At 61.4% G+C, this 57,671-nt stretch carries 48 protein-coding genes (2 of these 48 cut by a window edge); 13 read left to right on the top strand and 35 right to left on the bottom strand.

Annotated elements, in window-relative coordinates; all coding sequences use genetic code 11:
* The 7 genes from IDH44_RS00980 to IDH44_RS00950 all read right to left on the bottom strand — a co-directional run.
* Nucleotides 1–2,085, bottom strand: the start of a protein-coding gene (locus tag IDH44_RS00980) for a glycoside hydrolase family 31 protein (RefSeq protein WP_190913821.1). The gene continues 2,631 nt to the left of window position 1, outside the view; only the first 2,085 of its 4,716 coding nucleotides appear in the window; it begins with the start codon at nt 2,083–2,085; its stop codon lies beyond the left edge, outside the window.
* Nucleotides 2,085–2,912 (bottom strand): carbohydrate ABC transporter permease, encoded by an 828-nt coding sequence (locus tag IDH44_RS00975; RefSeq protein ID WP_223869255.1) that lies wholly within the window; start codon nt 2,910–2,912, stop codon nt 2,085–2,087. Before IDH44_RS00975 ends, IDH44_RS00980 begins: the two co-directional genes overlap by 1 nt.
* Complete coding sequence (locus IDH44_RS00970) at nt 2,902–3,810, bottom strand: carbohydrate ABC transporter permease (RefSeq protein ID WP_223869254.1); 909 nt, start codon at nt 3,808–3,810, stop codon at nt 2,902–2,904. Before IDH44_RS00970 ends, IDH44_RS00975 begins: the two co-directional genes overlap by 11 nt.
* Before the next feature lie 10 nt (nt 3,811–3,820).
* Nucleotides 3,821–5,200: an ABC transporter substrate-binding protein gene (locus tag IDH44_RS00965; RefSeq protein ID WP_190913819.1), complete on the bottom strand. Its 1,380-nt coding sequence runs from the start codon at nt 5,198–5,200 to the stop codon at nt 3,821–3,823.
* A 97-nt stretch (nt 5,201–5,297) separates the two neighbouring features.
* Entirely contained in the window at nt 5,298–6,335 is a 1,038-nt protein-coding gene (locus IDH44_RS00960; protein ID WP_190913817.1) for a LacI family DNA-binding transcriptional regulator, read from the bottom strand.
* 613 nt (nt 6,336–6,948) lie between these two features.
* Nucleotides 6,949–7,959 (bottom strand): phytanoyl-CoA dioxygenase family protein, encoded by a 1,011-nt coding sequence (locus IDH44_RS00955; RefSeq protein ID WP_190913815.1) that lies wholly within the window; start codon nt 7,957–7,959, stop codon nt 6,949–6,951.
* Between the two features lie 159 nt (nt 7,960–8,118).
* Entirely contained in the window at nt 8,119–9,006 is an 888-nt protein-coding gene (locus IDH44_RS00950; RefSeq protein WP_190913814.1) for an AraC family transcriptional regulator, read from the bottom strand.
* Nucleotides 9,007–9,196: 190 nt separating this feature from the next.
* On the opposite strand from IDH44_RS00950, the gene IDH44_RS00945 reads away from it, so the two are divergent.
* Nucleotides 9,197–10,201, top strand: coding sequence for a hydroxyacid dehydrogenase (locus tag IDH44_RS00945; protein ID WP_190913812.1), 1,005 nt, complete (start codon nt 9,197–9,199; stop codon nt 10,199–10,201).
* 347 nt (nt 10,202–10,548) lie between these two features.
* Here the strand turns inward: IDH44_RS00945 and IDH44_RS00940 are convergent, their stop codons facing one another.
* Both IDH44_RS00940 and IDH44_RS26335 read right to left on the bottom strand, forming a co-directional pair.
* Nucleotides 10,549–10,974 carry an AbrB/MazE/SpoVT family DNA-binding domain-containing protein gene (locus tag IDH44_RS00940; protein WP_190913811.1) on the bottom strand — a complete coding sequence of 142 codons (426 nt, stop codon included), beginning with the start codon at nt 10,972–10,974 and terminating at the stop codon, nt 10,549–10,551.
* Between the two features lie 447 nt (nt 10,975–11,421).
* Nucleotides 11,422–11,586, bottom strand: coding sequence for a hypothetical protein (locus IDH44_RS26335; RefSeq protein WP_223869263.1), 165 nt, complete (start codon nt 11,584–11,586; stop codon nt 11,422–11,424).
* Between IDH44_RS26335 and IDH44_RS26330 the strand changes: the two genes are divergently transcribed.
* Nucleotides 11,553–11,732 carry a PEP-utilizing enzyme gene (locus tag IDH44_RS26330; protein ID WP_223869261.1) on the top strand — a complete coding sequence of 60 codons (180 nt, stop codon included), beginning with the start codon at nt 11,553–11,555 and terminating at the stop codon, nt 11,730–11,732. The genes IDH44_RS26335 and IDH44_RS26330 overlap by 34 nt on opposite strands.
* Nucleotides 11,662–11,997 (top strand): putative PEP-binding protein, encoded by a 336-nt coding sequence (locus IDH44_RS00930; RefSeq protein ID WP_223869253.1) that lies wholly within the window; start codon nt 11,662–11,664, stop codon nt 11,995–11,997. Before IDH44_RS26330 ends, IDH44_RS00930 begins: the two co-directional genes overlap by 71 nt.
* 103 nt (nt 11,998–12,100) lie before the next feature.
* On the opposite strand, the gene IDH44_RS00925 is transcribed toward IDH44_RS00930, so the two are convergent.
* The 18 genes from IDH44_RS00925 to pxpB all read right to left on the bottom strand — a co-directional run bounded on the left by IDH44_RS00925 (nt 12,101) and on the right by pxpB (nt 31,483).
* Complete coding sequence (locus IDH44_RS00925) at nt 12,101–13,300, bottom strand: enolase C-terminal domain-like protein (protein WP_190913806.1); 1,200 nt, start codon at nt 13,298–13,300, stop codon at nt 12,101–12,103.
* 26 nt (nt 13,301–13,326) lie between these two features.
* Nucleotides 13,327–14,082 carry an SDR family NAD(P)-dependent oxidoreductase gene (locus IDH44_RS00920; protein WP_317890083.1) on the bottom strand — a complete coding sequence of 252 codons (756 nt, stop codon included), beginning with the start codon at nt 14,080–14,082 and terminating at the stop codon, nt 13,327–13,329.
* A gap of 374 nt (nt 14,083–14,456) precedes the next feature.
* Entirely contained in the window at nt 14,457–15,566 is a 1,110-nt protein-coding gene (locus IDH44_RS00915) for a hypothetical protein (RefSeq protein ID WP_190913805.1), read from the bottom strand.
* Nucleotides 15,567–15,810: 244 nt separating this feature from the next.
* Complete coding sequence (locus IDH44_RS00910) at nt 15,811–16,428, bottom strand: nucleotidyltransferase family protein (protein WP_190913803.1); 618 nt, start codon at nt 16,426–16,428, stop codon at nt 15,811–15,813.
* Nucleotides 16,428–17,837, bottom strand: a complete 1,410-nt coding sequence (locus tag IDH44_RS00905; protein WP_190913801.1) for an XdhC family protein — start codon at nt 17,835–17,837, stop codon at nt 16,428–16,430. Before IDH44_RS00905 ends, IDH44_RS00910 begins: the two co-directional genes overlap by 1 nt.
* Before the next feature lie 83 nt (nt 17,838–17,920).
* Complete coding sequence (locus IDH44_RS00900; protein WP_190913800.1) at nt 17,921–20,155, bottom strand: xanthine dehydrogenase family protein molybdopterin-binding subunit; 2,235 nt, start codon at nt 20,153–20,155, stop codon at nt 17,921–17,923.
* Complete coding sequence (locus tag IDH44_RS00895) at nt 20,152–20,637, bottom strand: (2Fe-2S)-binding protein (RefSeq protein WP_190913798.1); 486 nt, start codon at nt 20,635–20,637, stop codon at nt 20,152–20,154. Before IDH44_RS00895 ends, IDH44_RS00900 begins: the two co-directional genes overlap by 4 nt.
* Before the next feature lie 22 nt (nt 20,638–20,659).
* The gene (locus IDH44_RS00890; protein ID WP_190913796.1) at nt 20,660–21,619 is read right to left on the bottom strand and encodes an ABC transporter substrate-binding protein; all 960 of its coding nucleotides are present in this window, start codon (nt 21,617–21,619) and stop codon (nt 20,660–20,662) included.
* A 39-nt stretch (nt 21,620–21,658) separates the two neighbouring features.
* Complete coding sequence (locus tag IDH44_RS00885; protein ID WP_190913795.1) at nt 21,659–22,501, bottom strand: FAD binding domain-containing protein; 843 nt, start codon at nt 22,499–22,501, stop codon at nt 21,659–21,661.
* 11 nt (nt 22,502–22,512) lie between these two features.
* Nucleotides 22,513–22,824: a 2Fe-2S iron-sulfur cluster-binding protein gene (locus tag IDH44_RS00880; RefSeq protein ID WP_190913793.1), complete on the bottom strand. Its 312-nt coding sequence runs from the start codon at nt 22,822–22,824 to the stop codon at nt 22,513–22,515.
* Between the two features lie 2 nt (nt 22,825–22,826).
* A complete protein-coding gene (locus IDH44_RS00875; RefSeq protein WP_190913791.1) occupies nt 22,827–24,527 on the bottom strand; it encodes an FAD-binding protein in 1,701 nt (566 codons plus the stop codon).
* Nucleotides 24,528–24,550: 23 nt separating this feature from the next.
* Nucleotides 24,551–25,327 (bottom strand): LamB/YcsF family protein, encoded by a 777-nt coding sequence (locus IDH44_RS00870; RefSeq protein WP_190913790.1) that lies wholly within the window; start codon nt 25,325–25,327, stop codon nt 24,551–24,553.
* A gap of 97 nt (nt 25,328–25,424) precedes the next feature.
* Complete coding sequence (locus IDH44_RS00865) at nt 25,425–26,849, bottom strand: UbiD family decarboxylase (protein WP_190913788.1); 1,425 nt, start codon at nt 26,847–26,849, stop codon at nt 25,425–25,427.
* A 103-nt stretch (nt 26,850–26,952) separates the two neighbouring features.
* Nucleotides 26,953–27,999, bottom strand: a complete 1,047-nt coding sequence (locus tag IDH44_RS00860) for an ABC transporter substrate-binding protein (RefSeq protein ID WP_190913787.1) — start codon at nt 27,997–27,999, stop codon at nt 26,953–26,955.
* A 93-nt stretch (nt 28,000–28,092) separates the two neighbouring features.
* Nucleotides 28,093–28,899: an ABC transporter permease gene (locus tag IDH44_RS00855; protein ID WP_190913785.1), complete on the bottom strand. Its 807-nt coding sequence runs from the start codon at nt 28,897–28,899 to the stop codon at nt 28,093–28,095.
* A gap of 16 nt (nt 28,900–28,915) precedes the next feature.
* Nucleotides 28,916–29,692, bottom strand: coding sequence for an ABC transporter ATP-binding protein (locus IDH44_RS00850; RefSeq protein ID WP_190913783.1), 777 nt, complete (start codon nt 29,690–29,692; stop codon nt 28,916–28,918).
* 37 nt (nt 29,693–29,729) lie between these two features.
* Nucleotides 29,730–30,740, bottom strand: a complete 1,011-nt coding sequence (locus IDH44_RS00845) for a 5-oxoprolinase subunit C family protein (protein WP_190913782.1) — start codon at nt 30,738–30,740, stop codon at nt 29,730–29,732.
* Nucleotides 30,737–31,483, bottom strand: coding sequence for a 5-oxoprolinase subunit PxpB (gene pxpB / locus IDH44_RS00840; protein WP_190913780.1), 747 nt, complete (start codon nt 31,481–31,483; stop codon nt 30,737–30,739). The genes IDH44_RS00845 and pxpB overlap by 4 nt, the downstream gene beginning before the upstream one ends.
* Before the next feature lie 279 nt (nt 31,484–31,762).
* Between pxpB and IDH44_RS00835 the strand changes: the two genes are divergently transcribed.
* Nucleotides 31,763–32,530 carry an IclR family transcriptional regulator gene (locus IDH44_RS00835; RefSeq protein WP_190913836.1) on the top strand — a complete coding sequence of 256 codons (768 nt, stop codon included), beginning with the start codon at nt 31,763–31,765 and terminating at the stop codon, nt 32,528–32,530.
* A 53-nt stretch (nt 32,531–32,583) separates the two neighbouring features.
* Here IDH44_RS00835 and IDH44_RS00830 read toward each other — a convergent pair whose 3' ends face one another.
* The 7 genes from IDH44_RS00830 to IDH44_RS00800 form a co-directional block, all read right to left on the bottom strand.
* On the bottom strand, nt 32,584–32,994 hold the full coding sequence (locus tag IDH44_RS00830; RefSeq protein WP_223869251.1) for a DoxX family protein: 411 nt from the start codon (nt 32,992–32,994) through the stop codon (nt 32,584–32,586).
* Nucleotides 32,991–33,995, bottom strand: coding sequence for a CobW family GTP-binding protein (locus tag IDH44_RS00825; protein WP_190913779.1), 1,005 nt, complete (start codon nt 33,993–33,995; stop codon nt 32,991–32,993). The genes IDH44_RS00830 and IDH44_RS00825 overlap by 4 nt, the downstream gene beginning before the upstream one ends.
* A gap of 262 nt (nt 33,996–34,257) precedes the next feature.
* Nucleotides 34,258–36,360, bottom strand: a complete 2,103-nt coding sequence (locus IDH44_RS00820) for a response regulator (RefSeq protein ID WP_190913832.1) — start codon at nt 36,358–36,360, stop codon at nt 34,258–34,260.
* Nucleotides 36,361–36,426: 66 nt separating this feature from the next.
* Nucleotides 36,427–37,260 (bottom strand): CheR family methyltransferase, encoded by an 834-nt coding sequence (locus IDH44_RS00815; RefSeq protein ID WP_190913777.1) that lies wholly within the window; start codon nt 37,258–37,260, stop codon nt 36,427–36,429.
* A gap of 1 nt (nt 37,261) precedes the next feature.
* Complete coding sequence (locus IDH44_RS00810; protein WP_190913775.1) at nt 37,262–40,969, bottom strand: response regulator; 3,708 nt, start codon at nt 40,967–40,969, stop codon at nt 37,262–37,264.
* A gap of 239 nt (nt 40,970–41,208) precedes the next feature.
* Nucleotides 41,209–41,535, bottom strand: a complete 327-nt coding sequence (locus IDH44_RS00805) for a general stress protein (RefSeq protein WP_190913774.1) — start codon at nt 41,533–41,535, stop codon at nt 41,209–41,211.
* A 74-nt stretch (nt 41,536–41,609) separates the two neighbouring features.
* Entirely contained in the window at nt 41,610–42,215 is a 606-nt protein-coding gene (locus IDH44_RS00800; RefSeq protein WP_190913772.1) for a hypothetical protein, read from the bottom strand.
* Nucleotides 42,216–42,403: 188 nt separating this feature from the next.
* Between IDH44_RS00800 and IDH44_RS00795 the strand changes: the two genes are divergently transcribed.
* Complete coding sequence (locus IDH44_RS00795; RefSeq protein WP_190913771.1) at nt 42,404–44,152, top strand: alpha-glycosidase; 1,749 nt, start codon at nt 42,404–42,406, stop codon at nt 44,150–44,152.
* Between the two features lie 23 nt (nt 44,153–44,175).
* Here the strand turns inward: IDH44_RS00795 and glgA are convergent, their stop codons facing one another.
* Nucleotides 44,176–45,612, bottom strand: a complete 1,437-nt coding sequence (glgA, locus tag IDH44_RS00790; RefSeq protein ID WP_190913769.1) for a glycogen synthase GlgA — start codon at nt 45,610–45,612, stop codon at nt 44,176–44,178.
* Between the two features lie 329 nt (nt 45,613–45,941).
* Between glgA and IDH44_RS00785 the strand changes: the two genes are divergently transcribed.
* The 8 genes from IDH44_RS00785 to IDH44_RS00750 form a co-directional block, all read left to right on the top strand.
* Nucleotides 45,942–47,147 carry a glucose-1-phosphate adenylyltransferase gene (locus tag IDH44_RS00785; RefSeq protein WP_190913768.1) on the top strand — a complete coding sequence of 402 codons (1,206 nt, stop codon included), beginning with the start codon at nt 45,942–45,944 and terminating at the stop codon, nt 47,145–47,147.
* Nucleotides 47,148–47,294: 147 nt separating this feature from the next.
* Nucleotides 47,295–49,052 (top strand): sensor histidine kinase, encoded by a 1,758-nt coding sequence (locus IDH44_RS00780; RefSeq protein WP_190913766.1) that lies wholly within the window; start codon nt 47,295–47,297, stop codon nt 49,050–49,052.
* On the top strand, nt 49,049–50,527 hold the full coding sequence (locus tag IDH44_RS00775; protein WP_190913764.1) for a response regulator: 1,479 nt from the start codon (nt 49,049–49,051) through the stop codon (nt 50,525–50,527). The genes IDH44_RS00780 and IDH44_RS00775 overlap by 4 nt, the downstream gene beginning before the upstream one ends.
* 150 nt (nt 50,528–50,677) lie before the next feature.
* Entirely contained in the window at nt 50,678–52,411 is a 1,734-nt protein-coding gene (locus IDH44_RS00770; RefSeq protein WP_190913763.1) for an extracellular solute-binding protein, read from the top strand.
* Between the two features lie 203 nt (nt 52,412–52,614).
* Nucleotides 52,615–53,505, top strand: coding sequence for an ABC transporter permease (locus tag IDH44_RS00765; RefSeq protein ID WP_190913761.1), 891 nt, complete (start codon nt 52,615–52,617; stop codon nt 53,503–53,505).
* 18 nt (nt 53,506–53,523) lie between these two features.
* Entirely contained in the window at nt 53,524–54,414 is an 891-nt protein-coding gene (locus IDH44_RS00760; RefSeq protein ID WP_190913760.1) for a carbohydrate ABC transporter permease, read from the top strand.
* A gap of 827 nt (nt 54,415–55,241) precedes the next feature.
* A complete protein-coding gene (locus IDH44_RS00755; RefSeq protein ID WP_190913759.1) occupies nt 55,242–57,296 on the top strand; it encodes an S-layer homology domain-containing protein in 2,055 nt (684 codons plus the stop codon).
* A gap of 238 nt (nt 57,297–57,534) precedes the next feature.
* Nucleotides 57,535–57,671 carry the 5' end (the start) of an AraC family transcriptional regulator gene (locus tag IDH44_RS00750; protein ID WP_190913757.1) on the top strand. The gene runs 2,080 nt beyond the window's last position, so only the first 137 of its 2,217 coding nucleotides appear in the window; the start codon lies at nt 57,535–57,537; its stop codon lies beyond the right edge, outside the window.

Here is a 57,671-nt window from a genome sequence, read left to right as displayed (position 1 = left end):
CTCCAAGGGCGCCGAGGCGCCCTCGGCTGCATTCGACTCACGATTCCCGGCACTGGCGGCGAGCGTCTCGCCCTCGCCATCCGTCAGCGTCAAGCGCAACCGGCCGTCTGCAACCGCCAGTCGAGCCGCGCCGACCGCGTACACGCCGTCCGCGGCCACTGGCGACGAGCCATCGCTGCTCGCGGCCGCCCGAGCCCCAGCGCCGGGCACCGCAGCATCGTCAGGCGCGGCCATGTCGCCCTGCGCCCGGAGGCTGCCTGCCGCCATGCTGTCTGTCGCCAGACCGCCGGCCCCCGGCTCTTGTGCGCCCGTCGCCTCGCCGGCTCCTGCCGCCATGCCGTCTGTCGCCAGACCGCCGGCCCCCGGCTCATCTCCTCCCGGCGCCTCACCGCTGCCGGGCGCTATGCCGCACGCATGCACGTTCGCGGCCTCCCCGGCCCTTCTCGCACGCTCCGCCTCGTCGCCCGAGCCCAGTCGCACGCGGCACCGCACGCCGCCGGCGGCATTCTCCGTCAGCTCCAGCTCCAGCGCGGGCCCGCCCGGCGCGACCGGCGCCAGCTCTGCCGTCACCGCGCCCGCTCCTTGCGTGACGCGGAGCACGTCGCCCGGCGGCCGCCAGCGCAGTACCTCGTAGCGGTACCACGGCGAAGTCGCACCGCCGCCGTGTGCGTTGCGCGCCCCGCGCTCGCCATGCTCCCCATAGTCCCCATACGCTCCGTATTGCCCATAGTCCCCATACGCTCCGTATCGCCCATGGTCCGCGTACGCGCCCAATTCACCTTGCGCGGCGCGCGCGTCCCCTTCCCCCGCTTCCTCTGCCGGTCGCACGAAGCGATAGCGCACCTGCGTCCAGTCCGCGCACGCCTCCAGCTCCCCGCGCCAGCGCTCGCCCAGCTCGGGATCGCTAATCGGCTGCAGCGGCACGCGGTACGAGCGCCCTGTGCCGGTCTCCGCCTCCAGCCAGACCGGCCGCGCCGGATCATGCGGCGCGACCCGCACCTCGACCGTCGGCGCGACGCCCGCCGTCACCAGACGCGGCGTCCGCTCGTTGGGCCCGGCGAAGTAAGGGCTCTCCCCGCCGAGCGGCTCATGATCGAACACCGCTCCCGCCGCCGGGACCGCGCCGCGCGTCTGCGCCGTCCCCCTGGCGCGAAGCAGATGCGCGATCCGCAGCAGCGCGGGCGGCGTCTCTTCCTGCGCCCTCATTGCGCCGCCGTCCGTCGCATGCACACTAGCCGTCTCCGGCACCTCGGCCTGCGCCCCATCCCCTACTGCCCTACCCGGCATCCCGACTGCCGTCTCGTCCGGTCCCTCGACCTGCTCCCGATCCGACCGGGCAGCCCCGCCGGCGTCCAGCCCCGGCGCATCCTCCAGCGCTGTATCCGGCCTCGATCCGGCCTCCGACGCGCCGCCCTGCGCATCCAGCAGCTGCGCGGCACGCGCCGGCCGGCCGCTCTCCATCCAGTACCACGCGAGCAGCCCGGCCTCCTGCGGCTGCAGCGGCTGCCCCTCCAGCGCCTCCACCGCCTGCACGAGCGCCAGATCGCCGGCGCTGATCATCCCGAACGGCACCGCCGCCGCCACGATATCCGGCCACACCTCGTCGCCTCCCCGTTCGCTGACGAAGCGGGTGCCGCGCATGAAGGCGGCGAACGCCTGCTCGCGCAGCGTCTTGGCCGCGCGCTGCGCTCCGAGCAGCGGATAATGGTTGGCAATCGCCTGCAGCGCGCCGTGGCAGATCGCCAGATGACTGAGGAAGACGCCGCTGCGCTCCGGGTACAGCCAGTGCTGCGCCGGCGTCTCCCAGCCGTCCGCGATCGCCGCCACTACGTCCTGCGCGCGGCGCACGCGCTCCTCGCCCAGCGCCTCAGGGCCGCCCTCGTGGTTGGCGTATTCGCCCGCGATCCAGAGCCAGTACGCCTGCTCCAGCAGCTGCGCCTGGCCGCCGCTCTCCACCGCTGCATCGAGCTGCCGCTCCGCCTCCTCCAGGTAGGCGAGGGCGCGCGCCGCCTCGCCGTGCCGCAGCGCATGATAGACGAGCAGCGCGCCGTCGCGCAGCCCGTGATTCGCAATCGTATGCTTCATCACTTGATTCCTCCCAGCTGCAGACCGGACTTGAAGTACCGCTGCGCGAATATATACATGAGAATGATCGGGGCCATCGAGATCAGACTGCCGGCCATCAGCGTGTTGTATTCATTGGCGTACTGCCCGCTGAGCTGGCTGAGCGCCAGCGGCAGCGTCATCTTCTCCCGGTCCGAGAGAATGACGAGCGGCCAGAAGTAATCGTTCCACACGCCCATGAACGTAATCACCGCGAGCGTGGCGATGATCGGCATGCTCAGCGGCAGCATGATGCGACGGAACACCCCCGCATGCGACGCGCCGTCCATGAACGCCGCGTCCATGAAGTCGCTGTGCACCGTCTTCATGAACTGCCGCAGCATGAAGATCGCGAACGGGTTGAAGATCGACGGCAGCAGCAGTCCGGTGAACGAATTGACGAGCCCGAGATTTTTGAGCACGAGGAAGACGGGAATCGTCGTCACCTGCCCGGGCACCATCATCGTCGCCAGGAACAGCGCGAACAGCACCTCGCGCCCCTTGAATTCCAGCTTGGCGAACACATAGGCCGCCATCAGCGCCGACAGCAGCGTGATGCTCGTCGAGGCGACGGAGACGAAGGCGCTGTTGAAGATCGCGCGTGCGAACGGGAACAGCGTGAAGATTTTCGTATAGCCCTCGAAGCTCACCTGCTCCGGCAGCCACTGGATCGGGATGATGAACAGCGCGCCCTTGCTCTTGAGCGAGGTGCTGATCATCCAGAAGAACGGCACCAGCGCGAACAGCGCCAGGATCGACGCGAAGACATAGAACGACAGCGCCCTCCACATGTAGCGACTACCCGTCATAATGCACCCACTTTTTCTGCAGCCTGAACTGCACGACCGTGAACACGAAGATAATCACGAACAGGATCCACGAGAACGACGAAGCATAACCCATCTTGTAGTACTTGAAGGCGTACTTGTAGATCCGCTCCACCATCGCCTGCGTCGCGCCGAACGGACCGGCGTCGGTCGTCATGATCATCACCTGCGGGAAGAGCTGGAACGAATTGATGACGCAGATGATCATCACGAAGAACAGCACCGGCGAGAGCAGCGGCAGCGTAATCGCCGTGAAGCGCCGCCAGAAGCTGGCGCCGTCGATCTGCGCCGCCTCGTAATAATTCGGATTGATGCCCTGCAGCCCGCCGAGCATGATCAGCGAGAAGAACCCCATGTCCTTCCAGATGCTGGCCATGACGATGCCGGGCATCGCCCACGTCGGGTCCTGCAGCCACGCCGGGCCCTGGATGCCGACGAACGAGAGCAGCTCGTTGACCGGCCCGTACTCGGCGCTGAGCAGCCATTTCCAGATGAGCGAGCCCGCCACCCACGACGTCAGCACCGGGATGAAGAACAGCACGCGGTAGACGCCCATGCCGCGGAAGGCGTTGTTCAGCAGCACCGCCGCGGCGATCGAGAAGATCAGGATCAGCGGGATATACAAGACAATATAATAGAAGGTATTGCGCAGCACGCGCCAGAATTCGGCGCCGCTCAGGATCTCGGCGTAGTTGCCCATGCCGCGGAAGGCGGGCACGCCCGCCGCCGCGTCCCAGGCGTTGAGCCCGTTCCAATCGGTCAGACTGATGACGAAGGAGTAGAAGATTGGAATAATGCTGAAGACGAGCAAGCCGGCGCAGGACGGCAATAGGAACAGGAAGATCGTCAGCCGCTTGCTCCATTTCATCGTGCCAGTCATCGTGCCCACCTCACTCCAGCTTGATCTTGGCGGTCAGCTCCTGCTGCGCGTCGTCGAGCGCCTGCTGCGGCGTCTTCGCCCCTTGGGCGGCGGCGGCAAGATGGAGCGTCAGCGTGTCGTTCATCTCCGCGAACTGCTCGATCACCGGCGGCGTGACGAGGTATTCCAGCGAGTCGAAGACCGCTTGCCGGTTGTCCGGGGGCGTGATTGCCAGATACGCCTCCAGCACGTCGGGATACGTGACCGCCGGCAGCTCCCAGTTGCCGTCGACGCGGATCTGCGCCGCTTCCTTGCTGGCGGACATGAATGCGATCCAGCGGTATGCCGCCTCCGCGACCTTGCTGTCCTTGTTGATGACCAGGCCGTTGGAGAAGAAATGCGTCGCCTTCTGCACGTTGCCGGGCTCGACGGCGATATCCCAAGGGAATTCGACGTTCTGCACGAAGTCGGGGAACGCCCACACCCCGGTCAGGATCATGCCGAGCCGCCCGGCCTTGAACAGGTCCCAATCGCCGATGCCGCTCATCTGCGCCTCGGTCGGCATGACGTTGGACTTCTGAATGCGATCAACCATATATTGCAGCGTCTCGACGTTTTCCGGCGTGTTGATCGTGAAGGCCGTCTGGTCCTCGTTCAGCAGGCTGCCGCCGTTCTGCTGCGCCGCCTTGAAGAATTCGAAGAACTGCACGCCCTGCGAGATGCCGAAGATGTCGTCGCCGAGCGCCCGGATGCTGACGGCGGCCTCGTTCATTTCCTTCCACGTCCACTCGATGGTCGGGTACGAAGTCTGCGCCTGGTCGAACAGATCCTTGTTGTAGATCAGCACGACGTTCGAAAAGCTCGCCGGCATGCCATACTGCACGCCGTCCGCCTGGAAGGCGTCCAGCGCTTGCTCATACAGCACCGACTTGTCGAAGCCGGCCGCTTCGAACATCGGCTGCAGGTCGAGCAGCACGCCCTTCTTCGCGTACGAGACGAAGTTCTCGTAATTCAGCTCGTAGGCGTCGGGCGCCGTGCCGGAGGCGACGCGCGTCTGCATCTGCGTGAAGTAATCGCCGAAGCCGATCGTCTCGATTTCAACCTTCACATCCGGATTCTGGGCCTCGAAGGTCTCGCGCATCTGCTCGAGCAGCGGCGCCGGATCGCCGGAGCCGGAGAAGTTGGCGAACTTCACGGTCACCTGCTCGGTCTTGCCGCCTGCGCCGCCTCCACTTTTGGCCCCGCCGCCGCTTCCCTTTGCTCCGTCGCCTCCCGCGGACTGCGCCCCGTTCGTTCCCGCACCATTCCCTTCGGGGTCGTTATTCCCCCCGCTGCACGCCGCCAGCAAGACGAGCGTCAAGGCAAACGCCGCCAATAATGAAAGCGCTTTTAAAATTCTCGGTTTTTGCATTCCCTTACTCCCCCTATACCGATAGTGGACTTGCGATGCACCAACTTGCCCTTCCCTGCTGTATCATTATCAAGCGGTCGCCTCGTACGGGCACGAGTTAACCGTTTAACAATCGAACCGTGTCACGCTCCACCAGCTCCAGCGGAATGAGGATGCGCGGCACTTCGGCGCCGCGCCGCGGCCGCTCGCCGACGATCTGCTCCATCAGCAGACGAGCTGCCGTCTCGCCCTTGTAGGAGATCTGCTGCTTGACGGTCGTCAGCGGCGGCAGGAACATATGCGCCATTGAGATGTCGTCGAAGCCGATCACCGAGAGATCGTCCGGGACGCGCTTGCCCGCCTCGTGGATGCCGCGGATGAGGCCGAAGGCGACCATGTCTGCGGTGGCGAAGACGGCGGTAATGTCGGGATGGCGCTCGGCGATGAGCCGACCGGTGACGCGGCCGTGCTCGTAGCTGACCGAATCCTCGAACACATAATCGGGATGATAGAACAGCCCGTTCTCTTGCAGCGCCCGCTTGTAGCCGAGGAAGCGCTTCTCCACGACGCCGTCGCGGCGAATCGTGCCGGTCACGAGAGCGATGTTGCGATGCCCCTTGGCAATCAGATGGCTGGTCGCGAGGTATCCGCCGTGCTCGTCGTCGATGCCGACATTGGCGAATGTCTCGTCGTGGATGTAGCTGTCGATCAGCACGATCGGGATATTGACCTTCTTGCATTCCTCGTACAGCCGCTCCGGATAGACGCCCATGATGATCGCGCCGTCGAGATTGCGCGACACCGAGATGTCCAGATAGGACACCCCTTCGTCGACGCCGGCGAGGATCGCATGATAGCCGTAGTCCCGCACGACCGCCTCAATTGCGCTGATGATTTCGGCGTAGAATGGATTCTCCAGCATGAGCTGCTTGCGGCTCTCCGTCTGCGGGATGATGATGCTGACCAGCTCCGACGTATTTTTGGCCAGCCCCCGCGCCGAGATGTTGGGAATATAGTTGAGCGCTTTGACGGAGTCGTGAATTTTCTGGATCGTGTCCTCGGACACCTTGTGCGCCTTGCCGTTGAGCACGTACGATACGGCGGCCGCCGATACGCCGGCATGACTGGCTACGTCCTTGATTGTCGTTTTCTTCATGCTGAGGCTAACATCCTTTCTTGCAGAGCGCCTGGCTCATGCCCCCTGGTGATCCAGGTTATACGCATCATTTGCTCGATCTCATGATCTTTCCTTTTGTCGCCTTTCGGAATTTGTCGCCTTTCGGGATCATCTTGCGCTGCCGAGAAATGTAACGGACATCAGAAACCGTTAGAGACTCATTTTGCACATTCCGCAACTGTACTGGACATGAGCGACGCTTAGAAGCTTTTATTTCACGAATAAACCCTTATTGAGCGCTCTAAGCGTCACTGGTGACCGTTACATTTCCAGTTGGTCCAATTCGACACGCTAAGCGTCGCTCATGTCCACAGAAAAGCTCCGTCAACTTGCACCTTACGAAAACTCCCGCAACATTCCGTTTAGCCGCATCTTCAAGCCCCTTGGGTAGGGTTCGTGGCGGTTCGACTTTGGATCGTTGTTAAACGGTTAACTTGAATGTACAACGATTTGGAAGCGGTGTCAACATAAATTTTGGAAGGGTTGTACGAAACCTGAAAGGGTGGAATCGCCGGTCTACGAGCAAGTCGAAGCCGGCGACCAGTTTTTCTATTGATCAATCAGCGCGTCATTCTCCCGTTCTCCCTGCGCTCTAACACTCCGCCCCGTTCAGCTCGCTCGTGAACATCGCCTTGAATTGCTGCGGCGTCATGCGCTGCGACGACTGCGGGCTGAAGTGGAACTGTAGCGCGCGGCGGCGGCGGTCGGAGAAATTGGGCGGCGTGCCGTGATGCAGCAGCCCCGAGAAAAACAGCGCGCCGCCCGGCTGCAGCGGCACGGCAACATCCCGCTCGACCCGGACATGCGCGTCGCAGAGCTGCCAGTCGCGCACCGCGAAATGCGGCACCGGCCCCTCCGCGTGCGAGCCGGGGATGACGTGCATGCAGCCGTTGTCCAGCGTCGCCTCGTCCAGGGCGATCCAGACGCCGCATACCGGCTTGGTCTGCGACAGGGTGCCGTATGCCATGTCCTGGTGCCACGGCTTCTCCGCCCCGGCCTCTCCGCCCGGCGGCTTGAGGATCGCCTGATCCTCGATCAAGCTCGCCGGCTCGCCGAAGATGCCCGCCAGCACGCCGCGCAGCCCCGCCTGCTCGCAGACGGCGCGCAGCGCAGGCGCATGCTCGACGTACTTGCTCAGCTTGCGCACCGCCAGCTCGCGCGCCTCGGGCGTACGCAGCTCGCCGGCGTTGCGCATGAATTGCACGCGCGGTCCCTGAATGCGCCCCTGGATGATGGCGTCGACATCTGCCAGGGCGTCCGCTACCTCCTGCGGCGATAGCAGCTGGTCCACGACGAGATAGCCCTGTTCGGCGAAGCGCCTCAACTGTGCCTCTCCCACTGCGTCCGCTGTCGGCACGCGCTCCGTCTCCACCTGATCGTAGCGATACATCGAGTCGGCGATCTCGCACGGCGTGGACGCGGCGCCCGTCTCCGCACCGATTCGCACGACATTACCCGCTTCTACCGTCAGCACGACCCGTTGCCCGGGCAGCAGATTCGCCGCTTCGCCTTCCTGCGGCACCTGATGCCACTCTCTGCGGTCGGACTGAATGCGGACGGTCCCGTCCGCTACACGATGCACCATTCCCTTGATCGTCTCCATATATGCTCGGCCCCCCTGATGCTGCGGCAGCCGCTAGGGCCGCCGCCGCGAATACCCGTACTATAGCACCGGTTGGCCGCATACAGAATGGTCTGAGCCGTACCAGGATGTCGCATCTAATACGTCCTGCACGTTCAAGGCGAAGTGTCCGCTTCATTTTTACCGCATACGCTGTGACTCATTCGGCGCGTCCGGTTCATCGCCGCGCCGATCCGAAGGGCGGTCCGGCGCGTAGCGGGACGGCGGCACGCCGACGTATTTTTTGAACAGCTTGCTGAAGCTATACAGATCGGCATAGCCCAGCGCCTCCGCGACCTCGGAGGCCGTCATCGACGACTCCGTGAGCAGCGCCTGCGCCCGCTCCAGCTTGATGCGCACCAGGCAGCGCTTGAGCGACTCCCCGGCAACCCCCCTGAAAATCCGGCTCAGATACTGGGCCGAGATCCCGCAGTGCGCCGCCAGTTCGGCTGGCGTCACCCTGCCGCCGCAGGCCCGAATATGCCCAATGGCCGCCTGGACGAGCAGCTGCCGGCGGCTATTGCCCGCAAGCACCCCGGCCTGCGCAGCATGACGTGCGCTGTGAATGAAGATCAGCTTGAGCAAGCTGTCGTATTCCGTGCGCTGCCAGAGGCTGTCGCGCCCGGCCGTCTCCAGCAGTCGGTGCAACAGCCGCTCGAGCTCGTGCCGCTCCTCCTCCAGCTGCACCTGCCGCGGCGGCAGAAAGCTGCGGTCGGGTGGGCAGCGCATCGAGAAGTGGGCGAAGATGACGGTGACACGGTCGCGCTCATCCTGCGTCGCCCGCGGCAGCTCGCCCGGACGCAGCACGAACAGACTCCCGGCGCGGACCGGATAGTCGCGCGCCCCGAGCCGCAGCGTGCCTTGACCTGCCGCGACATACCAGAGGTCGAAGTCGGTGAGCGGCTCGCGGCGCTCCCAGCGCCAGCCCGGCACGCACGGCACGCGGCCGCTGCCCCTGGCGCGTACGAAGCGCACCCGCTCCAGCGGGTCTTCGGTTGCGGCGTATGCGGATGATGCACCAGTTTCCATGCTCGGTCCCCCGTGTGATTGCGAATTTCTCGTTTGCAATTGCTTTACCACCTAGCTTACCGCAGATGTGCAGCGCTGGACAAGCCGCCCAGGCGGCTCCAGAGCGCGCTTGCGGGGGGCCGAAACAATTGACACCCTCGCGACGCAGCGATAAAATGAAGCAGAACTTAAGGATTCGGGGGATGAGCGAGTGAAAAAAAAGGCGATTTTAATCGGAAATGCAGACAATCGGATCGATTATGTGTACACGCAAGAGATGATGGAGCGGCTGCAAGAACAAGTCGAGCTTTATCCCGAGCGCATTACACCGGACAATCTGGGCGCACACGCAGAGGCTTTGCGCGAGACGGAGCTGGCTTTCTCGACGTGGGGGATGTGCCGGCTCGAGGAAGAGCAGATCCGGCAGTATTTCCCGAAGCTGAAGCTGGTGCTGTACGCGGCCGGCTCGGTGAAGAGCTTCGCCGAGCCGCTGCTTGCCAGTGGCGTGCGCGTCACGAGCGCGCAGTCCGCCAACGCAGTGCCGGTCGCAGAATATACCGCGGCGCAGATCGTGCTGGCCAACAAAGGGTACTATCAAGCCGCTAGTAAGTACAAGGCAAGCGTAGCCGATGCGAAGGCGTACTATCGTACATTCCCGGGGAATTATCGTACAAAGGTCGGCATCATCGGGGCGGGGCGGATCGGCCGCGGCGTCATCCAGCGGCTGAGCGGCTACGAGATCGACTTCCTCGTATTCGACCCGTACCTGCCGGAGGAAGGCGCCGAAGCGCTCGGCGTGCAGAAGGCGAGCCTGGAGACCCTCTTCGCCGCGTGCCAGACGATCTCCAATCATCTGGCCAACAATCCCGAGACGGTCGGCATGCTGAACGGCAGCCTGTTCGATCGCATGCTGCCCAATGCGACCTTTATCAATACCGGGCGCGGCGCACAGGTCGTCGAAGCCGACCTCGTCCGTGCGCTGCAGGCCGAGCCGGCACGTACAGCCATTCTCGATGTCACCTATCCCGAGCCGGCGAAGGAAGGCCATCCGTTTTTGACGATGGACAATGTCATCATCACGCCGCATATTTCCGGCAGCTTCAATCAGGAGGTCGCACGCATGGCCGAATTCATGCTGGAAGAAGCCGCATCCTACGCCAGCGGCGAGGAGCTGCGCTACGAGATCCACCAGCAGGATCTCGCGACGCTCGGCTGAGTCCGAGCCCGTCAGGGCGACACGCTTCATTGCGTCAAACCGATCCATACGATCGATCAAAGCGAAGCTTATAGCTTCTATCGATTTGAAAACCGCTCCAATTCAGGTCCGGCTGGGCCTGAATTGGAGCGATTTTTTCTAGAATAGATAGAATTTATAAGCTGAACGCCTATAAATCGCTCTATCTATTCTCGGAACGTAACTTGTGTCGCCACCAAAGGATGGTGCCAGCCGTTTCGCCTTGACCGGAATGAAACGGTGTTGAGCGTACCACAGCGACTTGCGCGCCAAAACGTCTTATGCTCCGCAGCCCATCGTCAGTTTTGCGCCGAGGTGTGTGTTCGCCCCTAAGCCTCCTTGCCGCCGAACTGGGCAATGATTTGCTCGACCTCCCGCGTCGCGACGCCGATCATTTCCGCCCATTGGGCGGGACTGGCGCCCGGATACTGCTCCATGACGACTGCCAGTTCATACAGCGTGTTGCCGGTTTTGGGCCGTGCGGCCGCTTTTTTGGGCTGAACCGGCGGCGTCTTCATCTCCTTGACGCAGGACGAGCAGATGAACCGCTCGCGGTACATGACAAGCCCCATTGTCGAGCCGCAGAAAACGCAGGCCTGGCTGCGAAACGGCCGCAGCATGATGCGGCGGGTCTCATCATCAAAAAAGAATTCCATCGGATCGCCCTCGGAAAACTGCAGCAGCCGCCGCAGCTCCACCGGCATGACGATCCGTCCGAGTTCATCCACCCGGCGAATCATGCCTGTATGCTTCATCTATTTGAGCCTCCACCCTGAACGGTTTGTTTTCTCCTATCATACCGCAAATGCAAGTATTAAAATAGCCCTTTTCACCCCCAACAATTTTCCCATTTTAATTCGATTTTATGAAAGCAAACCTTCCGATCTTGCCATATCAGCGTACGCAGGGCCTGTCTGCATGTGCCGTCGACACAATGTGTTGCGCTATCGTTCGCCTATCATGCGGCATTCCTACATAAGAGACGAGCCAAGCACGGCATAGGTTGCGGATTCTTTCCAAAAAATGAGCACTTCCCCAGTTGCATTGTCAGCTCTCAATGACAAAAGACCGCCTCATTGGACGGTCTTTTGTCTTAAAACTGCTACAGAAGCGCCAGAACGCGCCTCCGAGCCTGAAGATTATCTAGAATACATACCGATACAAACGTTCGAGCAGCGCCAGGGCATTGTCGATCAGCACCATCATCTCTTGTCCGGAGATCGGCTGCTCCGGCTGGAAAAGGTTGTCGCCCGTCCCCCGGGCAAACCCAGCGCCTTGGCTACCGCCACTTCTCCGGCATAGTACGCATCCGCCGCAACATCGTCGAAGTTCGCTGCTGCTGCCGCTTCCAGTCCCATCGCGCGCACGCGCCAGCTCTCACTGCGCCATCATCGCCCGCTCCATCGGCATCCCGGCCGTCGTCGGCATCGGCTCGGGTCTACTTGACATCCGCGACGGGCAGCGCTTGCGGCTCGACGGATCGAGCGGCACGGTCGCCGCGCTGCGCGCATGATCGCGGCAAAAAAGTGAGCCTCTGCGGCGAAATGGCGAGCGAGGCGGCGGCAGTGCCGCTGCTGCTCGGCATGGGCCTGGACACGTTCAGCGTGAGCAACGAGACGCTCCCTGCCATCGGACGGCAGCTCCGCTTGCAGGCGGAGCTGCCGGATCAGGCGAAGCTGCGCCAGGCTGCCCTGGAGGTCCTGGAGCTCGACATAGCGGCGGAGGTCCGCCGCTATGTCGAGCAGCACTTCCCGCAGGTTCCCAGTGCGGCTTTGTAGCGCGCAATTGTGAAGAATGAAGAGCCCCGTAGGCCCGGGCTACCCGCTCGATCGCAGCATCGGCGTGCGGCATAGCGGTTGCTATTCGGGGGGAGCAGGCCTGCTAAGGCCGAGCCGAGCTGCCATCCGGCAGCCGCGCCAGCGTCCAGGCCGGCAGCTCGTGGCGGCACGGATAACGCGCGGCCTGTGTCTCGTCGATGTCGACACCCAGGCCGGGCGCCTCGCGGACGTAGGCGTACCCGTTGCGCACGCTCGGACAACCGGGAAAAACCTCCTGCACCGCCTCCGGGAAGGCGTACCATTCCTGAATACCGAAGTTGGGGCAGCTCAGATCCAGGTGAAGATTGGCGGCATGGCCGACCGGAGACACGTCGCCAGGTCCGTGCCAGGCCGTCCGCACGCCGAACGCATCGGCCAGCGCCGCCAGCTTGCGCGCCGGAGTAATCCCCCCGATCGCGGACAAGTGCACCCGGATGAAATCGATCAGCCCTTGCGAAATGAGCGGCACCCACTCCTGCGGATGGACAAACAGCTCGCCGATCGCCAGCGGCGTCGCGGTCTGCTGGCGCAGCAGACGCATCGCCTGCAGATGCTCGGGCGGCAGCGGGTCCTCCAGGAAAAACAGGCGGTACGGCTCGAGCTGCTTGGCAAGCCGCACCGCTTCGACCGGCTGCAGTCGCTCGTGCACGTCGTGCAGCAGCTCGATCTCGTCGCCGAACCGCTCGCGCATGCGATCAAACAGCTTCACGACGCCGCGCGCATACGACGCCGGATGGAAGTATGCGCCCGGCAAGGCCTCCTCCGGGGATTGGACCGTGTGCTTGCCGCCATAGCCGCCCCATTGGCAGCGAATATGCCGGACGCCTTCCTCCATATACTGGTGCACGCGCTCCTCGATCTCTCCCAGATCCGCACCGTCCGCATGCCGGTAGATCGCCGCTGCCTCGCGGCATTTGCCGCCCAGCAACTGATACACCGGAAGTCCGGCCAGTTTGCCTTTGATATCCCATAGCGCCATGTCGATGCCGGAGAGCGCGTTGTTCAGCACCGGCCCGTTGCGCCAGTACGAGCTGACCATGGCCGTCTGCCAGATGTCCTCGATGCGCTGCGGGTCCTTGCCGATCACAAACGGCTTCAGGTCGCGCTCGATTGCTTCGGCCACCGCAAGATAGCGCTGCGTAAAGGTCGCGCATCCAAGTCCGTACAGTCCCGGTTCGGACGTCTCCACCTTGACCACGACGAGATTGATGCCCGCCGGCGCCGTCAGGATCGTCTTGACGCTGGTAATTTGCAGCTTGTTCATCTTTCGCCTCACACCCTTTCGATTTTTCACTCCGACTCCGGCATGCCGGGCAGGATGAGTCCGCCGTCGATGCGCAGGACGATGCCCGTCGCATAGGCGGACGCGTCGGACACCAGCCAGCGCACAGCCTTGCCGATGTCCGCAGGTTGTCCCATCCGCCCCAGCGGGATGCGCCGGCCGAGCTGCTCCGCATGCGCACTCGCCTCCCGCACGAGCGTCGCGCCTGGCGCCACTGCATTCACCCGAATACCATGCGGCGCCAGATCGAGCGCAGCCGACTCGGTGGCGCGTTGCAGGGCGGCCTTCAGGCCGCCGTATACGGCATCGCCGGGATACGCCCGCGTGCCGCGCGACGACGTAATATTGACGATGCGCCCGGAGATGCCATGCGCCACCATATGCGCCGACGCCGCCTGCATGAGGAGCAGCGGGGCCCGAAAATTCACCGCCGTGGCACGATTGATGTGTTCTGCGCTTAGCTGCCGCGTGTCGCAAAATTCACATATGCCCGCGTTGTTGACCAATACGTCGAGTCCTTTCATCCCATCCAGAGCCGCCGCAAAGGTGCGAGGCGCCCCATCCTCGTCCGCCAGATCGACCTCAATGATTGGGCACGGTTGACCGCTCGCCGCCTCGGCTTGGCTGGCCGTATTCCTGGCCTCTTCCCCATCCTGCCAGTGGGCGATAGCGACCTGATAACCGGCCTGCGCCAGCTCCATCGCAATGCCGCGGCCGATTCCCCGACTACCGCCTGTTACAAGCGCTTTCATTTCATTTTCCACCAAATCTCCTCCCTTCTCCCCCTATTCTGCCATCCATTTTATACCTCTTCTCTTCCAAGTACAACGCCTGATTCCCAAGGCGATACAGCAAGGCCGTCTTTTATGGTCGAGTTCGTTTCAAGGCGAAACGGACAAGCCGACCTTTGACGGCGCGGGGTTGGGCTGAGACTCCGAGGCTGGCAGCTCGGTCTATTTCCCTGCTTCTTACGGTCATTTCTGTCCGTTACAGATCACAACGGAAGGTTGGCCGCTTTCGCAGTCGCCACTTTCACCCACTGTACCGTACGTGCTTAGTTAGCACGTGAATCAAGATGAAAAAAACATTTAAAAATTTTCTGGTTTATAGGCTTTTGGTCTCACATTTTATTTTGTTCTCACGCATTCGGCAGGGCAGCCTGAAGCTCAATCGCAGTCTCGGCTAATTCGATCCCGTTGACCAGCAAAACAATGCGGTGCAGGCCGGGATAATGACGCCTGGTCGTCAATTCGCGCCAGTGGTGTGTGCGCACCCCTCGAATCAGCGCTCCGCCTTGAGCGACTCGATCCGAGAGCAAAAACTGCTTCCTGGAGCTGCGGCCGCTGGCCTTGACGAAATCGACAGCATAGGCGATGCGCAGCTTCGCCGCCTCCCCTTCCCGAATGTGCAGCTCGTAGGTCAGCTCACAACTGCCGCCGATCGGCAGGGAGACGGGCGATGCGGTCAGCGCGGCATGCGCGACGAGGCTACCTTCCCGGGCATACCCGAACAAGTGCAAAACGCCGGGAAACGCGCCTTTGATCAACGTGCGGCAGCCGTGCCGAATGATCCAGTCCGTATGCGGGTCGCTGTCCTTCCAGCGAGAGGCCGTATCCAGCACGAGCTGCGGGTGATCCTTGGCGATATCATTCAGGTTGTTGGCTACGCTTTTGCGCACATACAGCGAGGGGTCCGCCTTGAGCTGCTCCAGCACGGGAAGCACCGGAGACGGATCCCGCTTGAACATCGGCAGCGACTGCCCCCAGGGCAGACGAGGCCGACAGCCCTCGCTGGCAAGTCGGCGCACGTGATCGACCGGATGCTCGGTCCAGCGCAGCATCTGCTCCATCATGCGCACAGGATCGCGCAGCAGGAACGGCCGCACCGCGAATTCGGCGCTGGAGCGCTGCGTGAAGCGCTCCAATGCCAGCATCGAGCGCGCCCAATGCCGCTCCTCCATGCCGTACACCTCGACGAAGTCGGGAAAAAACAGATACGGAAATCCGCTGCACTGCGGCGCAATGGCGAGCAGGACATCGAGCGCGTCCTCGTAGCGATCAGGCAGATGCTCACCCAGCACGTTCGTGATACGGCGCATCCGCGCCTTCAGCTCCAGCGCTTCCCAGTTGTCCTTCAGCACGTCCTTCACGAAGCGCTCCGACGCAAAGGCGGGATACGCCGACTTGACGATGCCCGCGAATTGGCTCAAAAATGCGGGATTGTAGACATGTTTCAACGGCTCGGCCATTTTCCAGCTCCTTTCGTACAAGGCTTAGCGTTACTTTCTACCTCTATTCGCGCCGCTCGCTCGCCTGCTCCTCGGTAGCGCCGGTGTTTCCGCGAGCAATCGGACCAAAAGCCGCTGTCAGCCTAGACACCCTTCCCCTATTTTTCAATCAAAACGTGCTCAGCCGCTTGTTGCGACGAGCACGTTTTCAAGAAGCTTATTGACTATCAGCGCGATGCCTGACACCTGGTGGGGGCGTCGCGCTTCAGTGCTCGGGCCGGGCCAGGCCGAGCCGCGCGCGATACGCCGCATAGTCCGCAGGCGTGTCGATGTCGCGCGGGGCCGGGGCCGCCACGTCGACATACCGTATGCTCATCGCATGACGCCGCAGCACCGCGCGGGCGCCGCTGTCGCCGGATAACGCAGCCAACTCCGGCAGGAGGGTCGAATCGAATAAGACCGGGTGCCCCGGCCGGTCCGAATAGCGTGCTTGTACGATCAGCGAGCGGCTCTCGCGATAGGCTGCCACGACGCGGCGAAGCACCGCCGGATTCAGCTCCGGCTGATCGCCGAGCACAACCACGACAGCGTCGGGAGCGAACCGCTCCGCAAGCGCCCGCACCCCGACAGCAAGCGAGGCCCCGAGTCCGAGATGCGAACGCTCCGATCCGATCCATTCGACCGCGACATCGCCTGCATCGGCAGGCCTCACCGGCCCGTCGTGAGCCGCCACGAGTGCGACTCGGCAGGCCGCCGCATCGACGATTCGACGCAGCGACTGCCGCAGCACAGTGCCCTCTGGCGCAGGGAGCAGCAGCTTGGGCTCGCCCATCCGCACCGAGCGGCCAGCGGCCAGCATGAGGGCCCAGATGCGACCATCCATCACCGCCCACCTTTGAATACGTGCCCGCGAGCAGAACGTCCGGCCCCCGCACTCTGACGATCGGCGGAGATAGCCGGAACCCGGCGGTCGCCATACGACTCCTCCGACGAGGAGGCCGCTGCTTCGCCGCTGCTCTCTTGCGCGTCGGCTGCGCCCGCCGACGCTTCACGCTTGGCGCGCATGCCTCGTGCTGCTCGCCCATCCTGCTCGCCTGACCTGGCGTGACCCTCTGGCTCGCCGCGATCTTCGAACTCGTCGTGATTCTTCGGCCCTGCACGACCGCCCAGTGCGCCGAGCTCGCGCAGCGGACCGCCTGCGCGGCCTCGTCGCCGCGCCATGGCCTCCGCCAGAATGCTGAGCGCGATCTCCTCGGCCGTCTCCGCTCCGATATCGAGCCCGACGGGAGAATGCAGCTTGTCCAGGAGCGTAGCGTCCGGCTCTCCCCGCTCGGCCGTCAACGCAGCGAGGATCCGCTGCAGCCGATACCGCGAGCCGACGAGACCGACATAGGCCGCCTCCGGCACGAGCAATTGGGTGACCGCCGCACTGTCCAGCTCCAGCTGATGGGTCATGACGACGACATACGCGTCCCGCACGGCCACACTCCGATAATCCAGGCGAGATACGACCGTGAGGGCATTCGCCTCGGGAAAACGCGCGGCGCTGAGTCGATCGGTCGCATGATAGACGATGCGCACCTTCCACTCCAGCTGGCGCGCCAGCCGGCACAGGACGCGGGCGTCATCGCCGACGCCGACGATGATCAGCTCGGGACGCGGCCGGACCGGCTCGATCAGCAGCTCCAGCTCGGCGCCGTCCGCCCATACCTCGGTATGGAAGCCGGGAGACTGCGCCATATCCCTCATGCCCAGCGGCTCTCCGGCTCCACCGCGGGACACACGCACCGCAGACTCCTCCTCCGCAGCGCCCGGTGTCCCGGATTCGTCGGCTGGCCGACGCAGCCGCGTGCCCTCGGGCCAGCGCTGCGGATCGGAGCTGCCGAGCACCGTCACCGCCTCGTACGGCTCGGCCGCGGCAATCCGCCTGTCCAGGTCGTCCAGCATGGCGCGCGCCCGCTCCGGCCGGCTCGCCGGATCGAACGGCTCCAGCCAGATCGTCACTGCGCCGTTGCAGCCGACGCCCGTGCCCCACACCGCGTCCTCATCCGTGCGGAAGTCGTAATGCACCATCCGGCTGCGGCCGCTGCGCAGGATCTCCTCCGCATACGCGCACAGCTCCTCCTCGATGCAGCCGCCGCTGAGGATGCCGTGCACCTCGCCGCCGGCGCGGATGAGGCAGCGCGCGCCCTCGCGGCGATAGGCCGAGCCCTCCACCCGGACGATCACGGCGACGACGCAGGGCTCGCCCGCATCCATACACGCGCGCAGCCTGTCCCGCAGCTCCTCCATCCGCCTCGCTCCTTTCGATGCGCAATAGTCTGTCCGCTACCGCGAAGGCCTCGCCCGATGAATCGCCGAGCGGCCTTCCGGTGCTACGTCGAATGAATCGCCCGCCACACCCGCTCCGCGGAGAGCGGCAGCTCGTAACCGCGCTTGCCGGTGGCATGGGCGATCGCATTGGCGATCGCCCCGGGCACCGGATCGAGCGCGACCTCGCCGAGCGACTTGGCCCCGAGCGGGCCGTTCGGATCCTCGCCTTCGAGGAAGGCGATCTCGATATTCGGGATGTCGCGCGCGCCGGGCATGCGGTAATCCATCATCGACGGATTCTTCACACGGCCCTGCTCCACGATCAGATCCTCCATCGTCACCCAGCCGATGCCCTGCGCGACCGCGCCGTATACCTGCCCCTTGGCCATCGTCTCGTGGATGATCGTGCCCGAATCGTGCACCGCCCAGTAGCCGACGACGCGGGTGCGGCCGGTGTCCGGATCGACCTCGACCTCGGCGACATGCGCGGCGAACGGATAGTTCGGCGACGGATGACCGTAGTAGGTCGCATCCGGCATCTCGGTATCCGGCACATACGTCTCGCGCACGGTTAGCTCCTCGCCCGCATGGCGGGCGCGATGCCAGGCCGCCGCCTCGCTGAGCGGATAGGTCTCCTCGCCGTAGCGGATACGTCCGTCCTCGAGCGAGGCGCCCTTGCCCAGCACCTCGCAGGCCAGCGAGACGAGGCGGCGCTGCAGCGCTTCGGCGGCCAGCTTGGCCGCATTGCCGCCCATCACCGTGCTGCGCGAGGCGAGCGTGCCGATCCCGAACGGATAGCGGCCGGTGTCGCCGGACTTGACGAGGATCGAGCCCTCCGGCACGCCCAGCACCTGCGCGGCGATGCGCGCATAGGAGAGCGACATGCCCTGCCCGAGCTCGATCTCGCCGGTCTCCAGCTCGAGCGAGCCGTCGCCCTTGAGCCGCAGCACCGCCGTCGAGCCGTCGAAGCGCGGATCAATCGCCCGGAAGCCGGAGACGTGATTCGCCAGCGCGATGCCCATGCCGCGGTACGGCGGCAGGTCGGCGCGGCGCTCCCAGCCCGAGATGGCCTTGACCTTGTCGATGCATTCCTCCAGCAGGCAGGTGTCGAGCCGGTAGCCGTGAATCGTCCGCTCGCCGGGCCGCACGATGTTGCGCAGCCGCAGCTCGGCCGGATCCATCCCCAGCTCGAGCGCGATCTCGTCGATGACGCTCTCCACCGCGAACAGCATCTCCGCGTTGCCGAAGCCTCGCATGCAGGTCGTCGGGCTATTGTTGGTATAGCACAGATGGCCCTCGGACTTGGCGCTCTGGAAGCGGTAGATGTTGTCCGGACGCGTACAGGCGGTCGCGATTACATTGGGACTCCAATACACGCGCGCCCCGGCGTCGGCGTAGACGACGACGTCCTTGTACAACAGATTGCCCTCGCGGTCCGCGCCGATCTCCAGGTCAAAGGTGAGCGGCACGCGCGGATGCGCCGTCACCATATCCTCGTAGCGGTCCATGATGATCTTCACCGGCCGCCGCGCCGCCATCGCCAGCGCGGCGGCGATGACGTGCACCTTGAGCACGTACTTGGAGCCGAAGGAGCCGCCGATCGGCGGCACGACGATCCGCACCTTGTCCTCCGGCAAGCCGAAGCCGGCGGCGTACGTCTCGCGCGCCCGGTACGGAATGTGCGACGGCGCCCAGATCGTGATGCCCTCCTCGTCGGACCAGCTGGCGATCGCGCCGATCGGCTCCAGGTGCCCCTGGTAGATGCGATTGGAGCGGTAGCGGCCGCTCTTCACGACCGCCGCCTCTTGCTTGTGCCGCTCCACGTCGCCCCGCTCGAGCGCGATCCGCATCGGGCGGTTGTCGCCGGCAATCGTCTCGTGCAGCACCGGGGCGCCCGGCTGCATCGCCTCCTCGGGATCGAAGACGCCCGGCAGCTCCTCGTACTCTACCTCGATGGCCGCGATGGCCTGCTTCGCCGCGGCATCGGTCTCGGCGGCGACGGCTGCGATCTCGTCGCCGATGAACAGCACCCGGTCGCGGGCGAGGATGTTCCAATCCTTGAACTTGGTCGGGCCGTACGTGTGATGCGGCACATCCTCGCCGGTGAGGACCGCGACCACGCCCTTGATCGCGCGCGCGCGCGAGACGTCCAGCCGGACGATACGCGCATGCGGATGCGGGCTGCGCAGAATCTTGCCGACGAGTTGGCCGGGCAGGCGCATGTCGTGCACGTACCGCGTCTGTCCCTCCAGCTTCGCCTGCAGATCGGCGGGCGACTTGCTGAGCTGCGTCTTCATCGCGCCCCTCCTCCCGCCGCGAGCGCCTGCTCGGCGGCTCGCAGGATGCCGAGATAGCCGGTGCAGCGGCACAGATTGTTCTTGAGCGCGGCGCCCAGATCGCCGTCGAATCGCTCCGGCTGCTGCATCCAGGCATACGTCGTCACCATCACGCCGGGCGTGCAAAAGCCGCACTGCACCCCGCCATGCTCAAGCATCGCTTGGACGAGCGCCTGGTAATCCGCGCGCTCCGCCAGGCCTTCGATCGTCTCGATGCGCTCGCCCTGGGCCGATCCCGCCGGCACGAGGCAGGAGACGACCGGGCGGCCGTCCATCAGCACCGTGCAGGCGCCGCACTCGCCGGTGCGGCAGCCGATCTTGGTCCCGGTCAATCCTTGTCCCTCGCGCAGCACGTCGGCCAGCGAGGCCGAGGGGTCGCCGTCCCAGACCGTCTCGCGGCCATTAATCGTCAATGTCATCGCTTGCTGTTGTGCGCTGTTCATCGGGCGCCTCCCTTCTCCGGTATCAGGTGTCCAGCACGGACGGGTGGAACACCTCGTTCACCTGCAGCGGGCGCTGCAGCATGCCGTCCTCTTGCAGATAGGCAATGAAGGTCTCGATCTGCGCGCGATTGGCCGCCACGCCGTACGGCCAGGAGTCGCCGCTCATCAGTCCCATCGCGCGCTCCGCGCTCTCCCAGAGCCACGGATTGACGGTCGTATTCTTGATCGTCTCCAGCATCTGGGCCGCAGCGTCGCGCTTGACCTCCAGCATCAGCTCGTAGAGACGGCGCGGCAGCTCGGGATGGCGCTCGGCCGTCTCGGCCCGCACGGACGTCAGATGCATGATCGGGAAGATCCCGGTACGACCATAGTAGGCCCGCTCGACGTCCCACACGTCCGGGATGAGGCGCCGCAGCACGCCGCCCTCGGCCGAATCCGGGAACAGATGCGCCGGCGGCCGGCGCGCCGTCATGATCGCGTCGACGCGGCCAGCTGCCAGCGCCTCGAAGATATCGCCCTCCTGCAGCGTCGCCGGCGTCTCAACCGGGATTCTCTCGGGGCGGAAGGTCAGCCATTCCATCTCTTCATTGGCGATGCCCCATTCGTGGCGGAACAAGCCCCGCACCCAGACGGCCGCCGTCATCTGATACTCCGGAAAGCCGAAGCGCCGCCCCTTGAGCTCCGACGGATGCTTCCAAGGACTGTCCGAGCGGACGTAGATCGCATTGTGGCGGAACGACCGCGACAGGAACGCCGGAATGGCCGTCAGCCGCGCTTCGCCGCGCCCGCGCGCGATCAGGTAAGACGCCAGCGACAGCTCGGAGATGTCGTAGGCCGCTTCGTTCATTTGCACTTCAAATATACGCTCGATGCTGGCCTGCTGCGGCGCCAGCTCGAAGCCTTCGAGGACGCGCGAGCCGGAGAGCAGTCGCGCCGTCCGATCGCTCTCGGACATCGCCAGGGTCAGCCTGGTATCGGTCATAATCAGGTTCCACCTCTCTGCATAGCTATGTCAAAAATGTCACTGCCCAAGGACGGTGCGGGCGGCGCGCTGGATATAGGTATCCACCAGCGAACGGCGATAATCCTCGCCGGCGCGCACGTCCGTGATCGGCGCGCTGCGGGCGGCATAGAGCGCGCCCAGCCGCGCCATCGCCTTGGCGTCCAGGCGTCCGCGCCATAGCTGCTCCTCTTCCTCGGAGAGCGTATAAGCGCGCGCCGCCGCGGCGCCGACCGCAGCGCTCGCCCAGGCGATCTCGCCGCCGGCCACCGCGGCCGCCAGGGCGACCGAGACAATCGAGATGTCGGTAGCCGCGCGCTGGTCGTGGCGCAGGAACACCTGCGCCGTGCCGAGCATCCGCTCGGGCACGATCAGCGAGACGATCAGCTCGCCCTCCTGCAGCGCCGTCATGCGCGGACCGCGAATGAAATCCTGCAGCGCCATGCGGCGCTCGCCGGAAGCCCCCGCCAGCCGTACCTTGGCCCGATACGCCATCAGCGGCACGACCATGTCCGCGGCGGGCGAGGCATTGGCGACATTGCCGCCGAGCGAGGCCCGATTCTGAATCTGCCAGCCGCCGACGATCTTCGCCGCCTGCTGCAGGGCCGGCAGCGCGCGGTAAGTCTCCTCCTCCCACAGCTGGGCGGCGGTGACGGCCGCCCCGATCTCCAGTCCCTCCTCGGTACGGCGCGCCCCGCATAGCTCGGGGATGCGCCGCACATCGAGCCAGTCCTCCTGCTCCGGGGCGAGCGGCCGCGCCGGTCCGCCTACGAACAGATCCGTTCCTCCACAGACGACGCGGGCGCGGCGCTGCTGCAGCAGCTCGACCGCTTCGGCCACGCTGCGTGGCTGTATCCAAGCCATCTTCATTCCTCCTATTCCAGCACAGTGACCAGGTCCTTGATCCAGGGCCGACCAGTGATCGGCTCGATGCGCGCCGTTTCGCCGGCCTTGGCGCGGATGCTGCAAAGGAAGCCGGTCTTGCCGTCGACGACGGCCGAGCACTCCTTGCAAGCATTGGCCGAGCGGCAAGAGTAGCGGACCGACAGGGAGGGGTCCTCGTGCTCCCGAATCCAGAAGATCGCGTCGAGCAGGCTCATGCCATCCATATACGGCACCTCGTACTGCTCGGTTGTCGCGCCTTCTTGCTGATTGCCGCGTACGATCTGCAGCGTGACCTTATCCATCGTTATCGCTCCTCTCTGGGCAGCTCGATCTGCTCCATGCGCCATGCGCCGTCCGGCTCCAGCGTGAAGCTCGAGCTGACCGGCGTCTCCAGCGTAGCGTCCCAGTCCAGCCGGGTATGCGCGCCGCGCGACTCCTTGCGCGCGAGCGCGCCCATCACGATCGTCTCCGCCACTTCGAGCATGCTCCTGGCTTCCAGCTTCTCGACGAGCGGCAGCGCGTACTGCGCATGCGGCGCCAGTGCGATTGCATCCAGCTCGCCGCGCAGCGCGCGCAGCGCCGTCAGCGCCTCCTCCAGCCCTTCGCCCGTGCGCAGCGGACCTGCGCCCTTCCACATGATCTGCTGCAGCTTGCGCTTGAAGGTCTGCAGCGACGCCGTGTCGCGATCCGTCTGCGACGGATGCCAGTAGCGCTGCAGCCGTTCCCACTCCTCGGCCATCGCCCGGCTGACCGCCTCCGGCCGCAGCTCGGCGCCGGCCTCGCCCGCGGTCTCGCCGGCGACGCGACCGGTGACGAGCGCCTCGGTGATGGCGTTGCCCGAGAGGCGATTGGCGCCGTGCATGCCGTAGATCAGCTCGCCGCAGGCGAGCAAGCCGGGGACGCGCGTGCGCATCGCCTCGTCGACGCGCACGCCGCCGAGCATGAAGTGCGCCATCGGCGCCACCTCGACCAGATCGCGCGTCAGATCCACGCCTTGATTGGCGAGGATGCCGATGACCGGGCCGAACGCTTCCTTCAGCTTGTCCTCCGGCACCATGCGGAAGTCGAGATAAGCGCCGCCGTGCGGCGTACCGCGTCCGGCCTCGACCTCGCGGAAGATCGCCAGCGTCGTCTGGTCCCGCGCGGCCGTATATTTACCGGCGACCTCGCCGTTGTACTTATCCATGAATTCCTCGTGCAGCCCGTTGAGCAGACGCCCGCCCAGCTTGTAGCGGAACGGGTCCCACATGATCGGATCGATGCCGACCAGCGGCGGGAACAGATGGGCGATCGGGAAGAACTGCACCATCTCCATATCGCGCAGCTCCGCCCCGGCCTCCGCGGCGAGGACGTAGCCGTCGCCGGTCATGTTGGTCGAGGCGCTATTGCGCTCGAACACCTCGGTCAGGCCGCCTGTCGCCAGGATCACGGAAGCCGCTGCGATCTCGACCGGCCGCACCTGCTCCATGTCGAAGCCGACCGCCCCGACCGCACGGCCGTCCTCGACGACCACCTTGGTCAACATGACATTCTTGATGCGCCGGATGCTGCTGTCCTTCCAGATCGCCCGCTTCAGTCCGTTCGACGTGGCGCCGCCGGTATTGAGAATGTCGACATAGACGCAGCGCGAGCGCGTATGGCCGGGCGCAAAAGCTTGCGAGCGCGCGCCTTCCTTCGTGCGCGCCCACTTGACGCCGTAGCCCTCCGCTTCGAGTACGACCTCCGGCCCGCGCTCCACGACCGTGCGCACGATCGCCGGATCGGCCAGTCCGCGACTGCCCTTCATCGTATCCTCGAAGTGAACCTGCGGATTGTCGTCGTCCGCTTCCCCGAGCGCCACGGCGACCGTCATTTGCGCCAGGATCGTCGCGCCGCCGCGCCCGATCAGGCTCTTGTCGACGAGGATGACGCTCGCGCCCTTGTCGGCTGCCGCGCGCGCGGCGATCAGACCGGCCGCGCCGGAGCCGACGATCAGCACGTCGGCTTGCAGTTGCAATGCTTCCATCTCAGCTCGCTCCCTTTCCTCTCTTATTGTGCCGCGAGCGATTGCCCGATCGGTTGGACGACGATACCCGCCTGCTCCAGTGAGGAGCGGATTAACTGCGCGAATTCTACGGCGTGGGCGCCGTCGCCGTGCACGCAGATCGTATCGGCCTCGATGGCGATATCCGCGCCTTGGCGGGAAAGCACCCTGCCCTCCTTCACCATCCGGACGACCTGGGCCGCCGACTCCCGATCGTCCGTGATCAGCGCGTCGGGCTGACGGCGCGAGGTCAAGGAGCCGTCCGCCTGATAGGTGCGGTCGGAGAACACCTCGCTAGCCGTGCGCAGGCCGATTTTTCGCCCTGCCTTCACCAGCTCGCCGCCCGCCAGGCCGAACAGGATCAGCTCGGGCGCGACCTTGTACACCGCCTCGGCGATGCCCTCGGAGAGCGCGGCATTTTTGGCGGCCATGTTGTAGAGCGCGCCATGCGCCTTGACGTGCTGCAGGCTGGCGCCCTCGGCGCGGACGAACGCTTGGAGCGCCCCCAGTTGATAGACGACCAGATCGTAGGCTTCTTGCGGCGAGATGTCCATGTCGCGGCGGCCGAAGCCGGCCAAGTCCTGCAAGCCCGGATGGGCGCCGAGCGCGACGCCGTGCGCGAGCGCCAGCTTGACCGTCCGGCGCATCGTCGCCGGATCGCCGGCATGGAAGCCGCAGGCGATGTTGGCCGACGTCACGTGCTTCAGCACCTCTTCGTCCCGGCCCAGCGTATACGCGCCGAAGCTTTCGCCCATATCACAGTTCAAATCGACAGTTTTCATGATGTGCAGCCTCCTGTGTCTATTAAAATGCGGGCGGCCTCAAAGCACGGAAAGCAAACCGTAATTTGAGGCCATCATCCCGAAGCGAGTTACCTTACTACAGCCATTTGTCCTTCTCTGCGTCGCCCAGGTCGCGCAGCGCCGGCAGATCCGCCATCTCGACATGGCTGCGCGGCACGACGGCGCGCTCGGGGAACACGACCGGCGGCGCAGGCTTCGTGGCGTCAATGATCGCGCCGCTCGACATGCGCGGCGTATTTTTGCCTTCCTTGTTGTATTCCCAGTTGGTCGGCAGCAAGCCCCCGGGTCCGTTCCACTTCGGAATGACGAGCAGATCGCGCTCGGCATCGAAGCGCGTCCCGATCGCCCATGCCACTTCCTCGCCGTTGAACACATCGATATCGTCGTCCACGACGACGATGTGGCGCAGATTTTCCGGCTCGGTATTGAGCGCGGCGAACGCGGCCTTTTTGACATCGGCATCGCGCTCCTTGTGCAGCGAGATGTAGCAGTTCATGCGGCTGTAGAACGGCACATTGACCGTCTTGAGGCTCGGCACGACCGACTTGACGGTCTGATAGATGCTGCCCGAGCGCGGCACGCCGCCCACGACCAGATGCTCGCGGCTGGAAGCCACGATGTCCTGGAAGATGGCATTGGTGCGGTGCGTGATACGCGTGATGCGGATCGTCGGCACGGAGCCGCCGCCCAGATAATGACCGGGCCATTCGCCGAACGGACCTTCCGGATGGTCGGCGTCGGGCAGAATCTCGCCCTCGAGGATAATCTCGGCATGCGCCGGCACGAGCAGATCGTTCGTATCCGCCTGGACCAGCTCGAGCGCCTCGCCCATCAGTCCGCCGGCCGCCTCGTATTCGCCACCGATGCCCTGCACCCGCGACACCGAGCCCATGACGAAGCCCGGATGATGACCGATCGCGATCGCGATCGGCGCCGGTTTGCCTTGCTTGCGGTATTTCTGATAGATCAGTCCGCCGTGATGAGCGCCCAGGAACCATACGCCCATATCGGTCGCATTAAAAATATGATGGCGGTAGATGCCCGCATTGATCAGCCCGGTATCGGGATCGCGAATAATCATGACGCCAGCCGACAGATACGGTCCGCCGTCCAGCGAATTGTGGACCGGGATCGGCAGCTTCGCCAGATCGATATCCCCGCCCTCGATCACGACCTCCTTGACGGTCGCCTGCTCGCGCTCGACGGTGACCGGCGGGATCGGCTTCTGCAGGCGCTCCCCGTAGACCCGCGGGATATCCTGCACCTCGCAGTCCAGATACAGCGCGATGCGCTCGTACGAGGTGAGCAGATTGGACACGCATGAGAGCTCCGAGCCTTCGACCTTGTCGAACAGCAGCGCGGAGTAATCGCCCTTCTCCGCGAGCGCGGCCGCGTAGGCCGTAATGCCGAAGCGCGGCGACACTTCGGTGTCGACCAGCTTGATGCCGCCTGGCTCCGCATCGTTCAATTGCTTGAGGTAGGTGCGCAAATCTTTGGCCATGGGAATCACACTCCTTTAGATGACTTAAACGTGGAGAAGCGTGGTGAAAAGGCCAGTGTGCAAAAAGAACACGTCAGCTTTCGTTTCACCACGCTTGATAACACTAAGGAAGCAGCGACAGATCGACCGCTTGGTCGAATGGAATCGGCTCGGTCAGCACGCCTTCGTCAAGCTGCGATTGATGCACCTTGTCCGCGCCTTCTTCGCTCAGGACGAGCCCTTCCGGCACCTTCCGCAAGTTATTGGTCACTGCGGCCTCCATGACCTCCGGTGTAATCTGGTCGAATTCCTTGAGCATGGCGTCGACCGCGCTGGCCGGGTCCGCCTTGGCGGCCGAAGCCGCTTCGTCGGTCACCGCGAGGAAGCGGCTCATGCCCTCTTCGTGATCCGCTACCCAGTCGGAATCGGCCATAACGACGATACCGGCGAACGGAAATTCCGGATCGTACAGCACGCGGAAGTCGCCCGTCTCGACCATCTGCGAGAGCGTCGGCTCCGACACCATGCCGCCGGCCACCTGATCGCCGTCGATGGCGGCGAACATCGTCGCGCCGCTGCCGGCATTGATGATCGTCACATCCTTGTCCGGATCCAGACCAGCTTCGTTCAGCCCTTCGCTAAGGCCGGTATGCGAGAGGCTGCCGACCTTCGTGACGGCGAGCGTTTCGCCCTTCACGTCCGCCAGCGTTTGGTACGGAGAATCGCTTTTGACGACGAGCGCGTAGCCGACGCCATTGTAGATCTCGCCGAAGGCCTTGACGCCCAGGCCGTTCTTTTGCTGACGCAGCACGTGCTCGTAGGAGCCCAGTACGACGTCGAGGCTGCCGCCGACGAGCGCCTGCACCATATCGGCGCCGGAGCTGAACGTCGTCGCTTCGATGTTGATGTTCGCTTCCTCATAAGCACCGGTGTTCATGCCGATCTGCACGGCGACCGGCGTCATGCCCCCGCCCACGTAGCCGAGGCGAATCGTCGCCTCCTCGGGCGCATCGCTTCCCTCTGCATTGCCGCCGGTATCGGCTCCGGCTTCGTTGTTCGTCCCCCCGTTGTTTCCTCCGCTGTTCGCGCCTCCGTTGTTGCCGCCGCATGCGGCGAGCAGGGCCACCATCAAGACCAGGACAGTGGCAAGCAGCATTTTGTTTCTCTTCATTTCTTGCTCCTCCTCCTTAAAGCTTTGTAATATAATGTCTCCCCCATTCTTGTTGTGGACAACTCGGAATGAAGATAGGTGAAACCGCTAGGGTTAACGATACTTGAGCAACCGCTTGGCCACGATATTGATGACCTGCTCAAGCAGGATTGCAATGAGCATGATGGAGACCAGGCCGGTAAAAATGCCCGTCGTATCCAGCATGTTCGAAGAATACGAGATATAATAGCCCAGTCCGCGATTCGAGCCGACGAGCTCGGCGATAACCGCGCCGATCAAGGCCATCCCGATATTGAGTCGAAGGCTGGTCAGGATCCATACCGTAATCGACGGCAGGACGACCCATCTGAGCTTGTCCCACCAGTTCGCCTTGTAGGTCTTCATCATGTCCATCAGGTCCTTGTCGATATTCCGAATGCCTTCGTAGGCATTATAGAAAGCGACGAAGATGACCATCGCGACCACCATGACGACCTTGGAGCTCATGCCGATGCCGAACCATACGATGAACAGCGGCGCCAACGAGACCCGCGGCAGACTGTAGATGGCCATAATATAAGGATAAATCCATTTTTCGACGACCCCGCTGTAGGCAATGACGATCCCCAGCAGCGTACCGCCCAGCATGCCGATTGCCAGACCCGTGATCGCAATCTGCAGCGTAAAGCTGGCGTGGAACCACAGATCGCCGCTCTCTATCATCTGCAGTAGACGTACGCCGATCAGCGAGGGCTTGCTCACCCAGAAGGAATTGAACGCTCGTCCCGACAGCAGCTCCCACAGCCCGATTGCCAGGACAAACACGGCAATTCGGCCGAGCCATACCGTAGCCGCCGAGCTTTCTCCGCGCAGCCGCGGCTTGCGTGCCTGAGCTTGTGCCTGCTTCATTTCCATTGCCATCTTCAGCGCCCCCTCTCTAGGCTTCCTCAGCCATCTGCAGCCACACCTCGCGCTGCAATGCTTTGAACTGCGGGTCGAACCGGATATCGTAGAACGGACGCGGACGCGGCAGCTCGATTTTGAATTCCGCCTTGATGCGTCCGGGCCGCGCCGTCATGACGATGACGCGGTCGGAGAGCGCGATCGCTTCTTCGATATCATGCGTGATGAACAGGACGCTTTTGCCGACCTTTTCCCAAATACGCAGAAACTCCTCGCCGATCTTCACACGGGTCTGTGCGTCGAGCGGGCCGAATGGCTCGTCCATCAAATAAATGTCCGGATCGTAGGCAAACGTCCGCGCCAGCGCCACCCGCTTCTTCATGCCGCCCGACAGCTGCTTCGGATAAAAGCCGCCGAATCCGCTCAGCCCGACCATCTCCAGCAGCCGATTGACCTCTTGCTCTTGCTCCGCCTTGCTTTTGCCCTTGACCGCCAGCGGCAACCGAACGTTGTCCTGCACCGTCTTCCACGGCAGCAGCGCATCGTTCTGGAAGACCATGCCCACTTGATCCGGGACATCCTTGATCGACTCGCCGTCGATCTTGGCCTCGCCCCGGGCCGGCTTGAGCAGGCCGGAGACGATTTTGAGCAAGGTCGACTTGCCGCAGCCGCTCGGGCCAACGACTGAGACGAATTCGCCGTCCGCGATTTTAAGATTGACGTCCTCGAGCGCTACGGTGTTTTGGCCCTTGGTGTAGTACTCCACTCTGAGATCCCGTATGTCGAGCTTGGGATGGTTGCTGCTTGGCATCGGTCGCCCCCGTCCTTCCTGCGCTTAAAATGGTTTGCTACGATTTCCAGTGACGCTCCGCGCGCTGTTCGAGTCCGCCGCGCAGCGTACGCAACGCGCGCTCGCGCTTGATGATCGCTTGCTCGGCTTCTGCCAGCGATACGCGGCGGAAGCGTACGCGCTCCCCCAGATTCGCCTGCGCGAGCAGCGGCAGGTCCGCCGACAGCACCTGCGCCAGCTTCGGGTAGCCGCCGCTTGTCTGACGGTCGGCCATCAGAACGATCGGGTTGCCATCCGGCGGCACCTGCATCGTGCCGAACGTCACCGCCGCGGACACCATCTCCGTCTTGCGCACCAGATTCAATCCGGGGCCCGTCAGCCGGTAGCCCATCCGATCGGACTGCGGCAGCACCTGGAAGGGCTCCCGCTCCAGTCGCGCCCGACTCGCTTCGTCGAACAGCCCGTACTCCTCGCCCGGCAGGAAGCGGACCGTCGTCTCGCCGCCGTATTGCGGACGCAATTCCGCAGCGACGGTCCAGCCGCTGACCGAGCTCCGCTGCGCCTCGATCGCGAGCAGCAGATTCGCATTGCGTAGCGACAGCCGGCCCAGCGGCACCCGGTCCTGCGCCCGCAGCGGCCGCCCCTCATAGCCTCCAATCGCGGCTCGCAGATAGGTCGATCGGCTCTGCATGCGCTCCGGGACATCGATGCCGCCTGCGAAGGCCACATAGGCCCTGCAGCCTGCGCCGGTCATCCCGCCAAAAGCGAGCCGGCTGCCGCGTCCGGCATAGATCGTGCGCCACAGCGGCACGGGCTCGCCGTCAAGACGCGGCCGGAGGTCGCCGCCGCATACGGACAGCAAGGTCGGATCCTCCAGCTCGATCTCCGGGCCGACCATCGTCACTTCCAGACCCGCCGCGTGCTCCTCGTTGCCGACGAGCAGATTGGCCGTCCGGAGCGCAAAGCCGTCCATCGCCCCGCTGACGATAACGCCGTACTTCTGCGCGCCATGGCGCCCCAGATCCTGAACCGTCGTCAGCAGGCCCGGCTTGTGAATCTTCAGGCTCATGGACTCTGCTCCTTCCACGCGTCATACTCGGCACGTGCAATCGGTCGAAAACGGACGAGATCCCCCGCCTTGAGCAAGGCCGGCGGCTGCTCGCCGGGCAGGAAGAGCTGCGTCGGCGTCCTGCCGATGAGCTGCCAGCCGCCCGGGGTCTCGATCGGGTAGACCCCGGTCTGATCGCCGGCGATGCCGACCGTCCCCGCGGGAATCGCCAGCCTCGGCGTCTCGCGGCGCGGCGTCCGGATGCGTCCCGACATGCCGCCCAGATAAGCGAATCCCGGCGCGAAGCCCAGCATATAGACCAGATACTCGGCCCCGCTATGGATGGCAACCACTTCCTCCGTCGTTAGATGGTTCACGCGGGCGACCGTCTCCAGATCCGGACCGAACTCGCCGCCGTAACAGACAGGAATCGTTACAGTGCGGGGCGCTTCCGGCGGCGCCTCGCCCAGTTGGTCGAGCAAGCCTTCCAGTCGGCTCTTGGCCAGCACATAAGGCGACTGTCCCTCATGCGCGGCTTGATCGCCATAGGCTTCGAGCACGGCCAGCGGCTCGTAATAGACGGTGACGCTCTGGAAGGCCGGCACTTGCTCGATCATCCCCGTGAACGGATGGTGCTCCACATATTCCGCAAACTGTCTAACCCTTGCATTGGTGTCGACGCTGATGTCGTCGCCGAGCACGACCACGACTGCCGCGTCGCCCAATGGATGCATTCGGACCGTGCGCACTTTTTCCTGGTTCATCTCATCCTCCCGGAAAATCGGAGCGGCCTGCGTCCGTCTTCCGTAATCTGTTCCGAATTTCGGAATGGCTTTCCCTATATTCGGACCTACTTATACGATGATTATACTTGGAATAGGCTCGTTTGCAAGAGGAATTGCGAATTTTGTTGAAATTTGTTTAGTTTAGCTTATCCCATTGGGCACTCCGTTCATTCTTTTTCGCCGCTTGCTTTCCAGGCTTTCATTTTACAGGGCAGCGCGTGTATACTTTTGGAAGATAGGAGGCGCTCCCGGATGTCCATACAGAGCAAAAACAAAACGCTCGTCCGCGCGATGGACGTGCTGCAATTATTCGTCGGCCATCCCAAGCTGACCCTCAACCAAATGACCGCGCTGTGCGGAATACCGAAAACGTCAGTCCATCGGATGGTGCATTCGCTGGAGGAAATGGGCCTGTTGACCAAGGAGTCCGACGGCGCTTACCGGCTCGGACTGCTATTCCTGCATTATGGCCAGCTCGTCGCCGAACGGCTCGATATCCGCCACGCGGCACTCGGCGTCATGCGCGGCCTGCGCGACGAGATCGGGGAGGCCGTCCATCTGGTCATGCGCGAGGGCAAGGAATGCATCTATATCGAAAAGCTCGATACCGATCAGCCGGTCCGCCTGTTCACCAAAATCGGCCGCAAAGCGCCGCTGTATGCCGGCGCCTCGTCCCGCGTCATCCTCGCCTTCCTTCCGGAGGAGGAGCGGGAGCGCTATCTCGCCGATACCGAGCTGGCCGTGATCGGCACCGGCACAATCACGGACAAGACCAAGCTGCGCCATGCCCTGCAGCAGTGCAGGCAGAGCGGCTACAGCTTCAGCCGCGCCGAGCTGGAGAATTACACCGCCGAGCTCAGCGCCCCTGTGTTCAATTACACCGGCGGCATCGCGGCGGCGCTCAGCATCGCCGGTCTGGAGGTCCGCTTCGACGACCGCAGCATCCCCGAGCTGGCCGAGCGCCTCAAACGCGCAGCGGCCGAGCTCTCCTATGAGCTCGGCTGGAACGGATCGTTAACCTCGTGAACCTCTTGATAGACAAAACCCCTTAATGGACAGAACGGTGAATGGTCCGAGGGTCAACGCTTGCCGCTGCGCGGCAAGCGCGTGGCCCACCACACCCACCAGATGATCAGCGGCTGAAAAGCCAATCTGCCCCACAAAAGCGCCGCACTCGTCTCTTCCTGGCCGGGCGCGGGCACACCGGCAATGGCAGCGTAAATGTTGGCGGGAAAAATCAAGATTAAATAGATCGCCGTCCAGTTCCCGGCCCTGCGGCGAAACGCTGGCAGTTGAATCAGCACCGCCAGCAGCAGCTCGACCCCCCCGGTCACATAGACGATTTCGAGCCGCCATGGCACGAAGGACGGCAGCATCGCCGCGAACCCTTCCGCTTCTCTGAAGTGATACGCGCAAGCGGCCGCAAAAAACACACTGAATAGCACAAGCGCGATCGCCCGGGGGACGGTTGTCCGGTAGCTCCGCATCATGATTTGCCCTCCGCCGCTGCGATGCGCTCCAGCGCCTCCAACTGCTCGATCAGCGCCTCGCGCGAAAAATGCTCGCCGATAAACACCGCCACGTCATGCACCTCGCCCTGCGGATCGATGCGCATGAAATCAGACTCGCGAAACGCGTACTGAAATAAAAAGCGGCTCGGCGTATCGCGAAACGTCACGATGCCTTTGGCGCGAAACACCCGCTCCGGCAATCCGGCCAGCAGCGCCTCGAACGCTTCGCTATCCACGGGCGCCCGAAAATAATGGGTGTGGGCCATCACATGATCATGCGTAGGATGAATCGGCGCTTGCCCCGCAGGCGGTTCCGCCGCAGAAGGCTCCGCGGCACGCGGAGGCGCCACCGGGCCGCGTCTCAGAAAAAGCCCCGGCTCCACCTGGCAGTGCTCCGTCACGACAAGTGCGGCGAGCGGATTCCACTCCCGGACGAGCTGCTGCACCTCGACCAGACGCTCCGGATCGAGTCGATCGGCCTTGTTGACAAGCAATCCGGTCGCACAGCGGACCTGCTCCCGCATGAGGCGCAGCGACGCGCCGCCACGGCGCCGCAGCTCCAGCAGACCCGGCCCGTCCACGACGACCGTCACCGACTGCAGCTCGATCCTCGCGACCATCGCCGTCTCCGTCACGCCGTCGATGATCTCGAGCGGATTCGCCGCCCCGGTCGATTCGATCACGATCACATCCGGCTGTTCCGACTCCACCAACCGCGTCAACGCGAGACCCAGATCGCCCCGGATCGAGCAGCAGATACAGCCGCCCAGCAGCTCCTGCATGGGTACCTGTGCGCCCACGAGCTGTCCGTCCAGGTTCACCTCGCCCAGCTCGTTCATGATGACGGCTGCCCTGACGCCCTCGGCCCGATACTGCTCCAGCACGCGCATGAGCAGCGTCGTCTTGCCGCTGCCCAGGAATCCGGACAGGATGTGGACCGGAATCGCAGGAGCGGCGGCTTGATGATGTTCGCTTGTCATAGGTTCGAACTCTCCTTCTTGCTTGGCGTCACAATTTAAAAAGTGTGCTTAAAAAGCAAAGCCGCCGTGTCCGAAATACGTTTCCGACCGCCGTTCCTCCCCGATTCCTTGAATCTAACCCTCTCAGAGGAAGGAATCGAGGAGCAAAATGGCGGGCGCTGAAACGTTCTGCAAGAACGTACTTCGAAAGCATATGCTTTTCTCCAACGCATTTTCGGCCACTCTGGCACTTTTTTATCACACTTTTTAAGCTTGACGCTTTTTATTTAATGGCCCGCTTGGCGGGCTTGCGCGCGAGGTAGTGCTCCATCATCTGCTTGAGGGCGTCGAAGCGCACCGGCTTGGCGATGAAGTCGTGCATGCCCGCTTCCAGACATTTCTCGCGGTCGCCGGCCAGCACGTTGGCCGTCATCGCGACGATGAAGGGACGCTCCTCCTGCGGAAGAACCTTCGCGATCTCGCGGGTCGCTTCGCGACCGTCCATCCGGGGCATCTGGATATCCATGAGGATCAGGTCGTAGCGCTTGCTGGTCGCCAGCTCGACCGCTTCCTGGCCGTCGGCGGCAATGTCCGCATAGAAGCCCAGCTTCTCCAGTAGCCGCAGCGACAGCTTTTGGTTGATCTCGTTGTCCTCCGCCACGAGGATGCGGTAATCCTGTCTCTCCTGAGGGCCGCAATGGCGCTCCTCCGCGGCAGCCGAGTTCTCGTCCTCTAGCAGCTCGGTAAAAGAAAAAGGCTGATGGATATCGGCCTCGAGAAGCCCGGCATGCTCGGCCGTTCCCGCCTCTTGCAACGGAAGCTCGTGCGGCTTGACGCAAATGGTGAAGATAAAGGCCGTTCCGCGCGGAGCGTTGGGCTCCACCCGGATGCCGCCGCCCATCAACTCAATCAAGTTCTTGCAGATGGCCAGTCCCAGCCCGGTCCCGCCATACTTGCGCGTCATGGACGAATCCAGCTGCGAGAACGGCTGGAACAAGAGCGGCAGCTTTTCCTCCGGGATGCCCACGCCGGTATCGCGCACTTCGATCTCAATGACCAGCGTGCTGCCATAATCGGATTTGAGCCGGGCGTTCACCTCGATGCTGCCTTCCTCCGTGAATTTGACTGCGTTGCCGACCAGGTTAATCAGAATTTGACGCAGCTTCGTGACGTCGCCTTCAATATAGTCCGGCAACAGCGGATCGAGACCGCACACGATCTGGAGCCTGTCGCTGATGGACTTGGCCGTGAACAGGTCGAAGGTTTCGCCGATGCAGCTCGACAGCTGAAACGGCACCTCCTCCAGCTCCATCTTGCCCGACTCAATCTTGGAGTAGTCCAGAATATCGTTGATGATGGACAGCAGCGCATCGCCGCTCTTGTGAATGATTGCGGCGTATTCCCGCTGGTCCTTGGACAGCTCCGTCTCCATCAGCAGCGTGGACATGCCGATGATGCCGTTCATCGGCGTGCGGATCTCGTGACTGACCATCGCCAGGAATTCCGTTTTGGCGCGCGCCGCAATCTCCGCGCTCTCCTTGGCTTCCACGAGCTCCTGCTCGAATTGCTTGCGGGAGGTGATGTCGCTGACTGTACAAGCGTAGATGCGCTCCTCGTCCACCAGAGCCATCCCGAGCTGAATCTCGGCGTCAAAGGTCCGGCCTTCCTTCGTGACCAGCACCGTCTGCAGCTGACGCGCCGCTCCGGGGTCCGCAATGGACAAGTCCTCCTTGCCGTCCTCCAGTGAAGGCACCAGACGCGTGATCGGTCCGCCAACGATCTCCGTCTCCGCGTATCCGAACATCCGCTCCAGCGCCGGGTTCACCGTCAGCACCGTGCCATCCTGATCGTAGGTAATCATGGTGTTGATCGAGGTCTCGCCGACGACGCGCGCCTGCGCCTCCGTTTTGCTCAGCTTGTAGGCGGTGCGCATGAGCTCCTTGTTCATCTTCTCCAGCTCGCGCGTTTTTTGATGCAGCAGTTCAGTCTGCATTTGCAGCTTTTTGTTGCTCACGTACAAGTTGACGAAGCCCTCGATTTTGGTGCGCAAAATCTGCGGCACGAACGGCTTCAACATATAGTCGATCGCGCCGACCGAATAGCCGGTAAAAAAGTGCTCGGACTCCTGGCTCGTGGCCGAGATGAAAATAATCGGGATTTCCTTCGTCTTTTCGCGCGACTTGATCAACCGCGCCGTCTCGAAGCCGTCCATGCCCGGCATTTGCACATCGAGCACAATGACGGCGTAATCGTTTTTCAGCAGGCTGCGCAGCGCTTCCTCGCCGGAGAGGCATTTTATCAAATTATAATGTTCGTGATCCAGCACCGCCTCGAGGGCCAGCAAATTATCCGGATTGTCGTCCACCAGCAAAATATTGATCGGCATCTCCAACGTATTCACCCTTATTCACCCGCCTTACCGATTTCGAGAATTCGAGCTTGGATTATGTGCTTATTGTTTTTTGCGATAGAGCCGGCTCTGGGCGCCAATCTCCTCGTACGCGTCCGCATGCCGTGTAAAATTAATGGACTCCTTGGTCCCGAGCGCGAGTACTCCGAACATGCTCAAGCTGTCATAGAGCAAGCTGTGCACGTGATCTTGGAGCTGCTTGTTAAAATAAATCATCACATTGCGGCAAAAAATGACATTGAATTCGTTAAACGAGCTGTCGGTCACCAAATTATGCTGGGCGAACACGATGTTGCGCTTCAAGTCGGATTGAAAAATGACCGAATCGTACTTGGCCGTATAATAGCTGGAGAAGGTCGCCTTGCCGCCCGCCTCCTGATAATTGCGCGTAAATTGCTGCATGCGCTCCAGCGGGTAGACGCCCTTCTGGGCTACGGCCAGCACATTCGCGTTCATATCCGTAGCGTAGATGCGCGCCTTGTCGTACAGTCCTTCCTCCTCCAGCAGGATCGCCATGGAGTAAGCTTCCTCGCCGGTCGAGCAGCCCGCATGCCAGATGCGGATGAACGGATACGTGTGCAGCAGCGGGGCCACCTGCTCGCGAAAGACGCGATAAATCTCCGGGTCCCGAAACATTTCGGTCACATGAATCGTCATGTCCGACAGCAGACGGTCCATGCAGGCGCGATCATGCAGCACCTTCTCCATCAGACCGCTCACTGTCGACAGTCGCTCCGCGTGTACGCGATGCCAGATGCGGCGCCGAATCGACGAAAAAGCATAGTCGCGAAAATCGTAGCCGTAGAGTCGAAACAGCGCTTCAAGCAGCAATTCCACCTCAATGCGCTCTCGCTCTTCATCGTGTATGTTGGCCATATTATTTGTATAACCACACTCTCATTAGCGACAATAACTGCTCGGTATTGACCGGCTTGGCGATATAATCGGAGGCCCCGGCGTCGATACACTTGTCGCGGTCGTCCTTCATCGCCTTGGCGGTAACGGCAATAATCGGCAGCTTGTCATATTTGGACTGCTTGCGAATCTCGCGCATCGTCTCGTAGCCGTCCATCTCCGGCATCATAATATCCATCAGGACCAGATCGATGCCGGGCTGCTTATCCAACTGCTCCAAGGCCTCGCGACCGTTCTCCGCGAAGGTGATGTTCATATGATAGCTTTCCAGCACGCTCGAAAGCGCGAATACATTGCGAATATCGTCGTCGACGATCAAAATATCCTTGCCCTCGAAGATCGTCTCGATGTTGTGGAGCTTGCGCAGCATACTGCGCTTCTCCTCCGGCAGATCGGCCTCTACCCGGTGCAGGAACAGCGTCGTCTCGTCCAACAGGCGCTCCGGGGACTTGACATCCTTGATAATGATCGTGCCTGCATACTTCTTGAGCTTGAGCTCTTCCTTGTACTCCAGCTCGCGGCCGGTGTAGATGATAATCGGCAAGTCGTGCATGCTCTCGTCGCCGCGAATCGCGTCTAGCAGCTCGAAGCCGGAGATATCCGGCAGACCGAGATCCAGCACCATGCAGTCGAAATGATGCTGCTGCAGTTCGGCCAGTGCCTCCGCGCCTGTCGAGACCCCTGTGATGAGCACGTCGTCGTGCCCGATCAGCTCGACGATGCTGTTGCGCTGCGCCGTGTCGTCCTCGACGACAAGCAGCCGCTTCAGATCGCGTTCCAAAAACGATTCGATCTGCGTGAAAACCTGCTCCAGACTGCGCTTGTCGGTCGGCTTTTTGAGGTAAGCGATCGCCCCCATCGCCAGGCCGTGCTGGATGTCGTCCACGACGGAAATGACATGGACCGGGATATGCCGCGTGTCGGAATGGTGCTTGAGCTGATTGAGCACGGTCCAGCCGTCGATGACCGGCAGCTGGATATCGAGCAGGATCGCGTCCGGCTTGTACGTGCGGGCATAAGCCAGCCCTTTGTCGCCCTGCAGAGCGACGATGCCCTTGAAGCCGCGCGAGTGTGCGATGTCCAGCAGCACCTTGGCGAAGTTCACATCGTCCTCCACGATCAGGACGACCTTGTCGGAGGGCTCGATCCGTTCCGAATCGTCCTCGATCTCCGTCTGCAGCACGCTCATCCGCTCGCTCGCCGCAGCCGCAGCCGGCTCGCGCGCCGGCGCTGCCTGCCGTTCCACCGCCTGCGGCGCACCTCCGTCCTCGCGCTCCTCTTCGCGCTGCGCCAGCACATCGTCGTGCAGCTCGCGCGAATTGTTCTCGCCTGCGACATGGAATTCCGGCAGGTACAACGTGAAGGTACTGCCCTTGCCTTCCTCGCTGTGCAGCCTGATCGTCCCGCCGAGCAGCCCGGCCAGTTCGCGGCTGATCGCCAGCCCGAGTCCGGTGCCGCCGTATACCCGGCTCGTCGTGCCGTCCACCTGCTGGAAGGCCTCGAAAATCAACTGCTGCTTATCCTCCGGAATCCCGATGCCGGTATCCTTGACCTCAAAGGCGATCATCGTCTCGTTGTCGCCATCCAGTCCATGCTCTTCTTGCTCGGCTGTCCGAATCGTGAACTGGACGGAGCCGCTGGACGTGAATTTGAAAGCATTGGACAACAGGTTTTTGATGATCTGCTTGACGCGATGGCTGTCGGTATACATTTCTTCCGGCACGCCGGCTTCGACCTTCGTTTCGAAGGCGACGTTTTTTTGCAGACTGACCGGCGAGAAGTTGCGGCGGAAGTACAGATCCAGCTCCTCGATCGGCACATGCTCGACGACGACGTCCATCTTGCCGGCGCTGATTTTGGAGATATCGAGAATCTCGTCAATCAGCTTGAGCAGATCGCTGCCCGAGGAATGAATCGTCGTTGCGTATTCGACCTGCTTGCTCGTCAGATTCCCGTCCTTGTTGTCCGACAGCATCTGCGAGAGAATCAGCAGGCTGTTGAGCGGCGTCCGCAGTTCGTGCGACATATTGGTCAAAAATTCGGACTTGTATTTGGAGGACATCGCCAGTTGCACGGTCTGCTTCTCCAGCGTTGCCTTCGTCTTTTCGATTTGTTCGTTCTTTTGCTCCGTCTGCTTCATCTGCAGCTCCAGCATATGCGTTTTCTGCAGCAGCTCTTCGTTGGTCTGCTCCAGCTCCTCCTGCTGACTCTGCAGCAGTTCCTCGGACTTTTTGAGCTGCTTCGTCTGCTCCTCCAGCTTCTCGTTGGAGCGCCGCAGCTCCTCCTGCTGGGTAGTGAGCTCCTCGGACTGGGTCTGCAACTCCTCGCCCATCGCCTGCGATTCGCGCAGCAGCTCCTCGACCTTGAGCCGGCCGAACAGATTGTTGACGATCACGCCCAGCGATTCGGCGGTCTCCGCGAGCAGACGCTGCTCCAGCTCCGTGAACGGGCGCAGCGAGGCCAGCTCGATGACGCCGAGCACCTGCTGCTGATCATGCACCGGGATCAGCACCAGATGACGGGGCGGCGTACTGCCCAGTCCAGTGCGCACCTTGACGTAATCCTCCGGCAATTGGTCGGTCTGAATGATCTTGCCGTCTTGGGCGCACTCGCCGACCAGGCCTTGCCCGAAGACGTAGAGCTTCTCGAAGATGCTTTCATCTTCAAAAGCAAAGGCGCCCTGCGCTTTGAGAAACTGCTGCTCCCCGAAGCCCTCGCGCACATAGAGCACGCCGTAGTGCGCGCCGACAAGCGGGGTAATGGCGCGAATAAATTCGCGGCTGACGCTGGCCAGCTCCGTATCGCTCTGGATCGTCAGCGACACCTGGGCCAGATTCGACTTGACCCACGACTCGTCCGCCACCTGACGATTGTACGCCTCCTCGCGCTGAACCCGTGCCTCGAGGTCTTCGGCCAGGCTGTTGAACACCTTGGCGACATCGCCGAATTCGTCTTTACGAATATTTCGAATGCGCGTCGTGGAGTCGACCGTACCGGACGCGAAGCCGCGAATCATCGTCGAGAGACTCTGCAAGCCGACATTCAGATTCCACATGTTCCACAGCAGCGCGCCGATGGCCGCCAGCAAGCCGATCCCGGTCACCACATTCATCAAGGTGAAGGTCGAACGGTTGCTGCGAATCGATTCCTCGAAGGCGTCGTCCATCGCATGCCGGTGATATTCCGCCAGATCGTTGGCCCGCTGCACGAGCGCGTCCTGCACGCCCAGTCCTCTGGAGGCGCGCAGATCGATGGCCGCCTCCGCATCGCCTGCGCTCACTAGCGTGATTACCTGCTCGGCGTACTCCACGTACGCCTCGCCGGCGCTGGTCACGTCGCTGAGCAGCTGGCGCTCCAGCGCCAGCTCGGCCTGCTCTTCCATCGTTTCGAACGACGCTACCGCTCGCTGCGCGGCATCCTCGATGATCGGCAGATTCGCCTCCACCGTCTCGGGCGTCGGATCGGTGAGAAGATTGGAGATCCCCTTGGCAATCTCGTTGACCTCGCCTCTCACTTCAAAGGCCAACAGCATTTTTTGATACCGGTTGTCATTGAGTGTGTGCAATTCACGACTTTGGATATTAATATTGTTAATGCCGGCACCGGCCAAAGCGATCAACACCACGATCATGACAATGGATGCGACCAGCAGCTTCGTCTTGATTCTCATCGTCCGCTCCCCCACGTATGTCTTCGTTTGCCTGTGTTGTTTATTCGTTGTTTTTCATCATACCGCATCTTTTCTTGGTTCGCTACAGTTCGACGCAAACGCCAATTTTCACCTTTGGCGCATGCGACGTTCTATTGTTGCACGACAGCACACAAAGGCAAGACAAGCTTCCGGAGAAGACTTGCCTTACCTTGGATTATATATGCAATTGGATCCTGACACTATGGACGCCTGTGTGATCACGCCAAGGAAGCCACGATAAGGAGCTGCCCTCTTCCTTGTCGACTAAACCGTTCCGCTTCGTCCGCAGCCATGCCAAGCTCGAGCAACCGCTCATGCAACTCTTGATTACCGTCATAGCGATCCAGCCTTGCCATGCAGTTAAAAAAACCTTCGGCTGCGACTCCAAGCCTGCTGCTCCGACCCAGGTCGACCGTAGAACGAAACCGATCGCCCTTGTGCGCCAACACCCAAATGTCGTCATGCGTGTATCCTCTCTGACTCAAGTCGCGCACGGCATCGATTGCCGCGGCGCCGGAATCGAGCACTTGCACTGAATTATGCATTGCGATTCCCCCTTGTCATTACCCCACGCTTGCGCCAACGAAACAGCCGCATCAATTTTTTTTGCTGCTCAATGCTAATCGTTTGACCAAAATGCCTGTACGGACGCAAGCTGCTTCGTACCCTCCGCATAAAACAGCTTGAGACTGGCCGGATCGCCGCGATACAGCAAGCCGTCCTCTGCGAGTTGATCGGGCGGCCCCAGCCGATCAAGCAGCGACTCCATATCCATGTCAATCACTTCCGTGCCGATCATTACCCCGGTTGCGGAGACGGGAACGAGCAGATAAGCGATGGCATCGTCTGTGAATCCGACACGCATATGCCCATAGTCCAGCTCACGCCGATCCGGCAGGACCGGGTCGGCCTCTTCGCTTAGCGGCGCGCCCAGCATGTCTCGCACACGCTGTTCGTCGTCGCTGAGCCGGATGCCGTTGATGCTGTCAAATGCTTGGTTTTCCTGCAATTCGCCGCGGACATCGGGGCGCACCGGGGCAGAGAAGGCACCGTACACATCATTGTGAAGGCGAAGCAAAGTATGCTCTGCTGCAACCGCCCATGAAGGATCGCGGTCTGTCTCCGTCCAGGCGTACGTTAAACTGGCGGGAGCCTGCAGAGGCGGAACCATCGCACAGGTTGCGGCGAAACATCCCAGCGCGACGGCCAGCAGTATCTTCTTCATATCGCAGTCCCCTCGCTGCCTGAATGTGTTTTTGCCCGAATCGCGGGCTGTTTTTCCGATGTTCATTTTTTACCCGACCTCTTACCCGCTTAAACACACGGGAGAAACGGCTACCCCATCGTTTCAGAGTCGCGATACGGCGGGTAAGTATCGATGCACGTTATACTGGTGACGAGGGGTTGAAGGGCATGCAAATCGAGAGCTTTTACCACGCGCCGCGCAGCAATTGGTCGTATACGTACGATAAGCATACGATTCATCTGCGGCTGCGGACGAAGCGGGATGATGTGGAGGAGGTCGTCGTCGAAGCGGGCGACAAGTACGACTGGGAGGGCCACTCCGACGATCATCCGATGGTCAGAATTGCGGCCGATTCGCTGTTCGATTATTGGGAAGTCGGCATTCGTCCGCAGCACAAGCGTCTCTCGTATTGCTTCCGTATTCGCGCAGGCAGCGAAACGTTATGGATGACCGAGAGCGGCGTCCATTCAGAGCGCGCGACCCCGCCCGGCGGTTATTACGAATACCCCTATATTCACGCAATCGATATTTTTTCCGCGCCGGAATGGGCCAAATCGGCGGTTTTTTACCAAATCATGCCGGATCGCTTCGCAAACGGCGACCCGGATAACGACCCCGAGCATGTCCGCCCATGGGGCGTAGAAGTGACGCACGAGTCCCATTTCGGCGGCGATCTGCAAGGTGTGCTGGACCATTTGGATCATTTGAGCGAGCTTGGCGTCAATGCCATCTATTTCACGCCGCTGTTCACCTCGCCCAGCAATCACAAATACGATACAGTCGATTACCGCGAAGTCGACCCGCAATTCGGCGACAAGGCGTTGCTCCGCAAGGTGGTGGACGCATGCCACAAGAGGAACATCAAGGTCGTGCTGGACGCCGTGCTCAATCACTGCAGCGAGGATTTCGAGCCCTTTCGCGACGTGCTCGAAAAGGGCGAGGACTCGGCATACAAGGACTGGTTCCACATTCACAAATTCCCTCCGGCTGTCGAGGACGGCAAGGCCAATTACGAAACGTTCGGCTTTTTCGGGCACATGCCCAAGCTGAATACCGCCAATCCCGAAACGAAGCGATATTTGCTGGAGTTGACAGAATACTGGATGAACGAGCTCGGCATCGACGGCTGGCGACTCGATGTCGCCGACGAGGTCGATCACCATTTTTGGCGGGAGTACCGTCAGGTCGTCAAAAAAATGAATCCCGAGGCTTATATTATTGGAGAGGTATGGAGCGACTCGATGACGTGGCTTCAGGGAGATCAATTCGACTCGGTCATGAATTATCCGTTTGCCAACACGGCGCTCGATTTTTTTTCCGGCGCCGGCATGGACGGCGCGCATTTTGCGAATCGGCTGAGCGCGCTGCTGATGCGCTATCCGCAGCAGACCAACGAGGTGATCTTCAATTTGTTATCCGGACACGACATCCCGCGTGTGCTGACGCGGCTGGGCGAAGACAAGCGCAGAGTCAAGCTGGCCGTGGTATTCCTGATGACCTACATTGGCACGCCTTGCATCTTCTATGGGGATGAGATCGGCCTCAAGGGCGGCGATGATCCGGACTGCAGACCGTGCATGGTCTGGGAGGAGGAGCGTCAGGATCGGGAGCTGTTCGACTTTTATCGGCTCTTGATCGGCCTGCGCAGCGAGCACCCGGTGCTCCGCCGCGGCCACTTCCGCTTCCTCAAGTCCGATATCAGCGATCTGCGCATCGTCTACGAGCGGCTTGACGAGGAAATGCATATGACCGTCTGGATGAACAACACAGAGGAACCCGCGACGCTCGCTCACCCGATGGAGACGGACGATTGGCAGGATGCGCTGAGCGGCGAAGCCGTCCCGTTGACGGACGGCGAGCTGCGCGTGGAGCTCGCGCCGCTCGACTACCGCATCCTTTATCGTACGATTAGCTGAGGCTAAACGGACTTCCTATAATTTCAACTTAAGACCTGCCCGTATAGTTCCTTGTACCGCGAAGCGGATTCGCGCCAGCTGTAATCGCCGCGCTGCGCGCTGGCGACAATCCGCTTCCAGTGCTCGGGCTGGCGATACAACGAGGCGGCCCGGCGAATGGTGTACAGCATATCGTGCGCATTATAGTTGGCAAAGGTAAAGCCATTGCCTTCGCCGGTGTCTTCTTCGTAGGCGAGCACCGTGTCTTTGAGCCCGCCGGTCTCCCGCACGATCGGCACGCTGCCGTAGCGCATCGCAATCATCTGGCTGAGGCCGCACGGCTCGAATTGCGACGGCATCAGGAAGAGATCCGAGCCGGCGTAGATCCGTCTGGCCAGACACTCGTCGAAGCCGATGTAGACAGCCAGCTTGTCCGCATAATGTTGCGCCGTCGCCCCGAACAGCCCTTCGTAATGCGGCTCGCCGCTGCCCAGTACGACCAGTTGAACATCGTCTTGAGCCATGAGCTCGTGCAGCACATGCGCGATCAGATCAAGGCCTTTTTGCGCGGTCATGCGCGTGACCATGCCGATCAGCGGCGTTTTGTTGGAGCGTCGCAAGCCGAGCTCGCGCTGCAGCGCGCCTTTATTGGCCAGCTTTTTGGTCAGACCGGTGCGGTAATTGTGCGCCAGGCAGGTGTCGGCAGCGGGATTGTAGCTCTCCTCGTCGATGCCGTTGACGATGCCGGTGAGCGCGTATCCGCGCGCGCGCAGCGCACCGTCAAGGCCTTCGCCGAAGTAAGGGGTACGAATTTCATCGGCGTAGGTGCGGCTGACGGTCGTGACGCAGTCTGCGTATACGATGCCGCCCTTCATGAAGCTTACGCCGCCGTTGAATTCGAGCCGATCGGGATGGAAATATCCCGCGTCCAGCCCGAGCAATTCATCCAGGATGCTGTAAGGAAATACGCCTTGGTAACGCAGATTGTGAATGGTATAGATCGTACGGATTCGCGCATAGAACGGATCATGGCGGTAATGACGCGTCAAGAGCGGCGCGATCATGCCGGCATGCCAGTCATGCGCGTGAATGAGATCAGGCTGAAAGTCCGCTAGCGGCAAAAGCTGCAGCACGGCGCGGTTAAAAAACGCAAAACGTTCGCCATCATCGTAATGCCCGTACAAACTGCCGTCACGCGCTCCGAAGTAGTATTCGCTGTCGAGAAAATACCAGGTGACGCCCTCGTGCTCCAATTCAAACAGTCCGCAATAGGCGCTTCGCCAGCCGACCGGCACTTCGGTATGCCCCACAAAGCGCATCGCCGATACGTAACGTTCGGGGATCGTTTTGTATTTGGGCAGCATGATGCGGGCGTCGACGCCTTGGGCAATCAAGGCCTTGGGCAAGGCTCCGATGACATCTGCCAGCCCGCCCGTCTTGACAAACGGACTTCCCTCCGCAGCGGCAAACAAAACCTTCATCTCACTCTCCCACTTTCTCTATCCAATTTGTTTGTGTAGACAACGCCTTGCGCATGAACTCGGCTGCATGGATCTACTAATTCGACAGCTTCGCAAGCTCTCCCTGCCTCCAGCTCCTGCAGCGGGGCAAAAAAGGCAGTTTTCTTCTTATTACCACTCCAGAGCGCACGCGACGCAGCAGTGTAACACATATTGTGAAAGTTCACAAAACGTTTTAATTCCCGTTATTTCCCATACCCGCCCCTTCACTCATCGGTTTCAACCTTGGCGGACAGCGTGTAAATACTCCATACGAAGCTTACGAAGCAACCACACAGGAGGGATTGTTGATGCGTTCGACAACATGCGTGGCTATGATTCTTGCGGGCGGGGAGGGGCGACGGCTTAATCCGCTGACCAGCAGGCTGGCCAAGCCCGCCGTACCGTTCGGCGGCAATTACCGAATCATCGACTTTTCGCTCAGCAACTGCCGCAATTCCGGACTTGACCGGATCGGCGTGCTGACGCAATATATGGCCGATTCGCTGCACCGCCATATCGGCGATGGAGCGCCATGGCTGAAGGACGGACAAGGCGAACTCGACTTGCTTGAAGGTTGCAGCGATGCAGGGACGGATGGCTACTGCGGCACCGCGGATGCCATTTATCGGAATCTCGATTATCTGGAGCGCCACAACCCCGAGCATGTGCTGATTCTGTCCGGCGACCACATCTACCAGATGGATTACAGGGCGATGCTGGACAAGCATTTGGAGACCGATGCAGACGTGAGCGTAGCCGTCCATCGCGTGCCTTGGGAGGAAGCTTCCCGCTTCGGTGTTCTGACGGCGGATGAATCGATGCGGGTTACCGGCTTCGCGGAAAAGCCCGCCCGGCCGCAGAGCAACTTGGCCTCGATGGGCGTGTACGTGTTCAGGTGGCGCTTTTTGCGCGAGCAATTGCTCGCGGACGCAGCCAATACCACTTCCAGCCACGACTTCGGCAAGGATATTCTGCCTGGACTGATTGGCACGTCCTCCCAGATCCTCGCTTATCCGTTCGAGGGGTACTGGCGCGATGTTGGCACCGTCGACAGCCTGTGGGACGCCCACATGGACCTGTTGCGGGGCAGGCTGGAGCTGGAGCGCGCGGATTGGCCGTTGTATACCAGAGACGCCTTTCCCGCACAGAGCGCATATTGCCATCCGCATAGCGAGGTGCACGAGTCGCTCGTGCAGCAGGGCTGTGCCATAGAAGGCAATCTGTATCGGTCGATACTTTCCTGCGGTGTGCGCGTCGGTCAGCGCTCGCGGGTCGAGGAGAGCATCGTCATGCCCAACGTGCGGATCGGCCGGGATGCCGTCATTACCAACGCGATCGTCGGTGAAGGCGCCATTATTGAAGACGGAGCCGTCGTCGGGAGCGACATCGGCGAGATTACGGTCGTCGCGCCGGACGAGTTCGTCTTTGCCCGCGGCTCTTCCGTGCTTGAGGTCCCCGGGCGCCTGCTGCGCGGCATGTACAAGGCCGGCGTCACGACCCGCACAGGAGCGTAAAAAAAAACCGCCATTTTGCGCAATCGTTGCGAGTTATCGCAAAGGTTGCGCATTTTGCGTTTATTGCGCTGCGCCATGCCGATCAGGTACAATGATTCATCATGGCGGCCGGACGAAGCTGCCACCCGTACAAGGCGGTGATTGGACATGGCACGATGGCTGGGCGCGCTGACGGAGCAGCTCACGCTGCGCAAGCGCATCATTTTCATATTCGCGGCGGGCATTCTCATCCCCTTCATCATCACGACGCTCGTCTCCAACCGTACGATCTCCGTGATCCTTAGCAATAACTTGAACTCCGGCGTGCAGAGCAACCTGCATCAGGTCCAGCTCTCGCTGGAAAATACGATCAGCAACCTCAACCATGTGTCCCAGCAGCTCGCGTATCCCGGCAGCGTAGGCAAGAGACTGGAGCAATATCTTGCGGCGGAGCAGCCCTACGAGCGCGCTGCTCTGATCGAGGACATTCAGAGCGAGCTCAATTTGATTACATTTACGAACCCCACCACCGGCCTGGTCATGTACTATTTTGGCGAAGACGGCAAGGTGTTGTTCCCCAATGCCGGTCTGCGCGAGCCTTTCGACCCGGACCGTCTGCCTTTGCTAGCCGGCTATTACGGCATATCGTATTATGGCCCGCATATCAGCCGAGACCGTTACAACGACCAATATGTGCTCTCCGCGCTTCGCGAGGTGAACCTTCCGGGACGCGAGGACATCTACGTCTACATCGAATCCGGCTTCAAGCTGACGCAGAACATCCTCGACAGCGACAACATCGTGAAGACATCCTCCCACCTGATCCTGGACAACGATCTGCGCATCGCCTACAGCGAGCTGCCGGAAGCATTCGCCGAGAACAGCTACTTCCAGGCTGACGGCGGTGCAGCGGTTCCTTCGGATCCGAGCGTCACATCCGGTCTGACCGGCAATTATTATTGGTTCAAGGGGACGAGCAATCAAGGCTGGAGCATTGTATCGCTCATCCCACGCGACGACTACGAGGCCGAAAAGCGGCGCTGGATGCAGCTCATGACAACGCTGCTGTTGCTCTTCCTGGCAATCGGACTGCTCATCGCCGTCCTGCTCTGGAAAATGGTGTACAAGCCGCTCAACCAATTCAACCGGGACATGAAAAATGTCATTCACAGCCGCTTCGACGCGCCATCGCCGCCGAACCGGATACCGGAGTTTCATTATCTGCAGCAGCAATTCCACAACATGAAGCAGCAGATCGCCACGCTGATCCGCGAGGTCGAGCAGAAGGAAAAACGGCGCGCCGATCTCGAGGTCGAGAAGCTGCTGTATCAGATCAACCCGCACTTCCTGATGAATACGCTCGATACCGCCCACTGGCTGGCGGTGATGAACGGGCAGAAGGAAATCGACAAGCTCGTGCTCTCGCTGAACCGGCTGCTCTATTATAACCTCGGCAAGCTCGGTCAGGTGTCGACGATCCGCGAAGAGATCGATTCGCTGCGGCAGTACCTGATTCTCCAGCAGATCCGCTACGACTTCGAGTTCGATGTCCGCATCAGCGTCGACGATGCGGTGCTGGACGTCGCGGTGCCGCGCTTCATCCTGCAGCCACTGGTCGAGAATGCGCTCTACCACGGGCTCAATGACGAAGGCTACATCCACGTCGACGTGAAGCAAAAGGCGCGCATGATCGAGCTGTCCATCCAGGACAACGGCGGCGGTCTGAACGAAGAGGAAATCGAACGTCTGCTGCATGAGCAAAAAACGGCGCAGGAAAAAGTCGGCATGGGGATCGGCATGAATTACGTCAAGCGGATGATCGAATCGCATTACGAGGGGCGCGCCGAGCTGCGCATCGACAGCATGCCCGGCCACGGCACGAATGTCCGGCTGCTCTTGCCGTACGAGGAAGGGGATGATGCATGATGAACGTACTGGTGGTAGACGACGACAAGCTGGTGCGGCAGGGACTCATATCCGCAATGCCGTGGGCGGACTTCGATCTGCGGGTCGTCGGCGAGGCGCGCAATGGAGAAAAAGCACTGGAATTCCTGGAGTCGCAGCCGGTTGACCTGCTCCTGACGGATCTGGCGATGCCGGTCATGTCCGGACTCGAGCTGATGCGCGAGGTGCGCAGCCGGTACCCCCACATCTATATCGTGGTTCTGACCTTGCATCAGGACTTCCATTATATTCAGGAAGCGCTGCGCCTCGGCGCGATCGATTATATCGCCAAGGTCCAACTGGAGGAGGAGCAGTTCGATCAGGTGCTGGAGCGAATCTGCACCCGCATTCGCAGCGAGCGGGACAAGGGAGCCGCGCGCGGAAACGCGGACGCCGCGAAGGACGCAGCTCTTGAACCCGACACCGCGACTGGCAGCCTCGCGCATGACACCGCCTATGCGGTGATCGGCGAAGCGCCGGAGCCCATACTGCAGCGCGTGCTGGCCTCGGACACCGTCCCCGGTCTGCGCCGTCCCGATCGCATCTATGCATCTGTGGCCGCGCTCTGGCTGCCCCGTCAAGACGAACAGGAGGATGCGCTGGAGAAGACGCTGACCGACCTGATCAGGCAGGACGCCGCGCTCTCCCTGACCCGCCTGAGCGGAGCCGCCGGGCTGCGGACGGAGGAGCTGGGCGACCGGCTCCAAGCCTATGCGAGAGAGGAATGGTACTATACACGGCTGCCGGACCGGCAAGTCTATGATCTGGCGCTGGACGAGCTGGCGAACGCAGACGCCCGGCAGCCGGACCGAGACGCTCGGGAGCAAGCGCTAAGCGCGGTGCGCGAGCGCGGCACCGGCCTCGAATGGGTGCATGACGACACCGCATTCGAGCAGCTGCAGGCCGATCTGCTCGCCATGCGGCTGTCCGTGCCGCGCCTCCAGAGCGAGCTCATCGGCTGGAGTCACGCGTGGAATCGGATCTACGAATCCGTCAGCGGGGACCGGCTGGCGCCGCCGGAACCGATGTCCGCCTGGTACGAGGTGCGGCAATGGCTGACCGAGATGCGCGAGCAACTGCGCGCGGTCCTCGGCGCGCAGCCGTATTCCCCCGAGGTGCGCGCCTGCATTACCCGTGCTGCCGTGCTCGTGCAGGAGCGCCTGGCCGAGCCGCTCCAGGCGGCACAGCTCGCGCGCGAGGTCAATATGAGCCGCAGCTATTTCAGCCAATGCTTCCGCGATCTCATCGGCACGACGTTCAACGATTATGTCCGCCAGCAGCGAATCGAGCGGGCCGCCGCGCTGCTTGTCGAGACGCGCAAGACGGTACAGTGGGTCGCCGAGCATGTCGGGTATGCCGACGACAAGTATTTCAGCCGCATATTCCGCGAGCAGAAGGGCATGCTACCGAGTGAATTCAGACAGCAGCATGCGCCCAAGGGGACAGATGTCCGCTAGCCGGGGGGTGATCTGTCCGATGCATTCCGGCTGCCAGTCATTTCCGTACATTTATCCTACCGCTTACAGTGCCGCTTTCTATCCGAGAAAGCGGTTTCTTCATGGTACAGTAAGGATAGTTCAATAACAAAGACGAAAGAAGGGGAACGCATGAAACGAAATGTCACTGGAGCGATGGCCTTCACGATGGCCGCAGTGCTGGTCCTCGGCGCCTGCAGCAACACGAACACACCCGAGAACAACAACACTGCCGGAACCAATACCGGCGGGACAAACCATAATAATAACGCTTCTAGCGAGCCGGCGGATCCGTTCGGCGCCTACGAGGAGCCGGTCACGATCAGCATCGGCATGCAGGTCGATCCGACGGACAAAAGCCTGCCCTCCGGCGATACGCCGCTGGACAACCAATACACGCGTCAAATCAAGGAAGCGCTCAACATCGACGTCGAGCACGCCTTCACGGCCTCGGCGGCCAACATGCGGCAGAAGATTAGCCTGGCGATTGCCAGCAACGACCTGCCCGACGCCGTCGTCGTCAATGCGATGGAAATGCGCCAGATGGTCGAGGCCGATCAGCTCGCGGATCTGACCCAGATCTACGAAGACTATGCTTCTCCGGAGATTAAGGGCATTCTCGACAGTACGGGCGGCACTGCGCTCGACACCGTAACGTTCGATGGCAAAATTATGGCCATCCCGGGGGTACAGGCCGATGCGGACGGTGTTCACCTGCTGTGGATCCGTCAAGACTGGCTGGACGAAGTCGGTCTGGAGGCGCCGAAAAACATGGGAGAGCTGGAAGAAGTCGCACGCGCCTTCGTCGAGCAGGATCCCGACGGCAACGGCCAGGACGATACGATCGGCCTCTCCGGACCGCAAAGCGGCGACGGCAAAATGTACGCCAACTTCCTGGAATCCAAAAACAACTTGTACGGCTTCGATGCGATTTTCTCGGCTTATGACGCTTATCCGGGCTTCTGGATCGAAGGCGAAGACGGTCAGCCGGTGTACGGTTCGATTCTGCCGGAGACGAAGGGAGCGCTTGCAGGGCTGCGCAACCTGTATGCCCAGGGATTGATTGATCCGGAAATGGCGGTACGCGAAGCATCCGACGAGCTGGTCATCAACGGCAAATCGGGCATGTTCATAGCGCCATGGTGGATGGGTTACGGACCGCTTACCAACGCTGTCAAAAACAATCCTGAAGCCAACTGGCAAGCCTACGCTCTGCCCTTGAACGAAGAGGGCGAATTCAGCCCCCACACCGCGACGCCGTCCACCGAATTTGTGGTCGTGCGCAAGGGCTACGAGCATCCGGAAGTCGCCATGAAAATGCTCAACAATCTGTACAAAAACGAAATGGAAAACACCTTTGATCCGAGCAAGGGCGGACCCGGCTATTACCCGCTGCGCGTTGTATTCGCACCGTCCGACGAAATCGAATTCACCAATATTGCCATTAAAGAATTTTTGAGCGGCGAGAAAACGATGGACGATTTCGCAGACGTCAAAGGCTACAAACTGTTGAATTCCGATCTCGAAAATATCAAGTCGATCAAGCAGGAGCCATATGACCAATGGGGGATTTCCACCTGGACGCCGGACGCCAATTGGGGCGCATGGACGCGCTCGTACTCGCTCATGGTCGGCGGCAATCCGATTGTCGAAACCGACATGCAAGAAGTCCCTAGCTTGATCTATGAGCAAACACCGCTCATGGAAAGCCGTTGGGTCAATCTCAAGAAGATGGAAGATGAAATGTTCCTGAAAATTGTCATGGGCGCAGCGCCGGTTGATTCCTTCGATCAATTCGTCGAAGACTGGAAGCGCCAGGGCGGCGAACAAATCACGCAAGAAGTCGCCCAAGCCCTGCAGCCATAACGCACGACATGTGCCTCGCCTTCAACGGCGGGGCGCAAGCTGCCAATGGAGGGGATGCCGTCGCTACGGCGGTTCCCTTTCTTCCAAGCTCCGCTGGGGCGATCCAAGCCCGCCAGCGGATGCGCGGGAGGTGAGAGCGCCGCCGCGTGCTCCCACGTCCCGCGCACCCGCTTACTCTTTTGGCATAGAAGGGAGTTTTTCCGATGCGGATCAAAGGATTTGCCAAACACTACTATTTGATGCTATTGCCCGGTTACCTGTGGCTGTTTGTTTTCAGCATCATTCCGATGTTCGGCATCGTCATCGCATTTCAGTATTTTAACCCCGGCAAGGGCGTATTCGGCTCCGATTGGGCCGGTCTCGAGCATTTCCGCTATATGTTTTTGCTGAAGGATACTCGAGAGGTTTTTGTGAACACCCTTGTGATCGCAGTCATGAAAATTATTGCAAATTTATTGGTTCCTCTGGTGTTTGCGCTTATGCTGAATGAACTTCGAATTACGATCATGAAGCGCTGGATTCAAACGATTGTCTATCTGCCGCATTTTTTGTCCTGGGTTATTCTGGGCGGCATCATTCTCGACCTGTTTTCGTATAACGGTCCGGTGAATCAACTCGGCGCTGCATTAGGCTTCGAGCCGGTGCTGTTTTTCGCCAAGGCCGAGCTGTTTCCGTTCCTGGTCGTAGGCAGCGACGTCTGGAAGGAATTCGGCTTCAATACGATCATCTACCTGGCCGCCCTCACGGGAATTAACCCGGCCCTGTACGAAGCGGCGAGTATGGACGGAGCCGGCCGCTGGCGCAACCTGTGGCATATTACACTGCCGGGCATCCGCACGACCGCCGTGCTGCTGGCGGTACTGAGCCTCGGCAATGTGCTCAATGCCGGCTTCGACCAGATCTTTAACCTGTACAATCCGCTCGTCTACTCGACAGGCGATATTATCGACACGTGGGTGTATCGGACCGGTCTGCTCAATCTGCAATATGAACTGGCGACCGCGGTCGGCCTGCTCAAGTCCGTAGTCGGCTTTATTCTCATCAGCGTTTCGTACTACTTGGCCTACCGGCTGATCAATTACCGGATCTTTTAACGACAGGAGGCGCCACCCATGGTCAGAGACAAAACATTTGGTTCGCGGCTCACCGACATCATCATCCTCGTCCTGCTCATTGGCATTACGCTGAGCTGTATCTTGCCGATCTGGTATACGCTGGCCATGTCGCTTAGCTCCAACTCGGCGGCGGCGGCAGGTCGGGTATGGCTGTGGCCAATCGATATCAATTTCAATTCCTATTTGCAAATTTTGGAGGATCGAAATTTTTTCAACTCCTTCTGGATCTCTGTGCAGCGCGTTGTGCTCGGTGCGGGGCTCAATTTTATCGTGGTCGCGTTGATGGCCTATCCGCTCTCCCGGACCGCTCGGCAGTTCCGGGCACGAAGCGTTTTGATGTGGATTCTCGTCTTCATCATGCTGTTCAACGGCGGACTCATTCCGCTGTACCTGACGATCAAGGAGCTCGACTTGCTCAATAGCATCTGGGCGCTCGTGCTGGTCGGCGGGGCGCAGACGCTCGTGTTCAACATCATCCTGACCGTCAACTTTTTCCGCAATCTGCCCAAGGAACTGGACGAGGCGGCGCTCGTCGACGGCGCAGGACCGTGGTTCACATTGTTCAGACTCTATATTCCACTGGCCGTGCCGGTGCTCGCCACCGTCTCGCTGTTCAGTATCGTCTACCATTGGAACGAATTCCTGTACGGGCTCATCTTCATGACACGGGAGCAATACTATCCGCTGCAGACCTACATCCAGCAACTCGTCGTCTCGGTTGATCCGGCGACGATGACCGAGGATCAGTACCGCAGGCTGTCCGAGCTGTCCAACCGTACGCTCGATTCCGCCAAGATCTTTATCGCCATGCTGCCGGTGCTCGTCGTCTATCCGTTCCTGCAGCGCTACTTCATTCACGGCATTACGCTCGGCTCCGTCAAGGAATAACAGCCGAATCGACGCACGCTTCTCACAGCGCAAACGCCCTTCGCCTACTTTCCCTTAAAGGGAGGCGGAGGGCGTTTTTTCACATTTCGCCATGCTTTCCGGGCTTGTTCAAAATGTGTTCAGAATCATTCAGTATAATGGACCTGATCAAAAATACCTATTATTTGCGAAGAGGAGAGAGAATGATGAAAGAAATGCCTTTAAAGTGGTCCGACTTCCGTAAGCCAAGTAGCGTTCTCGCCATCCTGATGACATGGATGCTGCTATTCAGTGCGGTTGTTCTGCCGCCTAATCAGGTGGAGGCAGAGCCACTGCAACCTCAATTCGATGAAGGTTATCCAAATTTAACCATCACGCAGGATAACACGATTTTTTTAAACGTACGTTCAAATGTCAATGGAGTCGTGCATTATATCAAATCATCCCCTCACTCGGATCCCCCGACAGAAATTTTGGATTTTGCAACAAGTGGTAGTTACGGTAATTTTTTAGTTTTTTCAGGTGTTGAAAAGTCCGAACAATTGAACGGGCTCTCGTATGGCGATGTAGTCTACGTGATTTTAGCCCCTGAACTTATGAGTGAATATTCTTCTTATAGTGAGATTTCGTCCGTAACTTCTCCGTTACCCGCACCCCAATACATTAATGCAAGTGACAAAGGCCTGTATGCAAAAGTGACTTGGGGAGACATTCCGGGTACGGTAAGTTACTCGGTCTATTATTATATGGGTGACGAACCTCCTGCCACGACAAGCATGTGGATTGAAGCTGCCAATTCGATAACCGAATCAGAATATACGGTAAAGGTTGAACAAAGCGGCACATACATGTTTGCCGTCCGCGCGAGCAGCGAGTCTGAGCTTTCGGATTACGGTGTTATCAGCTACGAGACCGAGCTGACGGCTCCGCCTGAGATCGTGACCTCTCTGATCGGCACGCCCGGCGACGAGCAAATTAATGTGCAGTGGGGAGGCTCGGCACTGGCGACCTCTTACGATTTGTACATGTACCAAGGCGACAGCGCGCCGTCAGACCCCGATGATTGGGTGTTTGTCGACGGGAAAATCCCTGACGCTCACCTCCTCGTGACCGATCTGACTAACGGCCTGCCCTATGTCTTCGGCCTGGATGCACGCAACAGAGGCGGAGTATCGGAGCGCAAAGTATCCGAGCCGATCATTCCTCGCATCCCGCAGCCCCCGACTTCGGTAGCTGCGTTCACCGGCACGCCAGGCGACGGTCAGATTGAATTAGAGTGGGAGCAGTCGGAGCTGGCGAATTACTATAATTTATACATGTATCAAGGTTCCAGCGCTCCCTCCGATTCGGAGGAATGGAACTTTATCTTGGCGGAAATCAAAGGAACCTCGCATGTGGTCGAGGAATTGACCAACGGACTGCCGTATGTTTTCGGCCTGGAAGCGGTCAATCAACACGGCACCTCCGATCGTACGGTGTCCGAGGCGCTCACGCCGCAAAGCGGCACGCCTGGACCTGGACCGGATACAGATCCGGACACGGACCCTGACCCTGAGCCCGAGCCGGAAACCCCGTCGCCGAACAAGCCTGACGATCGCGCCCACACCGTCAAGGTCGATGTCGCCAGCGGCAGCGCCGGCGGCGCCGTCGTCTCGTCGCTGAGCATCTCCCGCAGCACCGGCGCCGACGGCAAGATCCGCGACCAGCTCAGCCTCGGCTCTGGAAAAGCGCTGGAAATCATCGCCCAAGTCAAAGAAAAGGGAGCGAATGCGGCTACAATCCTGCTGCCGGATGCGAACGACGCCATCTCCGAATGGGAGCTCCTGATCGGGCGCAGCTCCGCTGCCCTGCTCGTCGACGAAGAAGTCGATCTGGTCATCGAGAACCGCAACGTGACGATCACCATTCCGAGCGCGTCCCTCAAGGGCCGCACGAGCGACATCTACTTCCGTCTCGTACCGCTCAAGTCCGAGGACGAGCGCACAGACACCGCGACGCGCGCCAAGATGAACGCCGCTGTCGTCGAGCAAGCCGGCGGCGAAGCGATCACCGTCGTCGGCCGGCCGATGACGATCGAGACCAATCTGCAGCAGCAGCCGGTCACGCTCGTGCTGCCGCTGGATGACGCAGCGTGGAACGGCGACAGCGATCGCCTGGGCGTCTATATCGAGCATAGCGACGGCACGCAGGAGCTCGTCGCCGGCGAGGTCGTCACCCGCGAGGACGGCACCTACGGCCTGCGCATCGTCGTCGACCGGTTCAGCACCTTCACCGTCGTCGATGTCGCTGCATGGGGCGCCGCACCTACGCCTGCGGACGACTCCGAGGACGATGAGACGCTCGCGACGCGGCCGTACATCAACGGCTATCCCGACGGCACCTTCGGACCGGCGCGTCAGATCAGCCGCGCCGAGGCTGCCGCGATGATCGCCCGCCTTTACGGCGGCGGCGAGGCGTCCGGCCATGCAGCCTTCGGCGATGTCGCTGCCGCGCATTGGGCCGCCGCCGCGATCGCCTGGGCCGATGACAAGCAGCTGATGCTCGGCTATCCCGACGGCAGCTTCCGACCGAATCGCGCCATCACGCGCGCCGAGCTGGCGAGCCTGCTCGTGCGGGCCGCCGGTCACGCCCTGCCCCATGCCGAGGACGGCGAGCCGTTCACGGATATGGACGGCCACTGGGCCGCCGCCAATGTGGCGCAGCTGAGCGCTGCGGGTATCATCGGCGGTTACGTGGACGGCAGCTTCCGTCCCGACGAGGCCGTCACCCGCGCCGAAGCGGTGGCAATGGTCAACCGTCTGCTGGGACTCGCCGGCGATGCCGAGTCCGCCCCGCTCTACGCGGACGTTCCGGCGCGGCACTGGGCTTTTGCCGCCATTCAGGCTGCCTCGATTCGGCCCTAGCCGATCGCGCTTGCCGCGAACTGATCGTCTCGCCGCTTCCTTCGGGAAGCGGCGTTTTTTTGAAACTGATCGGCGCTTGCCGCGCCGCCAAAGGACGCAGCGGCCAATTCGCCCTGCGAGGTCTAAAGCGACACGCCAGACTTTGCCTTTGCAGCATCTGCAATTTGTCGTATAATAACAAGATGTAAAGCGCTTACAAATTATAATGACAGGCCAGCTACAAAGGAGGCTCAAAGCGATGGGAAGGTGGCAACGTTTATATCGGCAAAAGGCGCTGCTTCGCATGATTTTCTCATATGCCGCCTTGTCGGCATTTTTGCTGCTGCTATGCGGGGGATGGCTATACTCGGAGGCCAACAAAATTTTGCTGGACGA

The sequence above is a fragment of the Paenibacillus sabuli genome (assembly GCF_014705605.1).
Classification (GTDB): Bacteria; Bacillota; Bacilli; order Paenibacillales; family Paenibacillaceae; genus Paenibacillus_D; species Paenibacillus_D sabuli.
Note: the sequence above shows the minus strand (reverse complement) of the source record. Positions and strands in the feature narration are given on the sequence as shown.

What these genes read in the sequence shown, in the direction of transcription:
- IDH44_RS00975 (WP_223869255.1), bottom strand. Translation starts at nt 2,912, where the DNA reads ATGACGGGTAGTCGCTACATGTGGAGGGCGCTGTCGTTCTATGTCTTC.
- IDH44_RS00970 (WP_223869254.1), bottom strand. Translation starts at nt 3,810, where the DNA reads ATGACTGGCACGATGAAATGGAGCAAGCGGCTGACGATCTTCCTGTTC.
- IDH44_RS00965 (WP_190913819.1), bottom strand. Translation starts at nt 5,200, where the DNA reads ATGCAAAAACCGAGAATTTTAAAAGCGCTTTCATTATTGGCGGCGTTT.
- IDH44_RS00960 (WP_190913817.1), bottom strand. Translation starts at nt 6,335, where the DNA reads ATGAAGAAAACGACAATCAAGGACGTAGCCAGTCATGCCGGCGTATCG.
- IDH44_RS00955 (WP_190913815.1), bottom strand. Translation starts at nt 7,959, where the DNA reads ATGGAGACGATCAAGGGAATGGTGCATCGTGTAGCGGACGGGACCGTC.
- IDH44_RS00950 (WP_190913814.1), bottom strand. Translation starts at nt 9,006, where the DNA reads ATGGAAACTGGTGCATCATCCGCATACGCCGCAACCGAAGACCCGCTG.
- IDH44_RS00940 (WP_190913811.1), bottom strand. Translation starts at nt 10,974, where the DNA reads ATGAAGCATACAGGCATGATTCGCCGGGTGGATGAACTCGGACGGATC.
- IDH44_RS00925 (WP_190913806.1), bottom strand. Translation starts at nt 13,300, where the DNA reads ATGAACAAGCTGCAAATTACCAGCGTCAAGACGATCCTGACGGCGCCG.
- IDH44_RS00915 (WP_190913805.1), bottom strand. Translation starts at nt 15,566, where the DNA reads ATGGCCGAGCCGTTGAAACATGTCTACAATCCCGCATTTTTGAGCCAA.
- IDH44_RS00910 (WP_190913803.1), bottom strand. Translation starts at nt 16,428, where the DNA reads ATGGATGGTCGCATCTGGGCCCTCATGCTGGCCGCTGGCCGCTCGGTG.
- IDH44_RS00905 (WP_190913801.1), bottom strand. Translation starts at nt 17,837, where the DNA reads ATGGAGGAGCTGCGGGACAGGCTGCGCGCGTGTATGGATGCGGGCGAG.
- IDH44_RS00900 (WP_190913800.1), bottom strand. Translation starts at nt 20,155, where the DNA reads ATGAAGACGCAGCTCAGCAAGTCGCCCGCCGATCTGCAGGCGAAGCTG.
- IDH44_RS00895 (WP_190913798.1), bottom strand. Translation starts at nt 20,637, where the DNA reads ATGAACAGCGCACAACAGCAAGCGATGACATTGACGATTAATGGCCGC.
- IDH44_RS00890 (WP_190913796.1), bottom strand. Translation starts at nt 21,619, where the DNA reads ATGACCGATACCAGGCTGACCCTGGCGATGTCCGAGAGCGATCGGACG.
- IDH44_RS00885 (WP_190913795.1), bottom strand. Translation starts at nt 22,501, where the DNA reads ATGGCTTGGATACAGCCACGCAGCGTGGCCGAAGCGGTCGAGCTGCTG.
- IDH44_RS00880 (WP_190913793.1), bottom strand. Translation starts at nt 22,824, where the DNA reads ATGGATAAGGTCACGCTGCAGATCGTACGCGGCAATCAGCAAGAAGGC.
- IDH44_RS00875 (WP_190913791.1), bottom strand. Translation starts at nt 24,527, where the DNA reads ATGGAAGCATTGCAACTGCAAGCCGACGTGCTGATCGTCGGCTCCGGC.
- IDH44_RS00870 (WP_190913790.1), bottom strand. Translation starts at nt 25,327, where the DNA reads ATGAAAACTGTCGATTTGAACTGTGATATGGGCGAAAGCTTCGGCGCG.
- IDH44_RS00865 (WP_190913788.1), bottom strand. Translation starts at nt 26,849, where the DNA reads ATGGCCAAAGATTTGCGCACCTACCTCAAGCAATTGAACGATGCGGAG.
- IDH44_RS00860 (WP_190913787.1), bottom strand. Translation starts at nt 27,999, where the DNA reads ATGAAGAGAAACAAAATGCTGCTTGCCACTGTCCTGGTCTTGATGGTG.
- IDH44_RS00855 (WP_190913785.1), bottom strand. Translation starts at nt 28,899, where the DNA reads ATGGCAATGGAAATGAAGCAGGCACAAGCTCAGGCACGCAAGCCGCGG.
- IDH44_RS00850 (WP_190913783.1), bottom strand. Translation starts at nt 29,692, where the DNA reads ATGCCAAGCAGCAACCATCCCAAGCTCGACATACGGGATCTCAGAGTG.
- IDH44_RS00845 (WP_190913782.1), bottom strand. Translation starts at nt 30,740, where the DNA reads ATGAGCCTGAAGATTCACAAGCCGGGCCTGCTGACGACGGTTCAGGAT.
- pxpB (WP_190913780.1), bottom strand. Translation starts at nt 31,483, where the DNA reads ATGAACCAGGAAAAAGTGCGCACGGTCCGAATGCATCCATTGGGCGAC.
- IDH44_RS00830 (WP_223869251.1), bottom strand. Translation starts at nt 32,994, where the DNA reads ATGATGCGGAGCTACCGGACAACCGTCCCCCGGGCGATCGCGCTTGTG.
- IDH44_RS00825 (WP_190913779.1), bottom strand. Translation starts at nt 33,995, where the DNA reads ATGACAAGCGAACATCATCAAGCCGCCGCTCCTGCGATTCCGGTCCAC.
- IDH44_RS00820 (WP_190913832.1), bottom strand. Translation starts at nt 36,360, where the DNA reads ATGCCGATCAATATTTTGCTGGTGGACGACAATCCGGATAATTTGCTG.
- IDH44_RS00815 (WP_190913777.1), bottom strand. Translation starts at nt 37,260, where the DNA reads ATGGCCAACATACACGATGAAGAGCGAGAGCGCATTGAGGTGGAATTG.
- IDH44_RS00810 (WP_190913775.1), bottom strand. Translation starts at nt 40,969, where the DNA reads ATGAGAATCAAGACGAAGCTGCTGGTCGCATCCATTGTCATGATCGTG.
- IDH44_RS00805 (WP_190913774.1), bottom strand. Translation starts at nt 41,535, where the DNA reads ATGCATAATTCAGTGCAAGTGCTCGATTCCGGCGCCGCGGCAATCGAT.
- IDH44_RS00800 (WP_190913772.1), bottom strand. Translation starts at nt 42,215, where the DNA reads ATGAAGAAGATACTGCTGGCCGTCGCGCTGGGATGTTTCGCCGCAACC.
- IDH44_RS00795 (WP_190913771.1), top strand. Translation starts at nt 42,404, where the DNA reads ATGCAAATCGAGAGCTTTTACCACGCGCCGCGCAGCAATTGGTCGTAT.
- glgA (WP_190913769.1), bottom strand. Translation starts at nt 45,612, where the DNA reads ATGAAGGTTTTGTTTGCCGCTGCGGAGGGAAGTCCGTTTGTCAAGACG.
- IDH44_RS00785 (WP_190913768.1), top strand. Translation starts at nt 45,942, where the DNA reads ATGCGTTCGACAACATGCGTGGCTATGATTCTTGCGGGCGGGGAGGGG.
- IDH44_RS00780 (WP_190913766.1), top strand. Translation starts at nt 47,295, where the DNA reads ATGGCACGATGGCTGGGCGCGCTGACGGAGCAGCTCACGCTGCGCAAG.
- IDH44_RS00775 (WP_190913764.1), top strand. Translation starts at nt 49,049, where the DNA reads ATGATGAACGTACTGGTGGTAGACGACGACAAGCTGGTGCGGCAGGGA.
- IDH44_RS00770 (WP_190913763.1), top strand. Translation starts at nt 50,678, where the DNA reads ATGAAACGAAATGTCACTGGAGCGATGGCCTTCACGATGGCCGCAGTG.
- IDH44_RS00765 (WP_190913761.1), top strand. Translation starts at nt 52,615, where the DNA reads ATGCGGATCAAAGGATTTGCCAAACACTACTATTTGATGCTATTGCCC.
- IDH44_RS00760 (WP_190913760.1), top strand. Translation starts at nt 53,524, where the DNA reads ATGGTCAGAGACAAAACATTTGGTTCGCGGCTCACCGACATCATCATC.
- IDH44_RS00755 (WP_190913759.1), top strand. Translation starts at nt 55,242, where the DNA reads ATGTTTGCCGTCCGCGCGAGCAGCGAGTCTGAGCTTTCGGATTACGGT.